We start from the raw sequence: 56779 nt of genomic DNA, 5'->3' as shown, positions 1-56779 counted from the left end.
CCAGCTTCGTGATCAGCAAAAAGAACTGGGCCGCAATCTGCTGACAGAGCACCGATTGCAATACCCGGCACATTGGTGACCATGGCATCAGCTTTTGGCCGCGGACTGCTGAACGGTTCAGTGACACGGAGCACATCCGGCGAATGAACCTGATGCACCGTCATCAGATGATCGGACGCCACGCCAAGGGTCTCCGCAACACGGCGGCGATTCTCGATGACCAGCTCGGGCACATCATTTGATCCGCTGCCGACATTCAACCCGGCATAGATGCCATCTGAAACACCGCCCTTACGGGTGAAAAAGCCATGCGCAATGCGCTTGCCGTTGTGTCCGGCAGGGCCATCCAATAAGGCGGAGCGAAGCGGTTGCGGCTTATCGGTCATTAGCTCTCTCTTTTCAAACGGCGGGATGTTGGGGGAGGCAAGTCAGCTTGTCAATCGCAGCTTTTTGACAAGAAGTTAGGCTGAGGGGTGAAGAGGTCAGGTTTCAAACGGGAAGATTGCGGTGGCCGGATCGCTGATTGCAAGGGCTTTGAAGAGCGTCCCCATCTGATCTGGTGCTGCGAGCCGCTCAACGTCCGCTCGAATTTTTTCCTGAAATTCCGTATCCCGGCTGTTGCCGAGACGACCTGCGCGGTCGATAAGACCCATTGCCAGCAGAAAATCGCCCTGCGTCATGGTTCCTGTCCGACAGCCGCAATTACGCGCAGTCTTTTCCAACATGTCGAAATCGACATGGCTCGTGAGGTCGGCTTCGCCCGGATGTGCAAACACATCGTCATAGGCGTGTTTCAACATGGCTTGCAGCGTATCACCAAAGCCCGATTTCAGGTGTCCATAGTCAATTGTGAGTGCGGCGCCACGCGTTGCCGCAATCCGCTGTGCAATCTCCTGCATCAAAGCGGTGCGGGCAGGGGCTGCTTCAAAGATCGTACCATCGGGAGCTGACTGATGGGCGGTTGGCAACAAAGCTTCGTCAATGCCGCCAGCGCCGCTCACAAACTGGAATTGGCCCTCTTCATCAAGTGCGATCAGCCTTTCGACAAAGCGACCATTGGCTTTGACGAATTGTCGAAACGGGATTGCATCGAACAACTCGTTGGAAACGAGGATCAATGGGCCGTAAGGAATGCTCGAGAAGTTCTCGAACCATTCGATTGAGCGGCCCAAGCCTGAGAGCTTTTCTTTCTGCTTTCCGATCAGTCGCGAACTGGTTTCGACCATGGCAACGCGAATGGTTGCGAACATCTTCGGTGCAAGCTTTGCGATCGTGCGCAGCATGTCACTCATTAACGTCCCGCGGCCGGGGCCGATCTCGCAAAGAACCGCATCCTCGGGGCGACCAAGCGCATCCCATATGCCGACGCACCATATGCCGATCAGTTCGCCGAACATCTGACTGACCTCGGGCGCGGTGATGAAATCGCCCTCGCGTCCAAATGGTTCGCGTGTCGTGTAATAGCCAGAATCACGGTCGCCCAGGCAGGCTGCCATATATTCGGCTACGCTGATCGGTCCCGTGGTGCCGATCAGCCGCTTCAGTCGGTCTTTGAGTGTTACCTCAGGCATTCTTTGCTGCAGCCCGGTTTGCACGCAACATGGCCCAAAGGCCAATCAGGACCATCGGCACCGACAGTACCATACCCATGGTCAGCCATCCGCCGAACAGATAGCCAAGCTGGGCGTCTGGTTCACGGAAGAACTCGACGATTATGCGGCTGAGACCGTAGCCTGCAACAAAGGTGCCTGCGATGAAGCCGGGCGCTTTCAGCTTTTTGCCAACCCAGATCAGCAGGAACAGAACGAAGAAAAGCACGAAACCTTCAAGGGCGGCTTCATAAAGCTGGCTAGGGTGTCGCGGTAGTGGGCCACCGTTGGGGAAATAGACTGCCCAGGGCACATCGCTGACGCGGCCCCAGAGTTCAGAATTAATGAAGTTTGCAATACGGACGACGCCAAGGCCGATGGGGACGCCTGCTGCAATCGTATCAAACATGCTCCAGACCTTGATACCGCGCGAGCGCGCGAACAGGATCATGGCAACTGTGGTGCCAAGAATGCCGCCATGGAATGACATGCCGCCATCCCATACTGCCGGAATAGCCAGTGGATTGGAGAGATAATAGGAGAAATTATAGAAGAGGACGTAGCCGATACGGCCACCGAGCACGACGCCGAGTGCGGCCCAGATGACAAAGTCGTCGAGCGCTTCCGGCTGCATGGGCGGTTGGTTGTTGCCCCAGAGACGATGATTGCGCAAAAGCTTCTTGCCGTACCACCATGCAAACATGATGCCGACGACATAACCAAGTCCATACCAGTGCACTGCGAGCGGCCCGATCGAGAAGATCACCGGATCGATATTTGGAAAAGCGAGGGCCGAAACCGGCAGCAACGTCTCTATCATGCAATAACTCCATTTTCCGGCGGACCATGCGCGACGATGTTGTGACGGTCAAGCGGTCCACACTTTCCATCACGTTTATACAGCTTCACTTGCATCAGAACCGAGACAGCCCTATTTCCAATTTAGGTTTTCAACAAGCCTGTATCGAAGATAGGGAATAAAGCCATGACCAGCGGACAAAACCGGGTTCTCGATGAACTCGCCAAGCTTGTGACGGATGCGGCAGGCGCTGCGCAAGGTGTGCGTCGTGAGGTGCAGACAGCTTTGCGCTCACAGAGCGAACGCGTGCTCAATACACTTGATGTGGTGCAGCGCGAGGACTTCGAAGCGGTGCGTGAAATGGCAATCAAAGCGCGTGCTGAAAACAGTGCTCTGCTTGTTAAAATTGAGGCTTTGGAAGCGCGTCTTGCCAAATTCGAAGTTGATTCGAGTGCCAAAACGACGAAAACCTCTGCTCAGACGTCTAAATCCAAAGATAATTCATAATTTTTTATTAACAGGCCGCAAGTGGCAAAAACCCTTGTCTTAGAGTCGGTTAAGGCAAGGGTTGCGGCCCGCCCCAATCATATTTCCACATGCTTTAATGCCTCTTTTCAGAAAAGGGGCTGGCGTTCAGATTCAGCATCAATAGACTGAAAACACTACATGATTCGTAACGCAGTCATGTGGGCAGCGGCGAGGGGCTGTAGTTCTAGTTTTCGCGTCTTTCAGGCTGCTTTCCAGTATCAGTTGCGTATGTGCGTGTGCCATTGAGGCGTTGCATGCTTTCCAAGCATGTCGGTTCCTCAACCGATCAATTCGTGCCTGTTTTTCTGCGCTTAGTCTTGCGTGGTGATAGGTGCGGGCGAGCAATAACTTGCGCGCCGGGAATTTGGAGGTGTCTTTCGAGGCACTTCCCAGAACAGGAAACGGACATGAGCCTTCTTGAGCTTGAATTTGCACGCGAAGCGCATCCTGTGGATGTGATCGAGCACGTTGCGAATTCAAACGACTGGACGTTCGAGCGGACTGGCGACGATGAAATTGCAATTTCGGTAGCGGGTAACTGGACCGACTACCACATCTCGTTCTCCTGGATGGAGGACTTTGAAGCGTTGCACCTGGCTTGCGCCTTTGACATCAAGGTTGCTGAGCCGCGCGTCAATGAAGTGATGCGGTTGCTTTCGCTGATCAATGAAAAACTTCTGATGGGTCATTTTGACCTGTGGCAGCAGGAAGGCGCGATCATGTATCGCCAGTCGTTGTTGTTGGCCGGTGGCGCAGAGCCAACCAGCCGTCAGGTCGAAGTGCTGTTGTCGGCAGCACTTGAAGCTTGCGAAACCTATTTTCAGGCATTTCAGTTTGTTGTCTGGTCGGGTGTCAGCGCGCGTGAATCGCTTGAAAGCGTTGTCTTCGAGACAGTTGGGCGCGCTTAAAGAATTACAGATCCCGGCAAATGCGTCGGGATCTATTTCAGGGGGTTGGTTATGAGTGAAGCGGAAATGATCAGCTGGGGCGATTTCGAGAGAGTCGATATCCGTACAGGGACCATTGTTGAAGCAGTTCCATTTCCTGAAGCGCGTAAACCTGCTTTTAAACTGAAAATTGATTTTGGTGACAAGATCGGTGTCAAAAAGTCTTCCGCCCAGATAACGAAGCATTATCAGCCTGAAGATCTGGTTGGTCGTCAGGTGATGGCAGTGGTCAACTTCCCGCCACGCCAGATTGGTCCGTTTATGTCCGAAGTTCTGACACTTGGCTTTCCAGATGAGAGTGGCGAGGTTGTCCTCGCTGCTATCGATAAGAAAGTCCAGAACGGCGTGAAACTGTTCTGATCTTATAGCTGTGATTTGCGTCGACTTTGCACATTATGCAAGTAATCTGCGTGAGTAACGAATAGGAACGCGACAGATGCAGGGAACGATTGCCGTAGCATTGGGCGGTGCGCTCGGAAGCGTTTTGCGCTACTGGTTTGCGATCTGGCTCGCGCCAGTCAGCCGTGAGCTGCCCTGGGGTACAATTGCCGTCAATATCATTGGTTCCTTTGCAATCGCTTTCTTCGGCGCACTGACGATGGCATCAAGTCGCTTCGAAGTGCCTGAAATCTGGCGCCTCGCCTTCATGGTCGGCATTTGCGGCGGTTTCACCACCTTCTCTTCATTCAGCGTCCAGACATTCGAACTGTTGCGTCTTGGCATGCCGGGACGCGCACTGCTGAATGTGGGCATATCGCTTGTTGCCTGTCTTGCCGCGACAGCGCTTGGCTACGTCGCAGCGCAAGCGATCAGTAAAATCTAAGCTGGATTACTAATCTTGGGCTGTTTGTGTCGTAGCGTTCCAAATAAGGACCTGTATTCCTGAAGTGCCAGGTCGCTCAAGTTTTCCGCTTCGCCAAGAGAAAACCACCGCAGATCGGTATGTTCATCATCCATAATACGGGGATATCCAAACCAGCTTTGTACCAAGAACATGTGGTAGATGACGGGTGTCTTGTCGTAATCGGGATCAAGAAGATTTGTCAGTGGCACGAAGTGACTTAGCTCTACCCCCAGCTCTTCCCTGACTTCTCTTTTGAGAGCTTGCTCCAAGGTTTCCATATCTTTGACATGACCGCCTGGGGAGCTCCAGAGGTTTGGATAAGCTTTCTTGCTGGGGCTTCTGCGGGCGAGAAGCACACAGTCGCTACGGAGAAAAATTGCATTCACAATATTTCGTATCATTATTATTTATAAAACTTTTGATGCACTGAGCAAAGCGAGGTTCAGCTTGCTAAGCCGGAATACGGATAATTGCTCTCAGGCCACCGTTTGGGGCATCTTCTAGGTCAATGTCGCCGCCATGGCTTCTGGCAATGTCGCGTGCAATGGCGAGGCCAAGGCCACCAGTGCCACCTGAATCCTGTGTGCGTGCTTCATCGAGGCGCACGAAAGGTTTGAACACGTCTTCACGCCGATCTTCCGGGATGCCCGGACCATCATCATCAACGACGATTTTCAACCAGCCATCATTATGGGTGATCGAAAGTGCAACATTCTCCGCATGGCGGAATGCATTTGAAACAAGATTGCTGACAAGGCGGGAGAAAGCATTCGGACGAACATTAATTTCGCTGTCGCCTTCGATTGAATAGGTGAAGCCGCGCTCGCGCAGTCGCGCTTCATTGGCAAGCTTGTCGCACAGCAGGCGTACATCGTATGTCGCTGCTTCTTCCGCCCCTTCACCCCGAGCAAATGCAAGATAGCCCTCAAGCATGGTCTGCATGTCGGCGATATCCTGATTGAGCGGCTCTGTGTCAATTGCATTGCCTGTCAGCGCCAGTTGCAGCTTGAAGCGCGTCAGGATCGTGCGAAGATCGTGGCTGACCCCGGAAAGCATGGCTGTACGCTGCTCAATTTGCCTCTCAATACGCGAGCGCATCTGTATGAAGGCAATGCCTGCACGGCGCACTTCTTCAGCACCATGCGGACGGAACCCTTCCGGCATGGGACGTCCCTTACCGAAGCTTTCGGCTGCTTGCGAGAGTTGCTGGATCGGTTTGATCTGGTTGCGCAGAAACGCAATGGCGATGATCAGCAGCACAAGTGCAGTGCCTATCATCCATGTGAGGAAGATGCCGGTATTGGACGCATAGGCCTGGCTCCGACGCGCAAAGACGCGCAGAACTTTGTCGTCGAGCTTGATGCGAATCTCGATCAGATCGGAATCGCCGACAGTATCAACCCAGAATGGCCGGTTGATCTGTCGGGTGATTTCTTCGCTCAGGAAGTAATCGAGAATGGCGAAGAAGGGTTTGGGTCCCGGTGGCGGGAGTGGGTCGGGGGGCAGGATCGATATGTTCAGCCCAAGACGCTGCTGCGAAATACGGATCAGATTGTCGTAGCCCGGTTCCTGCGGATAGGTTTCCAGAATATCGATGATCGCTGAGATATCGCGCACCACAGCAGTCGAAAGCCGCTCTGTCACCATCTGCCAGTGACGTTCCATGAACACATAGGCAATCACTGACTGAAGCAGCACCATCGGCGCAATGATAATGATAAGCGAGCGTGCATAGAGCCCTTTGGGCATGCGGCGCGCAAACCAGCGCGTGAGTGTTTTCCAGAGCGACTTCATCGTCTCAGATTACTCCAGACAGTTCTGCTGATTGTATGTCTTCGGTCACGCTCTGAAATTTGCGACGTTCCGCTCCATATAATTCTAAAGACTACTCGATGCTCAGCTTATAGCCGATGCCGCGAACTGTTTGCAGCCAGACAGGATTAGCCGGGTCCTGCTCGATCTTGCGACGCAGGCGGTTGATCTGCACGTCAATCGTGCGTTCGCCGACATCACCATCCTGTCCGGTCAGTTCATGACGCGGAATGGTTTCACCGGCGCGCTCGGCGAAAATCGCCATGATATCCTGCTCGCGATCTGTGAGTTTGATTGTTTCAGGCCCCTTCTTCAGCTCGCGACGCGGAATAAAGAAAGTATAGGGTCCAAAAACGATCTGTTCGATTTTCGGCTGTGACGGGGATGCACCACGACGCAGGATATTATTGATACGCAGAATCAGCTCGCGTGGATCAAAAGGCTTTGGCAAATAGTCGTCTGCGCCTGCCGACAGACCATCGATACGGCTGTCAGTTTCAGACAAAGCGGTCAGCATCAGGATCGGCACGCTTTTCTGCTCACGCAGAGATCGGGTCAGCGAGACGCCGGTTTCGCCGGGCATCATCACGTCGAGGATCAGCAGGTCGAAATCGATGCCTTCGAGCTTGCGGCGCGCTTCAGCGGCGCTGCCAGCCATGGTCACCCGGAAACCGCTGGTTGTCAGATATTGCGAAAGAAGGCTGCGAATGCGCGTGTCATCATCGACAACAAGAAGATGTGGCGCGTCGTCGGAAAGGTTGTTTTCATCTACAGCCATGGCGTCGTTCGCTCCCATCCTGTTTATATTGCCGTCAGCAGAGGCCGCGCGGCACTGGGCTTTTTATATGCATTATTCCGCAGAAAGCCCGTCTCGGAGTTTCTGCGGCGGACTGCATCTTAGCCACTGCGAGACAGCGCGTCTATCTGAGGCTTGCGCTGTTGGTGATTAGCCCCCAGCCTTCTCATGGCTGGATTGCGATGCTGCCCCGGCCGTTTCGGTTGCAGCGAAGTCATCAATCTGGGCTCGGCGTTCAGGATTGACCATATTATAAAGAAATCGCTCAATCACTTCACGCTCTGCCGTTCCGGATTCCTCCAATGCGCGCGCGATGCGGCGCGACTGTGGCAAAGCGAGTGCGAGCGTGAGCTGGCGCCCGCTTTTGGTGGGATAAAGTTTACGGTGACGTCGGTCATGCAGCCCTGTGGCCTGCACAACGTGGCCGGTATCAATGAGTTGCTTGAGAACACGCGACAGGCTCTGCTTGGTAATGCGGAGCACGTCAAGCAGTTCTGCCACCGTCATGCCGGGCTTGCGATTGATGAAATAAAGCACACGGTGATGGGCGCGGCCAAATCCGATCTTCTCGAGGATAAGATCCGGGTCTGCGGTGAAATCGCGATAAGAGAAGAACAGCAGTTCAATGACGTTGAGATCGTCAGCCTCCAGACACGTCAGAGGATTGCTGATATAGTTCACGTCGTTCGTCGAATTCACATCGAAGCTCCATCCTGTTGCGATAAATATGTCAGCATTGTTGACATAACTCAATCGCCAAGATAATTTTTGGTAAGTGCAGACCTGTTTTTTTGGAATAAAGTTTGCACTGATGCATGTTGGAGGAGAGATAATTACGCGGTGTGCTGTGTCAGACCGTCCAATAAGGACGGTAAAGCATGATGGCGAGCGTTATTTTCCGTAATTGTCGGAAATATCTTTGTTTTACATGCATTGTTGTCTGATCTCAGCGCAGTTGTTCGAGCTGACCTCAGCGCATTTGATTTTAAAATGCCAGTGTTGGCGAAGAAAAACATGTCTTACTTACCAGTTATATCGATTTAACTGGCCAGAAAAGACTAGGGAAAGGCTCATCAGAGCCAAACGGCTTGCAAAAAAGCGGGCCAATTTTGAGGAAGAGTAAAATGGCTGCGATTCCATTCGATCAACGCGACGGATTTATCTGGCAGGACGGCGAGTTTGTTTCCTGGAAGGATGCGAAAGTACATGTGCTGACGCACGGTCTGCATTATGCAAGCGCTGTATTTGAAGGCGAGCGCGCTTATGGCGGTGAGATTTTCAAGCTGACCGAGCATACCGAGCGCCTGCATGAATCTGCCCGCATTCTTGGTTTTGAGATTCCATATAGCGTCGAAGAGATCGACAATGCCTGTCGCGAACTACTCAAGAAGCAGGGCTTTGTGGATGCATATGTGCGTCCGATTGCATGGCGCGGGTCCGAGTCGCTCGGCGTTTCGGCACAGAACAACCGTATTCATCTGGCTATCGCAATCTGGCAATGGCCGAGCTATTTTTCGCCTGAAGAAAAGATGAAGGGCATTCGTCTCGACATCGCAGAATATTGCCGACCCGACCCGCGCACTGCACCTTCGCGTTCGAAGGCTGCTGGCCTGTACATGATCTGCACGATTTCCAAGCACGCAGCAGAAGCAAAGGGCTATGCGGATGCGCTGATGCTTGACTGGCGCGGACAGGTGGCCGAAGCCACGGGTGCAAATGTCTTCTTTGTCAAAGACGGTGCATTGCACACCCCAAAGCCTGATTGTTTTCTTGATGGCATTACGCGCCGGACGATTATTGATCTTGCCAAGCGCCGGGGTTTGGAAGTCATCGAGCGGGTTATCATGCCGGAAGAACTGGCGACTTTCACTGAATGCTTCCTCTGCGGAACAGCTGCAGAAGTGACGCCGGTTTCAGAAATTGGAAAATACCATTTTACACCCGGTGAAATCACCAACACGCTGATGAATGATTATGCGGCCGAAGTTCAGCCCAAGCGAATAGCCGCTGAGTAAGAATGTTTTAAACAGAAAAAAGCGGCTTTTAAGCCGCTTTTTTACTATGTGACTGCTTAATGTTTGACATTGGAAAGTTTCGGTCCAAGATTTTCCGTGTCGGATTCGCGTTATTCCGGCTTTTAACTCAGATGGGGTGACGATTATGGAATCTCTACTGCCTATCATTCTTCAACTTGTCTCAGGCGCAGTGGGTGGCAATATTGCTGGTGCTGTCAAGAATCTAAGCCTTGGTACGGCTGGCAATACAGTTGCCGGTGGCATCGGCGGCGTTATTCTTGGCCAGCTTCTGCCTATGCTGTCCGGTGGCGGGATGGACTCGGTTCTTAATGGTGTCGTTGGCCAGTTGGCCGGTGGCGGTGTGGGCGGTATCGTCCTCACAGCGGTTATCGGACTGATCAAGAACTCAATGGCAAGCAAAGCCTGAGCTTAAGCGAATAGCGTGGTTGTGGGGACAACAACCGGCGATCTCATGGGGTGACATTTTTCCAATAGTGATTTCAAGCTTCTGGAAATGTGAACAAGTTTCGTGAGAGGGGATACGGGCGGCCTTGTGCCGCCCGTTTTACTATGATCAAGCCTTTGCAATCTGAATGTTGCGCATTATGTGAAGGTGCAAACAGGCTGTAATTTTCTGCTGCCTGCCTCGGATAATCTTACCAACATGCTGATTGAATGGAGTATTCTATATGGGACAATTACAAGCCATCATCGTTCCCGTGACGCCATTTCAGCAGAACTGCACCATCCTTTTTGATGGCGATACAAAAAAGGGCGTGGTGATTGATCCCGGCGGCGATTTCGACCGGATCAAAGAGGCTATCGCTTCTCAGAATGTCAATGTTGAAGCCATTTGGATCACACATGGCCATATCGATCATGCAGGAGCTGCACTGGACCTCAAGGAAGATCTGGGTGTCGGGATTATTGGTCCGCACAAGGACGATAAATTCCTGCTCGACAATCTGGCAACCACCGGACTTAAATACGGACTGACTGAAGGCGTGCGCAACGTCACGCCTGACCGTTGGCTGGAAGAAGGTGATACGGTTTCAGTGGCTGGTCACACATTCGATGTATTCCATTGTCCAGGACATGCGCCGGGACATGTGGTGTTCTATAATCCCGAAGCGCGCTTTGCGATTGTAGGCGACGTTTTGTTCAACGGTTCAATTGGACGTACTGATCTTCCCGGTGGCGATCATGCAGCGCTTATCCGCTCGATCAAGGAAAAGCTTCTGCCGCTCGGTGATGATATCGGCTTTCTATGCGGTCATGGTCCCGGTGGACGTTTCGGCGAGGAACGCCGCAACAATCCGTTTCTCAATGATATCGGATATGCGTGAACCAAACCGATCATGAAAAAAGCCGCCCTTGAAGGCGGCTTTTTATCTTTGCGGTATTGGTCGATTTAATTCGCTGAGCAGAAATGATCGCGTCCATCATAACCGCGATAGGTTCCGGTATTCGCATTGAACGAGCGATAGCGATCCGAGCAATACTGATACCAGCCGCGGCTCCATGGCTCATAACCGACGCGATACTGTACGCTGCGCGCAGGTGGTGCCGGATAATATGCAGGAGGCGGTGGTGGCGGTGCGTAAACGGGTGCTGGCTGTATGTAGGTCGGCTGAGGCTGGCTCAAAGCGCTGCCGATCAACGCGCCTGCTGCAAGGCCGATGACGCCAGCAGCAACAGCATCGCCGCTGCGGTCACGATGACGATTGTAGGGACGATCCCATCCGCCACGGTTCCAGTCGCCACCCCGATCCCAGCCACGACGCCCCCAGGAGTCAGCTGATGCTGCGGCCAGCGGCGCTGAGACTGCTGCTATTGAGGCAACTGCCAGGATAGCTGTTTTAAGTAGTTTGTTCATTGTCCGCTCCTTCAGAAGCACAACTGCAATTTCGGCGATACGCAGGGCCGACTTGGCACACCGCATCAATCATGAATGACAAGTTAATAGTCTCGACATGAATGGAGGCTGAACAATGGTGAAGGGGCGGGGGAAATTGCCGTAATGCGGTAAATTAAATGCAGTGTTAGTAATATTTCGCGCACTGGGATTTGGGACAGGCTGGGATCTGCCTGGACCGGATGGCGGCGCGATTTTCTTGTTCCATTGCCGATCTCAGCTCAATAAAAAACCCCGGCGTTAGCCGGGGATCAAATTCTTGTTCTGTAAAATTTCGGGCTTAGTCAGTAACCGCGATATTTACAGCCTTAGGACCCTTACCGCGACGATCTGGTTCTGTCTCGTAGGAAACCTTCTGATTGTCGGCAAGTCCTGCCAAACCTGATGCCTGTACGGCAGAGATATGGACAAAAATGTCTGCGCCGCCATCATCAGGCTTGATAAATCCGAAACCTTTTTCGGAGTTGAAGAATTTGACCTGTCCGGTCTGTGCCATGGGATCCGTTCCTTTTCCTTGGCGCCACTGCTTTATTAAGAGACAGTGGAATTACAACTTCTGCCGAACGCACCACACACCCGGCAGAGGGTCATGCAGGCAGTTCTCGACATTGGAAAGGAACCGATCATTGCCAGAGACTAATCTCCGACCCGGAACTTCTAGCGGTTCCGGCGCGCCGTTCTTCCAGTCTTCCGTTTGTACTCAAATTGCCCGGACAATCGAAGACTGATCTATGATGCGTAATTTGGCAAGCAAATTCTTCGCGAAATATGAGATTGGTTATCTTCGTAACGGTATCGTCTGGAATCTTTACAAAAATTACGAGAATATCGCTCATTCAATACCAAAACAGCACAGGCCAACGGCAATATATCGATTCATACTAAGGTATAGTATGCTCGCTTGCTTACCGATTGCGCAAAACTATGCATGCTCCGCCTGCCGCGCGAAGTTTAGAGCAGATGTTGTCCGCCTCGCTTCGGCTATTGGCTCCGATGCGTACTGCATAGATGCCACGTCGGGCCATTGGGGTGCGTACGCGGCTAATGACCGGATCGTGCCCTGCAAGCACGGAGGAGAATTGCTTGCGTAGTCTGCTCCATTGATTGACTGCAACGCTGCGCCGAAAATTGCCCGCGACCTGAATGCCCCAGGGCTTAGGTTTGATGCGTGACATGGGAATTGTGGCCGTGCGAACGATTGGTAGGCGTTCGCACGCTTCCGTAAAACTGAGTTTTGCATCGAGCGGCTTGTTCGCGATCTCGTTGCCAGACGCAAAATTATCAGCCGGGGCACCAGTCAGATCAAGAACGTAGTCTTCGGTTTCAAGTGGAAGAAATCCGCCCGAACGTATCCAGTTGGAAACGCGCGTTGGCCCTGCATTATATGCCGCGGCAGCCAGACCCCAATTCCCGAAGGCGCGTTTGAGTTCGCTGAGGAACCCCGCGGACGCTGGAATCGCCTGCTCTATATCGAAGGGATCGGCGAGGCCTCGTTCCTTCGCGGTGTAAGGCATGAATTGCGCAATCCCCTGTGCACCGACCGGGCTGACAGCGCGATGATCAAAACGGCTTTCTTTCCAGATAAGCCGCGCGAAGAAATCCTTCGGAATCCCTTGCGCTTCGGCATTGATTTCTATGAGCTGGCAGATGCGTCCGACAGTGGGCGCAATCTTCTCGGGCGGCATAGGCGGACCATAGGTCAGAGATTCTGGGTTTGCCGCTGTCTGTGCTACCGCGTTGATGCTTTCAGGCCAGCTAAAGAGCTGCATAAATGCAAATGTCGCTATCGTTATATGCAGACGACTCATGCTGTTGTTTCCGCCCTTTATCCCGCTCTGGCAAAGACAGAGTAATGCATGTTTGCGACTTGTCGATATGAGGTTTTCAGAACGAAGCCGAATATCTTTTAATACCTCCTTGTTCTCGGAGGTTGTTGTGCCATTTTAGAGCGCATCCCGAAAAGTGTGAACAGTTTCGGAAAAGATACGCGTGAAAACAAATAATTAGAGCGATGATCTGATTTAATCTGATCGAAATACGCTCCAACGTGCAGGTCAGGAGAGGGAGAGGCTAATGTTATTGAGTAAAGTCAGTCGTTTGGGTTTCATTGCGGGTGCCATGTTTCTGGCAGGTTGCGTCGCCGAAGGTGGCCCGGATTACCGGCCCCCTGTAAGGCCGGGTCCATCACAGCCGCAGATGTGCCCTATGAATTATGCGCCGGTTTGTGGCGAGCGCGGCCAGTCACGCAAGACTTTTGGCAATGCGTGTCAGGCTCGTGCTGATGGTTATCGGATTGTCGGTAACGGACAGTGCAGCTCGCGACCAGGTCAAGGGTCGGGACCGGGCGCAGGCTGGGGAGGGGAACGCCCGGGTCGTCCGCCACAACAGGGCAACAGGCCGGGGCGCCCAAGTGCAGGCGCTTGCACACGGGAATATATGCCGGTCTGTGCGCGTCGCGGTAATGACCGACAGACATTCTCGAACCGCTGCGAAGCGGAACGTTCAGGTTATCGCATCACTGGCGGTGGTCAGTGCCGCTGAGCCAGTAAAAAATGAAAAGGACGGCTTAAACCGTCCTTTTACCTGCATAGGCGTCTCACAGGTTTTGAGGCGCCTTACGCGGCGCTTTGAACGGGAGACTGTGACTTTGTTGGCTTGCTGAAACGCTCGATATTGGTGTCGCCCCAATCTTTCAATGCGAGCAGGATTGGCTCGATGCTGCGACCAAGCGGTGACAAGCTATATTCGACCTTGGGCGGCACTTGTGCATAGACCTTGCGATTGATCAGGCCATCTTCTTCCAGCTCACGTAGCTGATTGGTCAGCATACGCTGGGTCACGCCCGGTATTTGCCGTCTCAACTCATTAAACCGCATTGTGCCGTCGAGCAGATGAAACAGTACAACACTTTTCCATTTACCATCGATGAGGCTGATGGCAGCTTCGACCGCGCAGCCGGGGCTGCAATCGAAGCGCGAGTGCTTGGCCTTTGCCATCTAAGTATCCTTTATATACTAAGTACAGAAAACAACACTATGGGCGATATTTGTGCGTATTCACATTCTGTGACGGTAGTCTAATATTTGGTCCATAGCAAATGGAGCAGAACGATGAAAGCAGTTGCCTATCAAGTTGCCGGTAAGCTGGACCGTGCAGAATCTCTGGTTGATGTGACGTTGGAAAAGCCTGTCGTCACGGGTCGTGATCTTCTGGTTCGGGTCGAGGCGGTTTCAGTCAATCCGGTTGATTATAAAATCCGCAGTGGCGTGTCGCCGGAAGCAGGTCAATGGAAAGTGCTCGGCTGGGACGCTGTCGGTACGGTTGTTGAGACGGGTGCCGACGTGCGCAACTTTAAATCAGGTGATGAAGTCTGGTATGCGGGATCCTTGATCCGACCCGGTGCCAATAGCGAGTTTCATCTGGTCGATGAACGCATCGTAGCCCGTAAGCCGGTATCGCTTGCAAAAAGTGAAGCCGCAGCCTTGCCGCTCACATCGATCACCGCCTGGGAAATGCTGTTTGACCGACTGGATGTGCGTAAGCCAGTGCCGGGTGCTGCAAACGCTATCCTTATTATTGGTGGCGCAGGTGGCGTTGGTTCAATCGCTATCCAGCTGGCGCGCGCTTTGACTGATTTGACGGTGATTGCTACCGCGTCGCGACCGGAAACGCAGGAATGGGTGAAGCAGCTCGGCGCACATCATGTCGTCGATCACAGCAAGCCACTGGCGAAGCAGATCGAAGCTCTGGGGATTGGTGCGCCAGCTTTTGTCTTTTCGACCACGCAGACGCAGAATCATATTGATGAGATCGTCTCATTGATTGCACCGCAAGGACGGTTTGGCCTGATCGATGATCCCGAAACGCTCAATGCCATGCCGTTCAAACGCAAGTCTGTATCGGTGCACTGGGAGCTGATGTTTACACGTTCAATCTTTGAAACTGCGGATATGGGTGAGCAAGGCAAACTGCTGGATGACGTCGCTCAACTGATTGATGCGGGCAAAATCAAAACAACAGTGACGGAAGTGCTCTCGCCAATCAACGCTACCAATCTGAAATCTGCGCATGGACTGCTCGAAAGTGGCAAGGCCAAAGGCAAGATCGTTTTGGAAGGCTGGTAAGCAGCCCTCCAGGACCTCAGGATCAACGCCCCGGTCGGCCAGTCTTGCCGGGGGGGCGGCGCTTTTTGCGTGCAGCTTCAGCCGGATCTTCGTAAGAACCAATGCCTGAACGTTCGCGGCGGATGATGGCGTCGTCAGCACCTGCCGGCTTTTCCGTCCTCTTGACGGTCATCTCGTCCAGCGTGTTCTTGCGGAACAGCGGCTTTGCCGTATCCGTTCCCGGTCCCATATTGTCGAGCGTGGGCTTGGCAAACAGCGATTTCTTCGGCTCGGCATCCACTGTGCGGTGTACTTTGCGACCGGCATTGTGGCGTCCCTTGGTTCGGCCAGTCACAGGACTTTCCAGCTCCACCTCGCGTGCGAGCGGATCGTCGGAAATTGCCAGTTCCATCTCGCGCAAACGCTTGATTTCGTCGCGCATGCGTGCAGCCTTCTCGAAGTCGAGATCGGCTGCTGCGTCACGCATCTGCTTTTGCAGATGTTCAAGATGGGCGGTCAGATTGTTGCCCATCATCGCGCCTTGCTCGGCAAAGCCGGAAATGTCAGCGCGTACGTGATCCTGTTCGTAAACTGAATTCAGAATATCCGTTATATTCTTTTTCACCGAGGCAGGCGTGATGCCATGCTCTGTATTATAGGCTGCCTGCTTTTCGCGGCGACGGCTGGTTTCGTCCATCGCGCGCTGCATGGAGCCCGTTATATTATCCGCATACAGAATGACTTTGCCATCAACGTTACGCGCCGCACGACCGATGGTCTGGACGAGCGAAGTTTCAGAACGCAGAAAGCCTTCCTTGTCGGCATCGAGGATAGCGACGAAGCCGCATTCCGGAATATCGAGACCTTCGCGCAGCAGGTTGATACCCACCAATACATCGAAAGCGCCAAGGCGCAGGTCGCGGATGATTTCGATTCGCTCCAGCGTGTCGATATCCGAGTGCATATAGCGCACGCGAACGCCCTGCTCATGGAGATATTCGGTCAGGTCTTCAGCCATGCGCTTGGTCAGCACCGTGCAGAGTGTGCGATAGCCCTTACGCGCTGTTTCACGGATTTCACCCAGCACATCATCGACCTGATTTTTCGCTGGCCGCACTTCAACAGGCGGATCGATCAGGCCAGTTGGGCGAATAACCTGTTCGGCAAACACGCCGCCAGCTTCTTCGATTTCCCACTTGCCGGGTGTTGCCGATACGGCGATGGTTTGCGGACGCATAGCGTCCCATTCCTCGAAACGCAGCGGACGGTTGTCCATGCAGGAGGGTAGGCGGAAGCCATATTCGGCCAGTGTCGCTTTACGACGAAAGTCACCGCGATACATGCCACCGATCTGCGGAACCGTGACGTGGCTTTCATCAAGGAAGACGAGGGCGTTGTCTGGAATATATTCGAACAAAGTCGGCGGCGGTTCGCCCGGCTGGCGTCCTGTCAGATAGCGAGAATAGTTTTCGATGCCGTTGCAGACGCCGGTTGCCTCGAGCATTTCGAGGTCGAAAGTGGTGCGCTGTTCAAGGCGCTGAGCTTCAAGCAAACGTCCGGCATTGTTCAACTCGACAAGACGATGTTGAAGTTCATTCTGAATTGATTTGATGGCCTGATTGAGCGTCGGGCGCGGCGTTACATAGTGCGAATTTGCATAAATCTTGACCGATTGCAGATCGCCGGTCTTCTGGGCGGTCAACGGATCAAATTCAGCGATGGTTTCGATTTCGTCCCCGAAAAGGGAAATGCGCCAGGCACGGTCTTCCAAGTGGGCCGGGAAGATTTCAATTGTGTCACCACGAACGCGGAAAGAGCCGCGCACGAAATTGATGTCCTGTCGCTTATATTGCTGTGCCACGAGATCGGCCAGAAGCTGGCGCTGGTCGAGCCTGTCGCCGATCTTCATTTCGAAAGTCATGGCGGTATAGGTTTCGACCGAACCAATACCGTAAATGCACGAAACAGACGCAACAATAATGACGTCATCGCGCTCGATCAGCGCGCGCGTTGCCGCGTGCCGCATACGGTCGATCTGTTCGTTTACGGTTGATTCCTTTTCGATATAGGTATCCGACCGCGCCACATAAGCTTCCGGCTGATAATAATCGTAGTAGGAAACGAAATACTCGACAGCATTGTTCGGGAAGAAGCTTTTGAACTCGCCATATAGCTGCGCTGCCAAGGTTTTGTTGGGCGCAAGAATAAGCGCTGGACGCTGCGTTTCCTGAATAACCTTTGCCATGGTGAAAGTCTTGCCGGAGCCTGTGACGCCCAGCAGAACCTGCGTGCGGTCGTCATCTTTCAATCCGCTGACCAGATCGCGAATGGCTGTTGGCTGATCACCGGATGGTTCGAAACTCGATTCCATCTGGATCGCAATGCCACCTTCGGATTTTTCCGGGCGGGCAGGACGGTGCGGTGTCCAGAGTTCGCCGTTCTTGAACAGCGGATTGCCGGATTCGATCAGATCGGAAAGTGCTTGTACGGTCGCGGTCGCGCCAGAGGGATTAAACTCGGCGGCGTCTTCCAGACTGATGTCCAGTCCCGCCACAGGATTGAGACCGGCTGCGGCACGTTCTTTGGCTGAGGCAGCGCCACCCATCGAAGTGCCTCGCGCACTGCGCGAAGATTCTTTGCTGCGTTCCGGCACCTTTTTCGGGGGCTTCGCCGCTTTTGGCTTGGCTTGAGGCTTGATGGCCTCGTTGCTGATTTCTTTTGCCCAATCGGAAATGGACCCGGACAGTGGCGCGCCCGAAAAGTCGGACTGAGGCGCTTCACCGAAGCCGCCAGTCTGGCCCGTCTGATTGTGCGAATCCTGAGTATATTTGTCTTTTGAGGAAGCCATGCTCCCAATATGGAATTTCGCAACTCAAATGAAAAGGGTGCACGGATCAAAACCCATGCACCCGGTCCGGAATTTACATGGCTCCTGACATCAGGCTGTCAGGAGGAACTGCTTATCTGCGGCCATTTGGGCGCCAGCGGTCGCCCGGGCCATAAAAGTTTGGATGATAACCGGGATGATCGCGCCAGCCGGGACGGTCACCCCAATGTGGGCGGGGTTCGCCCCACTGACCTGGTCCACGCCAGCCGGGACCCGGACGATATGGACCCGGACCCCAACCAGAGCGGTAGGGGCGAGGCCCCCAACCGGGACCCCAGTTCGGTCCATCATTCCATCGGTTGTTGTTGTTGTTAATTGCAGAACCGATCACCAAGCCGGCAATGAGTGGTATGCCGACGGCTGCTGCAGTTGATCCGAAATTGTCATTGGTGGTGTAGCCGCCACCGCCTGTCTGAACGGCGATGTAGTTTGACGATGCCCAGCCATCAAGACCGCGATAGTTGACGCGACACCAGCCATAGCCACTTGTACAGCCTGCAACATCCAGAACAACGCCATTGGGGATGCTGCCCATTGATGGATATTGTGTGCCGGGGCCTGTGCGAAGGTTTATATTTGCAGTTGCGAGGCCACCGGACGCCTCTGCGTTGTTTGCAAATAAAAGAGCTAATGTAGCAATAGACGATACAATAATTAATCTCATAATATCCCCCGATATGTATTCCGTAGAGATGACTATAAATAGTAATATTTATTTTTACTTTAAATATTTTATGAATATTCTCTCATGATTAATAATTACAATTTTATATTATGTATTCTTGCCTGGTGTTTGATTTGCATGGCTGCGGTGCGCATGTCGCACTTTTCCTTGGTAATGGCTTGCAGCATACTTACAGGCGACTCAAACTTTCTGGTTTGACGCGCATTTTGACCGAATTTCGCTTTGCGCTTTTTGGGATGCGTTTTAGACGATCAAAGGATTTATTGATGAACGACATTAATTCGCCCAAGGGCATGCTGACTGTACGTACGCAGGCAATGCCAAAAGATACCAACTCGGCCGGTGATATTTTTGGCGGCTGGGTTATGGCACAAATGGACACGGCCAGCGGTATCCGTGCTGCGGAGCGTGCCAAGGGCCGTGTTGTGACAGCCGCTGTGCGTGAAATGTCCTTTGCGAAGCCTGTCAAAATTGGTGACATTCTTTGTGTGTATACTGAGATTACGCGGGTTGGCCGCACGTCGATTACGCTGCGTGTAGAAGCCTGGGCGCAGCGCTATCTTGCCGATGAGATGGATCTTGTGACTCATGGCGATTTCGTCATGGTGGCGCTCGACAAGAGCGGTCAGCCAACGCCGGTTCCTGCTGAGTGATACTTAACCCGGCTTCGAGCGACCTTTTGCGCCTGATAGGGCGCACAGTGCTCTGAGCCGGGCTGTTTTACTTGCATGCCCGATAGCCGCTGCGTCGCTGCATCAGGTCGAAATGGAAATGGTCGGCATGTTCGCGATTATAGCCAGGGCCGAGTACTGTGGTGAAGTAATCGCACGCATCTGAACGAACGCTATTGAGCAAGCCTTTCTCGCGAAAGGCAAAAAAGCCCGGTTTGCGGACAGTTATGCTTTTACCATTGTTCAGAACGATCCTGGTGACGTCGATGGCGTTGCCGCGCGAATGCTCGGACATCTTCGCACCACGGCGATGATTCATCGTTCGGCAGGAATAACCACCGGCATTGTGAATCGTATTGACGCCGGACAAATAGCGCAGGCGTGCCGATGGTTGCAGATCACCCTTAATCCAGCGCGCAAATGCTTCTGTGACCTGACAATTCAATGTTGCCGCTGGTTTGAAAGCGATCGAACCGCTGTTGAACCCGCTGACTTCGATGGGGTTATCAATGCGACAGCTGCCGCTCTGATTGATGGGGGATTTTTCGGTAAAAACAACGCCGAGCCGCTTCAGACGTGTCCGACAGGCACTCTCTGAATTGGACATCGCATAAATGTTTTCGGCAGTGCTGACCGGGTTCTGTACAGGGACTGCGAAGCCATAATCGCCGGTATAATGCGGCTGGCTCTGCGTTGTCATCTCATTGGCATTATTTTCGATTTCTTCAGCCAGCCCAACAACGCGCTCTTCGCGTGGCGCATTGGCAGAGACGACAGGGGCAGGCGGTATCACATCGGCATTGCCAATTTCGGCTTGCGGACGTGGTGGGCGATCACCGGAACAACCAGCCACCAAGGCAAGCAGTGCAAAACTTGCCGGTAACAAACAGCGATGAAAGCGGTTGGACAACACAATACTCATGTCCCTGCCTTTCATTTTGAAACCGGGCCTGAATTCATATTAGACGATAAGCGTAAACGAACAGTCAGTGCCCCTGTTAAGGGCTGTGGCACAATCGGGGCTATATGCTGGCCATTCGATGGTCACAAGATTGGCGAATTCTTCATGCCTTTTTGCTAACGATCCTGAGCAGCGGTTTCGGGCCAAGCCGCGACAATGTCCTCCCGGTCCCTGAAGTTTTTTTCATGTCAGCACTGATGTCGCCGAGTGTTCTGCCGATTTTGCTTCTCATCGGCTCCAATGTTTTCATGACTTTTGCCTGGTATGGGCATCTGAAATTCACCAGTACGCCACTGGTGACGGTTATCTTCATCAGCTGGGGTATCGCGCTGCTCGAATATTGTCTGGCTGTGCCGGCAAACCGTATCGGGCATGAGGTTTATTCGGCAGCACAGCTAAAAACGATGCAGGAAGTCATCACACTCGTGATTTTCAGCCTGTTCTCGATCTTCTATCTAAAAGAAGCTTTCACCTGGAATCATCTGCTTGGGTTCGCCCTGATCGCAGGTGGTGCCGCGCTGATATTCAGGGGTTAAGCCTGTTCAGTGGCTGGGATTGGTTCTGCCCTGCGTTTCCAGAACATGGGAACCAGTTCCACCGCAAGCATGGCGGCAAACAGCAAGCCACAGCCAATAAAGCCGATGAATTTGAGACGTTCGCCAAGAAACATTGCGCCGAACAGAGCGGCAAATAAAGCTTCCGATGACAGGAAAATAGCGGCCTGTGCCGATGTGGTGTAGCGCTGACCGATGGCTTGCAGGGTGAATGCAGCACCAGATGAGAAGACGCCTGTAAACAACAGTTCTTTCCACGTAAGCGCGATAATGTTCCAGTTGATGTCTTCGACCGCAGCGGCAATCAGTAGGCCTGCGGCGGCTGCAGTTGCAAACTGTACACAGCTAAGCGCGATGGGGCGTCCGGCACGGTTGGCGCGGCTGATCAGCAGCACCTGCATGGCCCAGAAAACTGCGCCGCATATGACCAGCCAGTCGCCCTGCTTAAGTGCGCTTAATGCCCCGCCTGACAGAAGAAAAATACCTGTAAGGCAAGCGGCCGCGCTAGGCCAAACCACTGGATGCGGCCAGCTGCGAAAAATAATGACGCCCAGCACTGGCACCATCACGACATAAAGCCCCGTCAGAAATCCAGCATTGGTGACAGATGTGGTGATCAGCCCGATCTGTTGCAGAGCGAGACCTATAAACAGGACAGCGCCCACAAGCATGAAAAAGAGGTAGTTCTGGCTCTGAAGCTTGTGCGGTGAACGTCTGCCTTCAGCAATGGAGAAGGGCAAAACGGTAAGCGCTGCAATTGCTGAGCGAACACCGATAAACAGGAATGGTCCGATACTCGCCATGGCTGTGGATTGGGCCACAAAGCCCATGCCCCAAATGACACCTGCCAGAAGGAGTAGTAAATTTGCCTGCACACGCGTCATTGTTGTTTCACCCCAAAGAAAAACACCCACAATGATCTGGATCATTTTCCCGGGGTCGTCATGCTATAGGAAATATCACAGGGGATCGGCAAGACGGTACTTGAGCGCGCCGATTTGATTGAACAAGATTGGAGCGGTAAAGCTTGTTTTAACGCACATGCTGGCCGAAAGCTGTTTCATACGTTTCAGGATGTGTTCCAAGCACGACAAGCACGCACTTTAGCACATTGATATTGGATATTATGGGGTGGGATATGCTTTTTCGGAAATTTGGGCTGAGAGCAATTTTGCTGGCGGGAGTGGCGACAACATCGTTGGTTTCAGACGCAGGCATATCCCAGGCTGCTTATAAGTTGATCCGGGACACATCTGTTTTATGTGACCTTGCTCAGAATTGCACAGTGAGTCTCACTCCAGTCGCGAGTGAAGACGCGCCGGCCCTTGGTATTTATCGTAGCAGTGGCGTTGGCTCGAAGCCGGAGTTGCAGCTTTCCTATATCGATCCGTCGAAGGTTTCGGGAAAACTGGAACTGTCTGTCGACGGGAAGTCGGTGCTGGCCATAGAAGCATCGGCGGCATCGCTCAAGGGCGACCAACTCAATTATGCCGATGCGAGCGCGATAGCCAAACTGATTGATGTCTTGAAGAACGGCCAGAAACTGCAACTCAAATTCGCAGGCCAGACCTCAAATTATTCGCTTTCGGGGTTTGTTGGCAGTTTGATCTATGCCGATGAGCAGCAGTCGCGCGCTGGTACTGTCGATGCTTTGCAGGCAAAGGGGAACAAGCCTGCACCGCCGCCTTCTGCAGTGAAACTCATTGCTTCAGTCGAACAGATACCGGAGAAAATCCGTAAGGATTTCACCGATGAAAGTGCCGTTTGTGGCACTTCAAGCGGCAATTCTTTCAGCACAGGCGGAGGCTTTGAAGCCAAAATCGCGGATGGGCTTGACCTGATCGGGATGCCATGCGGTTCGCCAGGTGCATATAATCAGCCTTATGTGTTCTACAGCCAATACGAGAATCAGGTGATTCCAATTTCGCTGCCGACGATTTCAGATGATGGTCCAACCGTTACGGATCAGGCATGGAACATTGACTGGTCGCAACAAAACAAGACGCTGACAGCTTTTTTCAAGGGCAGGGGGCTGGGTGATTGCGGCATCTATGATGTCTGGAAGGCGACGGATACTGGTGAAGGGCATGTGCGGTTTGTGCTTTTACAGGAGCGCTCAAAGGGCGACTGCGATGGCAATTATGACGGTGGTCCTGAGAAATGGCCTTCAAGCTGGCCGGTTCATGCCAAATAGGACCGGTTGTTCCGTAGAATTAACAGGCAAAAATTTTTCTTCGTGAAATCATTGATGAAAATGCTATAGTTACAGCAACATCACTTTGAACGGTTCCGAAGCACATGTTTCGGTGACCGTTTTCTTTTTGTGTACCGGCAGGCAATCAAACCTTCCGGACGGGTGTCCTGAGCCAATTGTGGAGCAGGATCAGGCGGGCAATCAAACTGCCGTCGCGTTCATCCTGGAGGGAAGCGCGGCGGGCGATGGAAAGGACTGGACTGGGTATGGAAAAGTTCCCTATGACCCCTCGCGGTTTCGAAAACCTCAAGGAAGAACTCCGCACGCGTCAGCAAAATGAACGCCCACGGATCATTGAGGCAATTGCTGAAGCGCGTGCGCATGGCGATCTTTCGGAAAACGCCGAATATCACGCTGCTAAAGAAGCCCAGAGCCTGAATGAAGGCCGTATCAATGAGCTGGAAGAGCTTGTTGGTCGTGCTGAAGTCATTGATGTAACAAAGCTTTCTGGCGACAAGATCAAGTTCGGCGCAACCGTTAAGCTGATCGATGAAGATACAGAAGAAGAGAAGGTCTATCAGATCGTTGGCGATCAGGAAGCTGACGTGAAAGAAGGCCGTATTTCGATTTCCTCGCCTATCGCGCGTGCGCTGATCGGCAAGGGTGAAGGCGATACGATTGAGGTCAATGCACCCGGCGGTTCGCGTTCATACGAGATTCTCGGTCTCAAGTTTATCTGAGATCGTAATGCCAGATAAGAGGCCCCAAAACGGGTTTGTTCCGGTTCAGGATGTCGAAGTCGTAGCGCCTAATTTCAAGCGTCGCCTTTCCGGCGTGACTTCGACTATCGTGCAGCTAATCCCTTTGCAGCGTGCAAAGGGATTAGGAATCGCAACGATGGGCCCCGGACTGCCTGAAACTCTGCCGCATCTCGGCTGGGGCGCTCTTTTTTCATTCTGGAAAAAGCCCGCCAAGCGGCGTTTCCGTATCTGGCATGCACGCCGGAATATCGAAATGCTTGCAGGTATTTTTATGCGCGACGTCCTGCGCATGAAATTGCGGCTGGTGTTCACTTCTGCAGCGCAACGTCATCATAAGCCTTTTACCAAATGGCTGATCCGCCGCATGAATGCGGTGATCGCGACCAGCGGCCGTTCAGGCAGTTTTCTCGAAGTGCCGCATCAGGTCATCATGCATGGCGTTGACCTTGAGCGGTTTCATCCGCCCGTCGGTGAAGAAGACCAGTTCAGCGCCTCGGGCCTGCCCGGGAAATATGCCATTGGTTGTTTTGGGCGCGTGCGTCACTCCAAAGGCACCGACCTGTTTGTTGATGCAATGATTGCGCTTTTGCCGAAATATCCTGAATGGACGGCAATTATCACAGGCCGGACGACTGCTGAACATCAGGCATTTGAAGATGATTTAAAGGCCCGTATTGCTGCAGCAGGATTGCAGGATCGCATCCGCATTCTTGGTGAAGTGCCGGACGTGCGTATCTGGTATCGTCGTCTCACACTCTATGTCGCGCCATCTCGAAATGAAGGTTTTGGTCTTACGCCACTCGAAGCGATGGCCTCGAAAACCGCTGTCGTTGCAAGCGATGCTGGTGCTTATGCTGAAATGATCGTCGATGGAACTGGCCGTTTTGTTGCGGCTGGCGACGGTAATGCGCTGCGTGATGCTATCGAGCCATATCTGGCCGACCCCGCTATGGCTCAACGCGATGGTGAAAACGCGCTTGCGCATGTTCGCGAAGCTTTCCCGCTCGAAAAAGAGGCCGCAGCAATCAGTGCAGTCTATGAGCAGGTTTTTAGTCGTTAAGATTACGCTCAAGCAAAAAGAGCGACCGCGCATGAACGCAGTCGCTCTCTCATTTAATACTTCACTGAACTAGAGAATCATCAGCGGTTCGTCCTTCACAGGACGAATGGTCAGGGCTGTACGGACCGAATCCACATTGGGGGCAGCGGTCAGCTCTTCGATGACGAAAGTCTGGAAAGTGTTGAGGTCGCGTGCGACGCAATGGAGGAGGAAATCGGACTCACCCGATACCATCCATGCGCGGCGTACCAGCGGCCACTGCTTGGACTTCTCGGCAAAAGCCTTGAGATCGGCATCAGCCTGACGATGCAAACCCACTGAACAGAACGCGACAAGATCCTGCCCGAGAGCGTTGCCGTTCAGAATGGCGCGATAGCCACGAATGACGCCACTTTCTTCCAGCTTGCGCACACGACGCAAGCAGGGAGGGGCAGAGATACCGACACGTTCGGCCAGCTCAACATTGGTGATGCGCCCGTTATTCTGGAGCTCCCGAAGGATTTTCCAATCGATTTCGTCCAGATCAGCCTTGATCGGCATGCAAAACTCCGCGCGCAATGAAATTTCATTCAGGCGTAATTATAAAACACTCAGCGCTGCTATAGCGCAATCTAATCCTGCTCATACCAAAAGAAACGACAGGATGTAAACCGCCTAAAGCGTTGTTAGCGCATCCAGAAAGTACGTGTGAACAGGATAAATACGGTTACGAGCTCAAGACGACCAACCAACATGAGGAACGAGAGTACCCAAAGTGCAGGGTCGTGGATTGTTGAGAAATTGCCGGCGGGGCCAATGGTATCCCCGAATCCCGGGCCCACGTTGGACAATGCAGTCAGTGCTCCGGTGAAGGCCGAGACGAAATCAAGACCAAGAGAAGCCAGCAGAACGGCACCGATGATGAGCGATGCAATATAGAGAAACAGATACAGCAATACGTTCTGAGCTATCTCTCCGGACACCTCAGAGGAACCGTACCGGATTTTTATAACTGCATGGGGCATCACAAGGCGTGCGAGATTGGCTTGTGTCAGGCTCCACAGAATGATGAGACGGTTCATCTTGATGCCGCCCGACGTTGATCCTGCACAGCCGCCGAGAAACGATGCGAGGAAGAAAATACCAAGGGCTGGTGGCCCCCACAGCGAATAATCCTCGGTCGTGAAGCCGGTGGTCGTGATAACGGAAACGAAGTGGAATGATGCGGAAATGAGCGCGTCGCCAAACGGAACGTTCGATCCCAGTCGCAAAACTATCGCCAGAACGAAGCTGAAACCGATGACGAGGGTAAAAAACAGTTTTACCTGCGGGTCGGCAAGTGACTCCAGCCGGCGTGGCATGAATGCCTTGATATAAAGAACGAAGGGCAAAGCCGAAAGTGCCATGAAAATGGTCGATACAACGAGCAGCTTCTGGTTACCCTCATAAAAACCGAATGAATTATCATGGGTTGAAAAACCTGCTGTCGCGACTGTTGCCAAGCCGTGATTGATTGCATCGAACATACTCATGCCGACTGCGAAATAGGCAATCATGCAGGCTGCTGTCAGAGTGAGATAGGCCATCACAATGCCCAGAGCGATCTGGTTCATGCGTGGCAGAATTTTTTCCGATTTGTCGGAATTTTCCATGTGAAAGAGCGCAAGGCCGCCTGCGCGTAGCGAAGGCAGCATCAAGAGTGCCAAGCCGATAAAGCCTACGCCGCCGATCCAGCACAATAGCGAGCGCCAGAGCAGAATTCCGCGCTGCATCTCGTCAAGATCGGTGAGGGCAGTGGCACCAGTAGATGTTACGCCCGACATGGCTTCAAAGAACGCGGTCGCATAACTGATAGGCAGATGCGAAAAATAGAGCGGGATCGAGCCAAGAAAACTTGCCGTCAGCCAGAGGCATGCAGTCAGCAGAAATCCGAGACGTGGTGTGAACCGTGAGTTCTGGCTTTGGGTTGCAAACAGGATCAGTGCCGATAATGCACCTGTTGCCGCCGCAGAGCGCACGAAGATCAGCCAGTCGTCGCTGCCATCACGCAAGTCGATAGCCGCAGGCAACAGCATTGCTACAGCCATGACGAGGCCGAAACGTGCACAGATATTAGCAACGGTCTTGTATATGGCCTTTGGCTCCAGCGATTTTGAAGGCTGCTTTATTGCCCTGTGTTTAACGCGGGAACTTCGCCGCCGCAATGTGAGTATGCCGCATCATTGTACGGAATGGTGACAAGCTGTGGCTAAAGCGCAGCAAATGCCGTGGGAACCTTGCAAACAGCGGATCGCAGACCTACCTTGGCCACAATATCAGGGCATTGGCAAAGCTGGGCGCGAAGGCGATTCTGGTGAGCCGAAAGCCCACGATTTAAATCGATTTTTGGACCGGAGAACTATCCTCATGTCACAGCGTCATGCGCCCGTTATTGTAATCGGCTCTGGTCCGGCAGGCTATACGGCGGCCATTTATGCTGCGCGCGCGATGCTCAAGCCGATCATCATTACCGGCTTGCAGCAGGGTGGTCAGTTGATGATCACGACTGATGTGGAAAACTATCCGGGCTATGCCGAACCAGTGCAGGGCCCGTGGATGATGGACCAGATGGCCACGCAGGCACAGAATGTTGGCGCTGAAATCCTTTATGACATCATCACTGAAGTCGATACGACGTCGCGTCCTTTTCGTCTGATCGGCGATTCCGGCACCGTTTATACTTGTGATGCGCTGATTATTGCGACCGGTGCTCAGGCGAAATGGCTTGGTCTGGAGAGCGAACAGACTTTCATGGGCGGTGGCGTTTCAGCTTGTGCGACCTGTGATGGCTTCTTCTATCGCGGCAAGGATGTGGTTGTGGTTGGCGGCGGCAATACGGCTGTCGAAGAAGCACTCTATCTTTCGCATATCGCCAGGAGCGTTACCGTGGTGCATCGCCGTGAAGGTTTCCGCGCCGAGAAGATCATGCAGGATCGCCTGATGTCACGTGAGAACGTCAAGGTTATCTGGAACAGCGTTATTGACGAGATCGTAGGGACAGAAGCGCAGCCACCTATGGGTGCGACGGTGACAGGTGTTCGTCTCAAGAATATCGCGACTGGCGCGTTGAGCGAGCATGAAGTTCACGGCGTGTTCGTCGCGATTGGGCATGCGCCTGCAGTTTCTTTGTTCGAGGGCAAGCTCAAGCAGAAGCCAAATGGCTATCTTTGGACCGCACCCGATTCGACCGCTACCGACGTGCCGGGCATTTTTGCCGCTGGTGATGTTACCGATGATATTTACCGGCAGGCAGTGACTGCCGCTGGTATGGGCTGCATGGCAGCGCTCGAATCCGAGCGCTGGTTGGCTGCACAGGAACCGCTGCACGAAGCTGCGGAGTAACGAGAGGGGGAGAAGGTGGTCGCACCGCTCGACTGGGACAAACTGCGCATTTTCCATGCTGCTGCGGAAGCCGGGTCCTTCACCCATGCCGCACAGACATTGCATCTGTCGCAATCCGCTATTTCGCGTCAGGTCAGCGCGTTGGAGCAGGACGTTGGCGTTCCGTTATTCCATCGCCATGCCCGCGGCCTTATTTTGACAGAGCAGGGTGAAACGCTCTATCGGACGGCGCATGACGTGCTGATGAAGCTCGAAAATGTCCGTTCGAAACTGGCTGAAAGCAAGGAGAAGCCCACAGGGCGTCTACGCGTCACGACAACAGTTGGTTTGGGTTCAGGCTGGTTGATCGAACGCATTCAGGAGTTTGTCGAGCTCTATCCTGATGTGCAGCTTCAGCTCATTCTTGATAATGAAGAGCTGGATCTCACCATGCGTCATGCAGACTGCGCGATCCGTCTGCGTCAGCCCCAGCAGCCCGATCTGATCCAGCGCCGTCTGTTCACTGTGCATATGCACGTCTATGCGTCGGCAGGCTATGTTTCCAAATACGGCAAGCTGAATTCGATCGATGAGATTGACCAGCATCGTGTGGTGACATTTGGTGAGCCTGCGCCGAGCTATCTCACCGGGTTGAACTGGCTGGAGATCGCGGGTCGCTCAGATGGAAGTGCACGCATTCCGGTTTTGCAGGTGAATAATCTGCTGTCCATTCGTCGTGCTGTTCAGCGCGGTGTTGGCATAGCAGTTCTGCCAGACTATATGGCGGATAAGGAATCCGGTCTGGTGCAGCTTCTGCCCGAGCTTGAGGAAATTCCGTCGTTTGATACGTTCTTCTGCTACCCGGAAGCGTTGAAAAATTCGGCTAAGCTTCATGCCTTCCGTGACTTCCTATTCTCGAAGGCGCGCAACTGGACCTTCTGATTTCGGTTCTACGATATGAAAAGGCCGCGCTGGATCATCCAGCGCGGCCTTTTCTTTTTCGCGTGTGTTACTTACGCGGCAGCAGGCGCTGCACTTCCTTGGATGCATCTGCGAGAGCGTCTTCGGGCGATGCCGACTGTTCCACGACGCGCGAGAGATTATCGACGATGGTCTGCGTAACCTTGACGCCATTTGACCCGGGGAAAGCATACCACGGGATCATCAGTGACATCTGGCTGAGACCGGCTTTAAACAGTGGGTTTTCCTCGTAGAATTTGCCGAGATACTCATCCGACTTTGCTGCCAGTTCGTTATTTGGAACATAGCCTGTACCCGGAACGACAACAGATGCGCCATAAGGGCCGGCAGCGAACTTGGCGAATTTCCAGGCAGCATCCTGCTTGGCCTGATCTTCGGTCAGGATAACAACCGCATTACCGCCGGTTGGCAGACGACCTTTTTCCTGGTTGAGAAGGGGAATTTTGGCGGTGCGCATGTCGAACTTATCGCCGACATTCTTGATCGTGTTGCGCAGCGCACCGGTTGTCTGGAATGCAAAGCCGACTTTACCGGCGGCAAAAGCCTGCTCACCGGCAGCCTTCGTCAGAACCGGCAGGCCGCCTTCTTTCACCATACGATCTACAAGCTTGAAGGCTGCGAGACCTTCTGGCCCATCAAAGGCCACTTTCTTCTCATCTTGGGTCAGCATTGTGCCACCAGCACCAAACAGAAGGGCTGAGAACATCCAGTCATCGCCCTGCCAGCGGAAATCGATGCCTTCGTTGCCATTGCCCAGTGCCTTGATCTTGCCGCCGAGCTCGATCACTTCGTCCCAGGTTGCTGGAGGTGTGTCGGGATTGCCACCTGCGGCCTTAACCAGATCGGCATTGTAATACATGATCGGGTTTGAGGTTGCGAAAGCCAGACCGACCTGACGGTCGCCTACACGTGCGAGGCTCAGCAGATGGTCGGTGAAGCCCTGGGCTTCCATATCTGCTTCTTTATCGACAAGCGGCTTCATGTCGACGCCGATATTGCGTTCAGCCAATACGCGCAGGCGGTTCAGACCAGTGAAGGTAATGTCCGGCATTTCTGAGGTGCCAGCCTGACGCATGATCGTCTGAATGCCTTCTTCGTAAGTCGCCGAAGGACTTACAAAGTTGATCTTGATGTCAGGGTTTTCTTCCATAAACTTCGTGGAGATGTCGGCCATGACATCCTTGAAGAAGCCCGGCATCGGATAATGTACATTCAGTGTGGTGTCAGCGAAAGCAGGCGCGGTGAGGCCTGTCGCAACAGCCAGAGCGGCAAGAGCGCTAGAAAGGCGTTTCATGGAGTAACTCCTGTGGGGATGGGGAGGGAGAATTCAGCCCTTTAGGCCGGTTAAGGTTATGCCTTCGATGAAGCGCCGCTGCGCTGCGAGAAACGCGAGCAGAAGCGGTAGTGTAATGATGAGTGTCGCTGCCATCAGCGCGCCGTAATCATCGCCTGCTTCGGCTGCGCGAAAATACAGAAGGCCGAGTGGCGGTGTGGCGCGCTCCATGCCATTGACGACAATCAGCGGCCAGAAAAGATCGTTCCAATGAGCGACAACCGAGAAGATCGAGAAAGCAGTGATAGCAGGCCATGCATTGGGAACGATAACCCGCATGACGATACCTGCTTCGGACATGCCATCAAGACGAGCTGCACTGATGAGATCATCTGGCAGGGCGCGAAAAAACTGCAGAAACAGGAAAATCCCGAAGACCGAGATGAAGAATGGAGCGCTTAGAGCAAAATAGCTGTTGAGCACTCCAAGCTGATTAAAGCCGACATAGAATGGTAATGCGGTCGCATGGATTGGCACCAGCAGACCAAGCATGACCATCATCATCATGGTGCGTTGGCCGCGAAACTGCAGCTTTGCCATGGCATAGGCACAGGGAATGGCGATGACGACTTGAACGACGAGAACCAACGCGCAGACAACAACACCGTTAAACAGCAGAAGCCCCATCGGCACACGTGTCAAAGCCTTGGTCAGATTGTCCCAAAGCGCCCAATGCTGCGGGATAAGCGAAAGCGAGGATGAGAAAATGTCCTGTTGGGACTTTGCGGCTGTGGACAGCATGAAGATGTAGGGTGCCAGAAAAAGCAGCGCACCCAGCGACAGAATTCCGAGACGGAAAGAACGAGCCAATGTCATCCGGGTTTCCTCAATAGTGGGTGCGACGGTCAAGCAGACGAAACTGCAGCATCATCAGGACAATAAGAACGGCGAGGAAAATCACGGTCATTGCTGAGGCATAGCCAACCCGCAGATAGACGAAGCCTTCCTGATAGATGGTCCAGAGCAGCACTTCGGATGCTTTGTTCGGGCCGCCTTCTGTGAGTGTCTTGACTGTCTCAAAGACCTTCACTGCATTGATGATGCTGATCGTTGTTACAAAAAGCGTGGTGGGACCGAGCAAAGGCCACGTAACCAGTCGAAAGCGCTCCCAGCTGCTTTTCACGCCGTCAACTTCTGCTGCCGAATAAAGCTCGCGCGGGATGGCAGTGAGACCTGCCAGAAACAGCACCATGTTAAAGCCGACGCTTTGCCACACGCCGATCATTGCAAGGCTGGTGAGAACCGTGTCACTGGAACCGAGCCAGTTTGGGCCAGTGATGCCAATCATGCCAAGCATGGCATTGACGGGGCCCAGGGTCGGGTGCAGCAGATATTGCCACACCGTTGCCATCGCAACGAGAAGCGACGCGACCGGCAGAAAATAGACCGTGCGGAAGAACGACTTGCCGCGCACTTCGCTTTCAATAAGCAGCGCTACGCCCAGGCCGAGAAAGACTGAGGCTGGAGCCACAATAGCAGTGTAGACCGCAGTGTTCTTGAGCGAGATCAGGAAGGTGCGGTCACTGAACAGCTCAGCATAATTACCAAGGCCGATAAACTCGAAACCATCATAACCAAGTTCAAAATTAGTGAAGCTCCAGAAGATCACGGCGGCGGTAGGCAGCAGGATCAGGAGCACAGTCAGAAGAATCGCTGGAGCTGCAAGTTTCCAGGCAAGACGTTCTTCACGTCGGCGAGCATTTTCTGCGGCTGTGCGCGCGCGGCTTACGCCTGAATGGGGAAGGGCGGCATCAGACATGAGCCGGTGCCTTTTCACGGGCTGCAAGTGTCACGATGTTATCGGCAGGTTGGCGCAAGCGCAGCCCGTCACCGCCAAAAAGATAGGCGTTGGCGGCCTCAAAATGCAGGCCGACTGGCAAGCCGGTAGTGATGTGTTTTGCATTTGCCGGGTCGAGTTTTGCCGTCAGTTCCTGTAACGTGCCGGGTGCTTTCATATAGATCAGCACTTCTGAACCCAGAAACTCGATCCGTGAGACGGTTGCGCTGATGCCGGTCTTGTCATGCGGCACGATACGGACATGTTCGGGTCTGATGCCGATGTGGACTTGCGCGCCGAAATGGGCAGCAACGCCTTGCAGAATGGCGTGACCGGCAAAATGAACAATGCCGTTGTCACTGATCACTGCTTCCAGAATATTGATGCGCGGCGTACCTATGAATTGCGCCACTTCGATATGCTTCGGATCGTTGTAGATTGCAGTTGGAGTATCGATCTGCAGCAACTTGCCACCCATCATGACTGCAACACGGTCAGCCATGCTGAGCGCTTCGGCCTGATCATGAGTAACGTAGATCGTCGGTACACCAGCACGACGATGCAGTTCGACAATCTCTGCACGGGTATGAACGCGGAGATTAGCATCGAGATTGGATAGTGGCTCATCCATCAAAAATGCGCCCGGCTGGCGAACAAGAGCGCGGGCGAGAGCTACACGCTGGCGCTGGCCTCCCGACATCTGGCCCGGCTTACGATCAAGCAACTGGTCTATTTTCAGGCTGGTCGCTGTGGCTCTGACCTGTTTCTGAATGGCTGTACGCTTTTTCCTCTGGCTGGGCATCAGGGAGCCGATGAGCGGCATGCGCTCAAGCGTTGTCAGATCACGCATGGCGAGCGGTACGGCGATGTTCTGTGCCGCCGTCAAGTGCGGATAGAGCGCGTAAGATTGAAAGACCATTGCCATATTTCGGTCGGCTGGATGCGCTGCGGTAATGTCGCGCCCAGCAATGGCGATACTGCCTTCGTCTGCATGGTCCAGCCCGGCCAGAATGCGCAGTAATGTGCTTTTCCCACAGCCGGAAGGGCCAACGAGAGCGATGAATTCCCCCTCCGCCACTTCCAGTGAGATGCCATCGAGAATGCGGTTGCTGCCATAGGATTTGCTGATGTCGTGGAGGGTGAGCGTGCTCACTGGCTGGCCTCCTCAGCAACCTTTGCGGCGTTGCCGTCGCCGGTGTGATGGGGATAGACCTCGTGCATGACATCGTCGATCACAAAGGGCTTCAGTTCTGCGATGTGGACGATTTCGCTTCTTGCGCTCTCACCGAGATCATGGATGACTGCACCGAGAATGCGTTCGCCGGGCAGATCGCGTTCAATCGAACCTACTGTGAATGCGGCAGCGGGTGCCCAGATATAGCTGATGCCATCAGTAGTACCTGCCCAGGCACGATGCAGATGGCCGCTGGCATGAAGTTTTACATTGTGGGCTGAGAAAAGATCATAAAGGCGCTGGCGAGGCGCCGGGCGAATGCCCCAGTAACCTGTGTCGCCTTCATTTGGCGTATCAACGAAAACGGGCTTGTGAGCAAAGACCGCAACTGGCTTGCCATCACTGTTGATCAATTCAGCTTCCAGCCACTGGAACTGCTCTTCTTCCTCAGCGGAGCCTGCACCGATGATGAGGCTGTTCAGACCAATGATGCGCCAGTCGCCAAAATCTTTAGCCCAATAGTCCGGGCCGAAATGATTACGCCAGCGCTCAAGGCGCTCAAGGTTAACGGGCTGGTGGCTGCCGGGAAGATGGCCGATGTCATGATTGCCGGGCAAGCTCAGAACCGGAGCAGAGAGCTCTGCAATACGGTCGCGGCAGAAAACCAGGTCAGCTTCGACATCGGCTCCGTCGACGGTCAAGTCACCTGTATGAATGATAAGGTCCGGCTTCTGCTGTTCGACCCACGCGACCAATGGAGACCAGTTGCTGTTGAAGTGCGACTTGGTAGGGCTGAGGTGAGTGTCTGTAATCTGAACGATACGCAAGGTGGCGCTCCTTCTTGAATAAGGGGTGCGCGCAGCACGTGCCGTTTTGGGCATTCATCGGGGATAGCTGCGGCCTTGCGAGGGCTTCTATGCCTCTTCTGTGACAGGTTCGATGCAGCGCGGTGATAGTTTCGTGACAGCCCCTGTGAATGTTGCCACTGGAAGTGATTTGCTGTTTTTACAGGCAAGGCAGGCTTGAATCTGCCTGCTGTTTGGGCGGTCTTTATAGGGCTGATATCGAATAATGATTCAGTGGTTAATCAGTAAGCGTATGAATTTATTTATGTTTTTCTGATTTTTTAGCTATGCAAAAAACGCATGGCTGTATTGCTATAAAGTTGCATTGCAAAAACAATGAGCACAAGGCATATAAAGGTCATCTCAGCGCTGCGTTTCCTCCTCCCATTTGCGCAGGCTGAGTGTTCCCCTCTGGAGGTTTGCCTCAATGGCACCTTCAAAACTCAAAGCCAGACATTTGTCTGGCTTTTTTTTTGGCTTTTTGCCAAGCCACCACTTTTTCTCAGAAGTGCAGATACGAAAAAGGGGCCTTTCGGCCCCTTCGTCATTCAATGTCTGAAGTGTTTAGCGCAGGCTTGCGCAGAAGCGCTGGATGCGGGAGCAGGCTTCTTCAAGAAGCTCATCCGACGTCGCATAGGAAATGCGGAAGTTTGGTCCAAGACCGAAAGCCGAGCCGTGAACCACAGCAACGCCTTCTGCTTCCAGCAGTTCGGAGACGAAATCTTCGTCGGTCTCGATAACCTTGCCTGCTTCCGTCTTCTTGCCGATAAGGCCAGCGCATGACGGATAAACGTAGAACGCACCTTCAGGGGTTGGGCAGTTGATGCCCTTCGCCTGGTTGAGCATGGAAACAACCAGATCACGACGAGCCTGGAAGATTTCCTTGTTCTTAGGGATGAAGTCCTGCGTGCCGTTCAGCGCTTCAACCGCAGCCCACTGAGCGATTGAGCAGGCACCAGAGGTCTGCTGACCTTGTACCATGTCCATAGCCTTGATGAGCTGCAGCGGGCCTGCTGCGTAGCCGATACGCCAGCCGGTCATTGCATAGGCCTTCGATACGCCGTTCATGGTCAGTGTACGATCATAGAGCGAAGGCTCTACCTGTGCAGGCGTCGTGAAAACGAAGTCGCCATAGACGAGATGCTCATACATGTCGTCGGTCAGAATCCAGACCTGTGGGTGACGAACGAGAACGTCAGTCAGGGACTTCAGTTCTGCTTCCGTATAGGCGGAACCGGTTGGGTTCGACGGCGAGTTGAAAATCAGCCACTTGGTCTTTGGCGTGATTGCCTTTTCGAGATCAGCAGCAGTCAGTTTGAAATTGTCTTCCTGACGCGTGTTGACGAAAACTGGCGTGCCGCCATTGATGGCAACCATTTCAGGATAGCTGACCCAATACGGAGCAGGGACGATCACTTCGTCGCCTGGGTTCAGCGTTGCCATGAAAGCGTTGAACAGAATCTGCTTGCCGCCCGTTCCAACGATAACCTGTTCAGGCTTGTAGTCGAGACCATTTTCACGCTTGAACTTGGCAACGATAGCCTGACGCAACTCAGGGATACCTGCAACTGGTGTGTACTTGGTTTCGCCGCGATTAATCGCGTCGATAGCAGCTTGCTTGATATTGTCTGGTGTGTCGAAATCGGGTTCGCCCGCTCCGAGACCAATCACGTCCTTGCCCTTGGCTTTCAGTTCGCGTGCTTTCTGGCTGACTGCGATGGTCGCAGATGGCTTTACACGAGAAAGGGCGTCGGCGAGAAATGCCATGATAGATCTCCATAGATGGCAGGATCAGATAACCGGCACCGGGCACGGTCCGGTTTTGCGGACTTTCTATGTCGCATTGGCGCACGAATCGCAACAAAAGCTTTGCAGTTTCGCAAGAAATTCCGGTTTCTCGCGAGAATGTGTTGCTGAAAAGGTCTGATCCATCAACGCCACGAACATATTGTTTCAATGAAACTGATTGGACAGCCGGCACGGATGCAAAGATGTTATACCGTAAAGGAGAAGCAGATGCTCACGATCTATTCACAGCCAGATTCCGGAAATTGCTATAAGCCACGGCTTTTGCTTGCGAAACTCGGTAAGCCGTTCAAGCACGTTGCTGTTTCTTCCCTTGATGGTTCAACGCGAACGCCAGAATATCTGGCGAAAAACCCCAATGGCAAGGTTCCTTTGCTGGAGCTTGAGGATGGCCGGTTCATAGCCGAATCGAATGCAATTCTTCTCTATCTGGCTGAGAACACACGCTACCTGCCGAAGGATGCCTATGAACGAGCGCTGGTTTATCAATGGCTCTTCTTCGAGCAATATAGCCATGAACCTTATATTGCTGTGCGCCGTGCTCTGATGGTTTATCCTGAACGTGCGCGTGACGCGACGCCTGAACGTCTGGCTTCAACACTCGTCGGTGGCGAAAAAGCGCTGGGCGTGATGGAGGAGCAGCTGAAGAAGACGCCATTTCTGGCTGGCGACAGCCTGACAGTCGCTGATATCGCGCTTTATGCCTATACGCACGAGGCGCACCGAGGTGGCTTCAACATGGAGCGCTATCCTGCAATCAATGCGTGGCTTACCCGTGTAGCTGCCGATGAGGGGCATGTGTTGCTGGACTGGTTGCCAGAATAAAATCGGTGCTCTCAAACTGTTGATCACAGGTGCATCTATTCGTCCTGATCTTTGTTGATAGTCTCCCTCACGGTGATTGTACCGAGCAGGATCAGGTCATGAAGACAGCATCTAGGACTTTTGGCATCTACAAGGTCTCCATTTTGCACGACGGTGTATTAAAGCCGCCCTCAAATGTGCTCGTTCACCCTGAAGGTCAGCGGGCGCTTGAGAAAGCGCTTGATGGTTTCGATGCGTCCGAGTTGAAAATGATGGTGAACTGTTTTCTGCTGGAAGGGCCGGATGAGATCATTCTCATTGATACGGGTGTGGGTTCATTTTGGGGTGAGGGCTTTGGTCAGGCGCGCGACGCATTGAAGGCGGCAGGCGTTAATCCGCAGGATGTCAAAAAGGTAATTGTCACCCACGTCCATGGCGATCATGTTGCCGGCTTGTTTGAAGCGGGTACGCTTTATTATCCGAATGCAGAGGTCTATGTGCCGGATGTCGATCTGAACCACTTTTCGGATAAGGCGATTATGGCTGCAACACCGGAGCAGCGCCGAGGCGGCTTTACCATGGCCGATCTTCTGAATACGCATTACGGGCCCAGGTTGCAGCGTTTTCAGGAAGGTAAGCTTCTCGATGAGATTGAGATCATCCAATTGCCCGGACATACGCCGGGGCATGTGGGATGCTTGATCGGTCGGGATGGTGATCAATTGTTGATTCTTGCCGATGGTCTGCATCTCGCGGAACTGCAGCCAAGGGACCCGAACATCAGTCTCGTTTATGATCTGGACATGGACAACGCGATCAGCAGCCGAAAGCGGGCATTGAGCAGAGCGGCTGATGAAGGCTGGGTGATCGCCGGCAGTCATCTGCGTGGATTTAGTCGCGTAGAGAGGAAAGGCGAAGGGTTCACTCTGGAGCCGTTGGCATAACACCATAGAAAAAGGCGGGGTGTTGCCCCGCCTTTCGTTTGCCTATTCGGCAAAAATTATGCTGCGACGAGGTTGTCGGCAGACGAGCGGCCCGAACGGCGGTCCTGTACGATTTCGTACGTAACCTTCTGGCCTTCATCGAGCGTGGCCAGACCAGCGCGCTGAACAGCGGAAATGTGGACGAAAATGTCCGTGCCGCCCTGATCAGGCTGAATGAAGCCGAAGCCCTTGGTCGTGTTGAACCACTTAACTGTTCCCGTAGCCATGGGAAATTCCTTTGTAACATTAGTAGTAGTGTAGTCCGTATGCTTCGCACACGTCCCCGTGAATCGAATTTATGGACAGGAGATCGTCAGGAAGCACGGCAGGCCGGGCGGGTCGCAAAGTCACTTGACCGAAAAATCGATGACAAGACTATATGCGACAAATTTGACCAACACAAGACAGGCTATGCTATCTCTAAAGGCCTATTTTTGTAATGCTTTTCCCCATTCCCAAGCCAATCCGAGCACGTGCTTCTTCCAATGGCAACCAGAACAATTCGAATAGAATTGGTTTGTTTCCGTCGCAAGGAAACATTTCATAGTGGTGCCATTGATTGGGAAATCTGCCGTTCAGTGGAAGATGAAAGCTGTGACGGATATGTGTTTCTGTTTGGGTCGGTACAATATACTCGTATTTGACTGTTTCCAGATAGTTCATACCGATCGCCCTGAGGATGCCAGTCTCTTCGTGAAACTCGCGATAGGCTGCGGCTTGCATTGTTTCACCTTCATCGACAGTTCCACCTGGAACCTGAAGCGGTACGTCTGGGTTCTCCGGTTCGCAAAAGACGAGCAGGTTGCTGTTCCACGTGGCGTAAATCAGAACTTTATCGATTGCTTTGTTGGAGGTGGTCATCGGAAGCCTTCGCGCGGTTTGTACTTTATACTATCGTGACAGCATCGCGGGTCACGCAAAAGTTCCAAAATATTGCTATAGGGCGAGATTGGAATTGGTTAAGAACAACTCGATAACATCTTGCGACCGAAGCCAGATCTTGCCCGCAGCGTTTTACATCTGCCAGGAACAATTTCGATAAGGAAAGACGTGGTGTCCCAGTCAAAGCAGAAAAAGCCGCAGGGGCTCGATAGCGCTATCCTTAACCAGCAAGCTGATCGCGGCATGCAGGACGGCAATGACCTCCTTTCGCAAGCGCGCATGATGATGAGCGCTTTCTGGGTTTCGCGCGTGCGCAATCAGTTGATTGCACTGGGAACGGGAATTTTTGTTCTGATTGTTCTGATCGCTGTGGGGCAGGTCGCAATCAATCGCTGGAACGTACCTTTCTATAATGCGCTATCGGATCGCAATCTGAGCGCTTTCTTTCATCAGCTTCTGATCTTTTTTGCCATTGCGGGGTCAGTACTTCTGCTGAACGTCTCTCAGACCTGGCTGAACCAGATGTTCAAGCTGAAGCTGCGTGAAGGACTGGCGCGCGATCTGGTGGGTGAATGGTTGCAGCCGGGGCGGGCGTTTCGTCTCGCAAAGGCTGGCGAAATTGGTATCAATCCGGATCAGAGATTGCAGGAGGATGCACGTCATCTTGCCGAGACGACGAGTGATCTGGGCATTAATCTGCTGCAATCCACCGTCATTCTTGTCAGCTTCGTGGGCGTTCTCTGGTCGTTGTCGAGTGGCTTCGTCTTCCACATTTGGGGCTATAGCTTTTCCATTCCCGGCTACATGGTCTGGGCGGCGGTGTTTTATGCAGGTTCTGCGTCGCTGTTGTCATGGTTTGTTGGTCGCAGTCTCGTCAACCACAATGCTAACCGTTATGCACGTGAGGCCGATTTCCGGTTTTCACTGATGCGGGTGAATGAGCATATCGATGCCGTCACACTGGCGCGCGGCGAGGCTGACGAGCGCCGCAGACTGGACCTTGATCTTGACGCAGTGCTTGTTGCCATCAAGCGCATTGTCATTGCCACGACCAATCTGACTTGGGTGACGGCCGGCTATGGCTGGTTCACCATCGTTGCCCCGATCCTAGTTGCAGCGCCTGTTTATTTTTCGGGTGGTCTGACATTCGGTGGTTTGATGATGGCAGTCGGCGCTTTCACGCAGGTGCATAATTCGCTGCGCTGGTTTGTCGACAATTTCGGCGCCATTGCTGATTGGCGCGCAACATTGCTGCGCGTGGCAAGCTTTCGACAAGCCATATTGCGCATGGATGAAATTGGTCACATTGATCGCCAGATCGTTTTGGAAACCAATGAGGACGAGCGACTGACTATCGATGCTCTGTCTATTGCTGTGCCTGACGGGTGTCTCAATCTTGTTGAGACGAATGTCAGCATCAATCCCGGGGAACGCCTGTTTGTGACGGGTGCAACTGAAGCTGAACGCAGTCGGTTTTTCCGCGCACTTGGCGGCTTGTGGCCTTGGGGCAGCGGGCGGATCGGCTTGCCTGCGGGAGACCGTGTGGTGTTCATTCCTCATGCCCCTTATATTCCGCCCGGCAACCTGCATGATGCGGTTGTCTATCCGTTAAGTGCTGCTGATTTCTCGAAAAATCAGGTGGCGGATGTGCTGAAGCTCGCCGGATTGGAGCGACTTGTACCGCAGATCGATCGTGTCCTGCGATGGGATCGCACGCTGACTGATGACGAGCAACAGAGCCTCGCTCTGGCCCGGCTTGTGCTGCAAAATCCGAGCTGGATTGTAATTGATGGGACACTGGATGGGATGGATGAAGAGGCGCGCCGACGCGCTTATGCCATTCTGACAGGTCCATTAAAGGCGGCTGCTATTATCCATATTGGCAAGGGTTTGGGGCATAATGGCCTGTTTGAGCGGCAACTGCATCTCGAAATGGACTTGCAGGCCGACCCTCTTCGTCTGCCCCACCAATCGGAAGCAACGGCGTAAAATCACCAATTTTTATACGCACCAAAACAAAAGGCCGCAGATGAAAATCTGCGGCCTTTTTCAGTCTCGCTTAGCTACTTTCTTTTACGCATTTACCTCACGCAAAACCGCTCCGCACTTTTGCTGGAAACGCTTTAATCGCGGAAGTAATCCTGAAGCGGACGAACTTCGAGCGATCCTGCCTTGAGTGCGACAATTGCTTCAGCAGCAGCTTCGGCACCAGCCATCGTTGTGTAGTAAGGCAGTTTCTGCATCAGCGTTGCACGGCGGATCGACTTGGAATCGGATACCGCGCTTGCGCTGTCGGTTGTGTTGAAGACCAGATGGATCTGGCGATTGCGGATCGCATCTTCCACGTGTGGACGGCCTTCGATGACCTTATTGATCTTGGTCGATTCCACGCCATTGGCTTCGAGGAACTGCTGCGTTCCGCCTGTCGCCATGACCTTGAAGCCGATGCCGACCAGTTTACGCACAGCACCCAGCACTCGTTCCTTGTCTTCGTCACGAACCGACACGAAAACCGTGCCTTCGCGTGGAAGTTCAACACCTGCACCAAGCTGCGCCTTGGCAAATGCGAGAGCGTAATCATAGTCAAGGCCCATGACTTCGCCGGTCGAGCGCATTTCAGGTCCGAGCAGTGTATCAACGCCAGGGAAGCGGGCGAATGGGAACACAGCTTCCTTGACCGCGATATGCGGACGTGCGGTTGGCTGTGGCTTGCCGCCATAGGCATTAAGCGCATCTTCGAGGCTTTCGCCTGCCATGATACGGGCCGCAACCTTGGCGATTGGCGTTCCAACGGTCTTGGCAACGAAAGGCACCGTACGCGATGCGCGAGGGTTGACTTCGAGGATGAAGATTTCGCCATCTTTGATGGCAAACTGAACGTTCATCAGGCCGCCGACATTCAATGCCTTGGCAAGCAATGCTGTCTGACGTTCCAGTTCAGCCACGATCTCAGGCGAAAGTGTGTGCACGGGCAGTGAGCAGGCACTGTCGCCCGAGTGAATACCGGCTTCTTCGATGTGCTCCATAATGCCGGAAACATAGCTTTCCTTGCCATCGCAAAGGCAATCCACATCCACTTCGATTGCCTGTGTCAGATAGGTATCGAACAGAAGCGGGTTCTTGCCGAGAAGCGTATTGATCTGACCGGTCTTGTCGTTCGGATACTTCGCCTTGATGTCTTCTGGCACCAGTTCAGGAACAGTGTCGAGCAGGTAGGTCTGCAAGCCACGCTCGTCATGAATGATCTGCATGGCGCGGCCACCAAGAACATAAGATGGGCGGACAACCAGTGGGAAGCCGAGGTCAGCCACGATCAGACGAGCCTGCTCAACCGAGTAGGCAATGCCATTCTTTGGCTGATTAAGGCCGAGCTTGATCAGCAGTTTCTGGAAGCGATCACGATCTTCTGCGAGATCGATGGCGTCAGGCGAAGTGCCGAGGATAGGAATGCCAGCTTTTTCAAGCGCTGTCGCAAGTTTGAGCGGTGTCTGGCCGCCGAACTGTACGATTACGCCATGCAGAGTGCCTTTTTCCTGCTCAACACGAAGGATTTCCAGCACGTCTTCGGCAGTCAGTGGCTCGAAGTAGAGACGATCTGATGTGTCGTAATCTGTCGAAACGGTTTCCGGATTGCAGTTGATCATGATGGCTTCATAGTCGGCATCGCCGAGTGCGAAGGCCGCATGGCAGCAGCAATAATCGAATTCGATACCCTGGCCGATACGGTTCGGGCCACCGCCGAGAATGACGACCTTCTTGCGATCCGATACTTCGGCTTCAGAACGGGTCTGACCAACAAATGGCGTTTCATAGGTCGAGTACATGTAGGCCGTCGGCGAAGCGAACTCGGCTGCGCATGTATCGATGCGCTTATAGACCGGATGAACGTCGAGCTGATTACGCAGCTTTGCAACGTCTTCGGCATCCTTGCCGATAAGGCTTGCAAGACGCGCGTCGGAGAAACCCATGGCTTTAAGCATGCGCAGGTTTTCGGTGTCCTGCGGCAGGCCATGTTCGCGGATGCGGGCCTCTGTGTTGACGATGCCTTCGATCTGTTCGAGGAACCACGGATCGATCTTGGAGGCGTCGTGCACTTGCTCGGTGGTCAGTCCGAGGCGCATTGCCTGTGCGACCATGCGCAGACGATCCGGTGTTGGTGTGCCGATGGCAGCGCGGATCGCGTTCTTTTCGTCGCCTTCTTCAATGTTCGGAATGGTGATTTCATCGAAGCCTGTTAATCCGGTTTCAAGACCGCGCAACGCCTTCTGCAAGCTTTCCTGGAAAGTACGGCCAATGGCCATGACTTCACCGACCGACTTCATGGCGGTCGTCAGGATTGGTGAGGAGCCAGGGAATTTTTCAAACGCAAAGCGTGGGATCTTGGTGACGACATAATCGATCGACGGTTCAAACGATGCAGGTGTTGCGCCGCCAGTGATATCGTTGTCGAGTTCGTCCAGTGTGTATCCGACGGCAAGCTTGGCTGCGACCTTGGCAATCGGGAAGCCGGTCGCCTTGGAAGCCAGCGCCGAGGAGCGCGATACGCGAGGGTTCATTTCAATCACGATCATACGGCCATTGGCCGGATTGATCGCAAATTGTACGTTGGATCCGCCGGTTTCAACACCGATCTCGCGCAGTACCGCAATCGAGGCGTTACGCATGATCTGGTATTCTTTGTCGGTCAGTGTCAGCGCAGGCGCTACGGTAATCGAGTCGCCGGTATGCACACCCATTGGATCGAGGTTTTCGATCGAGCAGATGATGATGCAGTTGTCCGCCTTGTCGCGGACGACTTCCATTTCGTATTCCTTCCAGCCGAGAACTGATTCTTCGATCAGCACTTCGGTGGTTGGCGATGCGTCGAGGCCGCGCTCGATGATTTCAAAGAATTCCTGACGGTTATAGGCAATACCACCGCCGGTGCCGCCGAGCGTGAAGCTTGGGCGGATGATCGCTGGGAGGCCGACGACGTCCATTGCCTGCGCAGCCTTGGCAAGCGCGTGGCTCATGTAACGCTGTTTGCGCTCTACTTCGCCAAGCTGCCACTCGGTTTCCAGCTTGTCGAGTGCCTTGTCGAGATCGTCGCCCGAATATTGCGCCTTCACTTCGTTGCGCTTGGTTTCGTGGCGCTTGCGGTCTTCGTCTTTGATTTCAGTCGCGTTGGCGAGCATGGAGTTCGGTGTGTCGAGGCCGATCTTTTCCATTGCTTCGCGGAAGAGGGCGCGGTCTTCGGCCTTGTCGATGGCTTCGGCATGCGCGCCGATCATCTCGACGTTATAACGTTCAAGTACACCCATGCGGCGCAGTGAAAGTGCGGTATTGAGTGCAGTCTGTCCACCCATCGTAGGCAGCAGCGCGTCAGGGCGTTCCTTGGCGATAATCTTGGCGACAACTTCCGGAGTGATCGGTTCGATATAAGTCGCATCTGCCAGATCCGGATCGGTCATGATCGTTGCCGGATTGGAGTTGACGAGGATGATGCGATAGCCTTCCTCTTTGAGCGCCTTACAAGCCTGCGTACCCGAATAATCGAACTCGCAAGCCTGGCCAATAACAATGGGGCCCGCGCCGATAATCAGGATCGATTTGATATCTGTACGTTTCGGCATGGGCACATCCTGCTTTATTAGTGTGAGCGCATGTCTTGGCCTCAAAACCGGTTCCCACTTTTGAGAGACATGCTTTTAGCCTGCCAGAAAAGCCCGCACGGTTTTCCGGCGGGTTGGCAGAAGTATATTCTGTGGGCTAAGTGGGCCTTATAGGCAATGATGGTGCAAAGCGGAACCCCACAATTGCCCTTATTTCAAAGAAAATGCGGGCATTCACCAAAAATATCTTCTCATCAGGCCTTCTCATTCAAAGTAGCGGTCGTCTCATACTTTTGACGTGCAGCTTTTTGGCTGGATCGACTGACTGGCAATAGGGTGCCATCACGTGTCAGGAGGTGGAGTGCGCCGTTTGATTTTTGCAATGCGCCCACATGCGCGTCGGCGATCCAATGAGATCGATGGATTTGAAGCCCCGCTGTGTCGCCGATTTCTTTAAGGGCATCAGAAAAGCGCAACAAAACCAGTTCGCGACCTCTGTGAGTGACCACTTGCGTGTAATGATCGTCAGCAGAAAGGCGCAGAAGCTGGCCACGATTTTCGGGTTTCAGTCTCTGCATGAGCGGGGCGGGCATCGTTGCCAAGGGTTGCGATATGCTTGCGATTTCTCGTTTGAGTGTCATGTAGGCCAACACGCAAAACAGGGCGCTGAGCGGGAGTGAGGTCGCAGTATTTGCGCCCAATGCTTCGATGCTCAATTGTCTTGCGACAAAACCATAATTGATTAGTCCGACCCATAACCCGATGGGTATGGCCGCAATAAGCGATCCGATCATCATGCGTATGAATGCGCTGGCAATCCATCTCTTTAGCGCCACGTCGGCGATGACGGCAAAGAGGATCGCTGTTGACCATCCGGCGAATTGTATGGACAGCCAATAGAAGAAGCGAATTGCTGGCGGCATGGAAGCTGTGCCTGATGGGTCGACCACCACGAAGATCAGGACAATGACAATGAATGTCGCCCAAAGGCGTGGCGCACGCGCAATCATGAGCATTTCACGAAGCGTAAATTGCATGATGTTACCGCGCGCGAATTTTTCCTGCATTTGACGCCGTTCCGATTGCGAGAAAGTGAGTGTTATTCAAAGCGGTATGAAATTCAACCGGAGCTATCTCATGAATTTCATCCCACTTTTCAGCGCATCATTGGCGATCCAACTGCATGTTTTGACTGTCATACCAGCGGCTGTCATTGGAGCATTCATCTTGTTGCGCCACAAAGGCACGCCTCTGCATAGGTTTCTCGGGCGCATATGGGTCGTGTTGATGGTGATAGCTGCAATTTCAAGTTTCTTCATTCACCAGCTGAATCTTCTTTGGGGATTCAGTCCCATTCACATCCTGTCGGGTCTTGTTCTTCTTGGCTGCTGGCGGGCGGTTTCAGCGGTGAGGGCAGCCAATATTGAAACTCATCGGCTCATTTTGAAGAATATTTATATAGGCGGCATCCTCGGAGCTGGCTTTTTTGCCTTTATGCCGGGGCGTATCATGAATGAAGTGGTGTTTCCGCAAGGGTGGCGTTCTCTTGTTCAGATAGCTCCATTTGGTGCTGCGGCCTTCTTCATTGGCATTGTTCTTATGTGCGGAAACTGGATCGTGCGAAAAAGACATTGATAGCTTTCGATCGGGAAGGCTGCGATGTTTCATATGTTGCGGCCATGTCTTTGTTTGTGATTGGTGTTGCCATTTACTTTTTATGTTGCCGTGCCAACTGTTTGTGCGACAATTGCATGCAATAGATTGCTGCTGTCTTTGTGTGAGACGGCACGGTGAAGGGGAGTTGGTCAATGCGTTGGCAAGGCCGTAGACAAAGCGATAATGTTGAAGATGTACGGGGCGAACAGAGCGGTGGCCTCGGTGGCGGGTTGGGTCGCGGTGGTGGCCTCGGTGGCGGAATGGGCGGCCCGGGTTTTCGCATCGTTCGTGGTGGCGGTATTTCCGGTATTCTCATTCTCGTTGTGATGTTCTTTGTATTGCGTGCGTTTGGTATTGATCCACTGCCGCTTCTATTCGGTGATGGCAGTATCAACTCCACTCAGACTCAGCAGAGCAGTGGCCGTACCGCGGCTGAAGGCGGTAAAGTTGCCAATGATGAGGCAACGCAGTTTGCACGCACTATTCTGGCGGAAACGGAAGATGTCTGGAGCGGCATTTTCCAGTCACGCGGACAGACTTATACACCGCCAACAATGGTCCTGTTCTCTGATGGCGTGCGTTCAGCCTGCGGTATGGCTTCTTCGGCATCTGGTCCGTTCTATTGCCCCGGCGACCGTAAGCTTTATCTCGACCTGACCTTCTTCAACGAGCTCGCCAATCGCTTTGGTGCATCTGGCGATTTCGCCAATGCCTATGTGATTTCCCATGAAGTGGGGCACCATGTTCAGAACCTGCTCGGTATTCTGCCACGTTTCAATCAGATGCGTCAGCAGATGAGCCCGGCAGAGGCTAATCAGATGTCGGTGCGCGTTGAGTTGCAGGCCGACTGCTTTGCCGGTGTCTGGGGCTACTACACCGATCAGAAGGGTATTCTGGAAGCAGGAGATCTTGAAGAAGCGATTAATGCCGCGCACCAGATTGGTGATGATACGCTGCAAAAGAAAAGCCAGGGTTATGTTGTACCCGAAAGTTTCAACCACGGTACATCGGCACAGCGAGCCAAATGGTTCCAGCGTGGTTTTGAAAGCGGGAAGATTGAATCCTGCGATACATTCAGCGGGGATGTCTGATTTTGTAAGCAAATACGCAGAACGAAAAAGCCGGGATTTCTCCCGGCTTTTTCTTTTTTAACAAAGAGTTAATTCGCTTTATTCAGATTGCGATTCACGCTGCCTGTTCGCGTTCTGGCAAAAGAGCTTCGCCCTTCTTTTCACGGATCAGATTGATGAACCGGCGGAAGAGGTAGTGGCTGTCCTGTGGGCCGGGAGATGCTTCCGGGTGGTGCTGTACCGAGAAGACCGGCTTACCAATAACCCGCAGGCCGCAATTGGTGCCGTCAAACAGCGAAACATGGGTTTCTTCAACATGTTCTGGCAGACTGTCTGAATCGACCGCAAAACCATGGTTCATTGACACGATTTCCACCTTGCCGGTGGTGTAGTCCTTGACCGGATGGTTGGCACCGTGATGGCCCTGATGCATCTTTTCAGTCTTGGCACCGAGCGCCAATGCCAGCATCTGGTGGCCGAGGCAGATGCCGAAAACAGGCAGTTCGCTGGCAACAAGCTTCTGGATTGTCGGCACGGCGTATTCGCCGGTCGCGGCAGGATCGCCGGGGCCATTGGAAAGGAAGATACCGTCTGGATTATAGGCGAGAACATCTTCTGCCGTGGCTGTGGCAGGCAATACAGTGACCTTGGCGCCGAGGCCGGACAGCAGACGCAGAATGTTGCGCTTCACGCCGAAGTCGAGCGCGACAACATGATATTGTGTGTCGGACTGTTCGCTATAGCCCTCTTCAAGGGTCCATGGCGTCTGGTCCCATGTCAGGCTCTGGCCGATGGTGACATCTTTTGCCAGGTCGAGATTTTCAAGGCCGCTCCAGTTTGCAGCGCGTGCCTTGAGTGCGTCGATGTCGAACTTGCCTTCAGGGTCATGGGCGATCACTGCATTCTGCGCGCCACGCTCGCGGATGAGCGAGGTGAGGGCACGCGTATCGATATCAGCCAGCGCAATCACCCCCCGGTTCTTCAACCACGTATCGAGATTTTCTGAAGCGCGGAAGTTGGATGGGTTGGTGATGTCGGCTTTGAAAATTGCACCCACAGCGCCGTGACGGTTGGCAGGCGTGAGGTCTTCCACGTCTTCCGCATTGGTGCCTACATTGCCGATGTGCGGGAAGGTGAAGGTAACGATCTGTCCGGCATAGGACGGGTCGGTCAGAATTTCCTCATAACCGGTGAGGGCGGTATTAAAGACCACCTCTGCTTCAATCGCTCCGGTTGCGCCAAGGCCTTTGCCTTCGATCACTGTGCCATCAGCCAGCACCAGAACGGCGGTTCGCTTTGCAGTGGTCCAGGGTGCTGTCTTCGATGTGGCTTCGGTCATGGCGTGCACTCCTGTCAGGTTTCGCGCTTGCCGTTTGGCGCGCGTTCTACGTTATCAGTCATGCGACATGTATCCATGTTTCAGCCATCTGATGCCAGACAGCTTGAAAAATGGAGTTTATGGAGCCATATATGCGCCAAAAAGCAGCGGGGATTAAACTTCCCGCCGCGAGCACATGCCGATGTCCTGCTAAGCCCCGAGCAATAGAGAAACTTGAGCGCGGGGTCAATCGTTGGAACGCAAGCTTTTCAGGAAATTGTGAGAGTGATGTCTCATTCTATTCATGATGGCTGTTCTGACAGGTCAGAATCGGCGTGTGATTGCTTTATGGGCCCGGTTCTGGATACAAGGGCTCTGATTTTTCATTTTACGCATGACGTCATTGGAAAGGCGAGTTTTTGCTTTTCGGCGATATGCGCTAACCTCGTCAGGAGAGACGTATGCTTCGCCAGGAGATTTCTCAGGCACTCACTCAGGCTATGAAGGCTCAGGACAAGCTGCGCCTGTCAACGTTGCGTCTGATCATGGCTGCGGTGAAGGACCGTGACATTGCTAATCGCGGCGCTGGCAAAGACCCGGTTGGCGATGACGAACTGCTCGGCATTTTGGGTAAGATGGTCAAGCAGCGCGAAGAATCCGCGCGCATTTATGAAGAGGGTAATCGCATTGAGCTGGCCGAAGGCGAGCGTGCGGAAATTATTATCATCAATGATTTCCTGCCTGTGCAGATGAGCGATGATGAAGTCAAAAAAGCCTGTGCGGATGTGATCACCGAGATCGGTGCACAGGGTCTGCGCGATATGGGCAAGGTGATGGCAGTGCTCAAAGAGCGCTACGCTGGACAGATGGACTTCTCCAAGGCCAGCGCACTGGTGAAAACGCTTCTTCAGTAAAAGCGTCTTAGTCGTCAAAGAAAAAGCCCCGCATCTGCGGGGCTTTTTTTAGTTTTGTTTCACTGACTTCAAGCGCGTAGAGCCGAGCAATCCTTGTTCTTCAAGGACTGGATAGGCCATGGATGCAAGCAGCGAATTAATCTGTTTAAGATCGCGAATCGTATCGAGATGGATGGTGCTTGTCTCAATACTGCGGGTTGAACCTTCGCGAAGCCGCGAGAAGTGGCGCATACTCGTCTGTTTTTCGAGATCACGCAGATTGTCTTTTTCCTGTACGAGCAGACGTGCGGTGCGACCATCACGCGAGACGATGACATTGAATGCCATATGCGCATTGGCCAGCACCATCGCGTGGAAGTGGCTCAGTTCTTTCCAGCCTTCCTCAGTGAATTCGAGGTTGTGATCCATCTTCTTCTGAACATGCGCGAGCATGTTGCGTACGATGATATCACCAACCTGTTCGAGCTTCACACATGCACCCATCAGTTCCTGCATCCGCAAAGCTTCGAACTCATCGAGGTCTTTGGCTGCGAGCCTGGTGAGATAAAGCTTGATGGCCGCATGCTTCTTATCGACCCGGTCGTCAAGGCTTGCGAGTTCGTTGATACGTGCCTGATCTGGCTTTTCGTAGAGATCGATAATCCGACGCAACATCACTTCAATTGTATCGCAGACGCCGACGACTTCGCGCGTTGCATTGGCGAGCGCCTGTGAAGGTCGGTCAAGGACGGCATTATCAAGAGCACTGTACTCTTCGACTTCAAGCGGCTGGGCGGGTGCGTTCTTGTCCGAATTGAGATGAACCAGCGCTTCCGTTGCGCGGAGCACCAGTCCAGACAACGGAATGCCTGCAACCATGACTATGACGTTGAAAAGAATGTGGGCGTTGACCACCTGCGAAACCGCGTCGCCACCAAGGAAACCAATCGACGGCTTGAAAGTCTCAAACAGGATCAGCATAAGCAGCGAACCGGCGCCGCGCATCAAAAGATTGCCAAGCGGTACGACACGGGTTTCGGGCGGTGCGTTACGGGTCAGGATCGGCGCGATAATTGACGAACCAAGATTGACGCCAAGTACCATAACCACCGCAAGTTCCGGTGTGATCAGCCCGCGCGATGCGAAAGTGGTCAGCAGGATTACGCCAGCGATGCTTGAATGAAACAGCCACGTCATCAATGCTGCCAGCAGATAGGCGGTCACAGGATCGCTTGAGAGATAATCCACGATGACGGGCAGAAGTTCGCTCTGACGCAGTGGTTCTGTCGCCTGTCCTGTCATTTCCAGTGACATGATGAGCAAACCGATGCCGACCAGAATGCGCCCGATCTGTCGCCAGTCGCGTCGCTCTGTGGTCATGAAAATTGCGGTGCCTGAAACAAGGCAGAGCGGCACCAGCAGCGTCAGATCATAGCTCAGGATTTTCACGACAAGTGCTGAACCCAGCTCACCACCGCGCACGGCCATCAGGCCCGCAACGCCACTGACAATTCCCGACCCGACAAAGGAGCCGACCAGCAGTGTGACCGCCGTCGAGCTTTGCAAGGCAATTGCCAGAATAAGGCCAAAAGCTATCGAAAGCAGCGGGTTTTGCATTTGGTTGCGCAGGCGGCGTCGCAGACGATCGCCGTAGGCACGCTCCACCCCTGTTCGCACCATGCGTGTCGCCCAGAGCAGGAGCGCGACTGCACCAGCAAGATGCAAAAGGACCAGAGAACCGTTCACGGAAAAATCCTTTCAGGTTGTGAGGAGAATTGGATTCTCGATTGGGTTAAGCTTACGCAACAAATAAAGAAAAAATATGTTCCGGCTAACCATATTGGTCGGAAATATGGGCCGGAAATGCTCTTAAATCAAGCGTAGCAATCTTAATGTGACAACTATATGACAGTTTTATGAAGGTCGCGACCGTATGTAATCATTGTAATTAAGAGGCTTGCTACATGTGATTAGCGGGGAGGGCCGCTTGTGCGTGATGGACTGTCCGTCTGCGCACGCCTATATATCATTGACTGGATACCATGCTTACAGCGGCTCCAGTTAAGACTGAATCGTTGAAACCGCTGTAATTATTTGTTTTTACGCATTCTCCTACGCAAAACCGCTTCACGCTTTTGCTGGAAATGCTTTATCTGACCCGAAAGTGACAATCGTAATGCGTTTTCCGCCATCCTTTCTTGATGAGATCAGAGATCGCGTGCCGATCTCGACGCTGATCGGAACGCGCGTTTCGTTTGACCGAAAGAAGAGCAATCCGCCGAAAGGTGATTTCTGGGGCTGCTGCCCGTTCCATGGCGAGAAGACCCCAAGCTTTCACTGCGAGGACCGCAAGGGCCGTTATCACTGCTTTGGTTGCGGTGTGACAGGCGATCATTTCAAGTTTTTGACCGATCTGGAAGGCGCTAGTTTTCCTGAAGCGGTCGAGCGTGTCGCCGATATGGCCGGTGTACCAATGCCGGCACGCGATCCAGAAATGGAAAAGCGCGAGGCACAGCGTGCGACGCTCTATGATGTGATGGAGCTTGCGGCACAGTTTTTTGAAAGCCAGCTGCAAAGTGCATCGGGAGCAAAGGCGCGTGCTTATTTGCGTGATCGCGGTCTGTCGAGCGCGACGCAGCAGACATTCCGCATTGGCTATGGGCCGGAATCGCGCAACGCCCTCAAGGAGTTTCTGGCGAGCAAAGGTATTTCGAAAGAACAGATCGAAGCTTGTGGTCTTGTCGTTCACGGCGAGGGGATTGCTGTTTCCTATGATCGTTTCCGCGACCGTATCATGTTCCCTATCGAGGATTTGCGTGGACGCATCATCGCTTTCGGTGGGCGTGCGCTTTCCGCCGACGCGCCTGCGAAATACCTGAACTCGCCTGAAACAGAGCTCTTTCATAAAGGCCGGGTGCTTTACAACGGTCTTCGTGCACGTAAAGCCTGCCAGCCGCAGGGTGGAGAGCCAGCCAAGCCGATTATCGCGGTCGAAGGGTATATGGATGTTATCGCGCTGGCGCAGGCGGGCATTCATCAGGCTGTGGCTCCGCTTGGAACTGCGCTGACCGAAGATCAGCTTGAGTTACTCTGGCGGATCAGCCCCGAACCGATCCTGTGTTTTGACGGTGACGGAGCGGGCGTTCGTGCGGCGCATCGCGCTGCCGACCTTGGGCTGCCTACATTGCAGCCGGGTAAATCCTTGCGCTTTGCTATGCTGCCTGAAGGGCAGGACCCGGACGATCTGGTTAAGGCTGAAGGTCCGGCGGCTTTTTATTCTGTTTTGCGCGATGCCAGACCGCTGGTTGATATGGTCTGGACGCGCGAAACAGCAGCGGGTGTGTTTGATACGCCGGAACGCCGTGCCGAACTGGAAGCGCGCTTGCGTGAAATCACCAGTCGCATTGCCAATGAGGATATTCGTCGTCATTACAGTCAGGAAATGCGTGATCGCGCACAGGCTTTCTTTGGTCAGGGGCGCCAGAATGCGCAGCGCGGCGGCGGTGGATTCAATCGCGGTAAGGACAAGGGCCGTGGGCCGCAGAGCGGTGGTCGAAATGGCAATGCAGTAGGCGGTCGTCTGGCCTTTTCGGACAGTTTGACGCGCTCCAATATGGTCAAAGGTCGTAATGCTCCTTTGCGCGAAACTGCAATAGTGCTGATGCTGCTTAACCACCCACGTCTCATCGAAGACGACTTTGAAACGATGGCGGCACTTGATCTTGAGCATGACGCTCTGAAGGTCTTGCATCTGGCGATGCTCGATGTTCTGGCGTCAGATCATGTCGATGATGGTTTTGCCATGCGCAAGGCGCTGGTTGCTGCCGGGCATGGAGAACTGATTGAAACGCTGGAAGCCGTGGTCCGGCGCACGCGGGAATGGACTGCGACCGCGCAAGCGGCGGAAGATGACGTCCGAGAAGCATTAAAGCAGGCGCTTCACTTGCATCAGCGCGCGCGCACCCTACATAGGGAACTGCGCGCTGTTGAAGCATCTCTTGATAGTGATGAAACGGGCGAAATCTTCGCTCGGCTTATTGATATTCAAAAACAGATTGCTCAGGCAGAAGCAACCGAAGCCCTCATTGACGGTTTTGGACTTTCCTCGGGACGCGCATCCGGCGGCTCGTGACCGCGCTCAGGTGAGGCATTCGTGGTGCCCGAATCACTTTGAATCGCTCAAAGACTCGAAACTGCCGGAAATGGTGGGTTTCGCGAATCTTTAGCGGCTTAAAGGCTTGAGAACGCGCCGCGACAATAAATGATTCGCTTTTTAGACCCGAATCAGGTGACTCGCTCTTGACGTGGGCCAGAAATGACGGAATCACGACAGTTCGAGCAAGGATTAAAGAACTGATATTGATAAACGTTCCTTAAGTGGACTCCTGAAATTAGCCTTGATGGGCAACAGTCAAAGACCGGGCGGGCCTTAAAGGCGACCATTGATCTCGGATCTACCCACAAGAATTTGGAGACGGCAGGATCGGTTAATGACGGCACGGTTAATTCGGCATTAACACGAAATCAGCTATTCGCAGAATCAACAGTTAAACGGCGCTCTCGCAAAACCGTTTGACCACTCTATATATCTTAGACGCGACCGGTGTCGCCTGGAGACGAGCAATATGGCAACGAAGGCTAAGGAAAACGAAGAAGCCGAAGTCGAGCGCGAAGGTGCGACCGACGGGCCGCTTCTCGACCTTTCTGACGATGCTGTCAAGAAGATGATCAAGCTTGCGAAGAAGCGCGGCTACGTCACTATGGACGAGCTGAATGCCGTGCTGCCTTCGGAAGAAGTGACATCTGAGCAGATCGAAGACACCATGTCCATGCTATCGGACATGGGCATTAATGTTGTTGAAGACGATGAGCAGGAAGCTGATCGCGACGACAACAATGATGATGATACTGAAGAAGGCGGCGATCTGGTCGAGACGGCCGGTACTGCTGTTGCCGCTGCAACCACCAAGAAAGAGCCAACGGACCGTACGGATGATCCGGTGCGCATGTATTTGCGCGAAATGGGTTCCGTCGAGCTGCTGTCGCGCGAAGGCGAAATCGCCATCGCCAAGCGCATTGAGGCTGGCCGCGAAACGATGATTGCCGGGCTTTGTGAAAGCCCGCTGACCTTTCAGGCCATCATTATCTGGCGTGAACAGCTGAATGAATCCAACATTCTGCTGCGTGAAATCATCGACCTCGAAACCACGTATGCGGGCCCAGAAGCCAAGCAGGCGCCGATTGTTGAACGTGTGGAAGAAGAAAAGCCACGCGACGACAAGGCTGTCCGCCGTTCGCGTGAGGACGACGACATCACCAATGTCGGCGGCGATATGCCTGCGGAAGAAGAAGAGGAAGACGAGGACGAAGCCAACCTGTCGCTGGCGGCTATGGAAGCCGAGCTGCGCCCACAGGTTATGGAAACGCTCGATCTTATCGCTGATACTTACCGCAAGCTGCGTAAGTTGCAGGATCAGCAGGTTGAAAGCCGTCTGGCTGCAACGGCCGATCTGTCTTCGAGCCAGGAGCGCCGCTACAAGGAACTGAAAGATCAGCTGATCAAGGCAGTGAAGTCGCTGTCGCTGAACCAGAACCGTATTGAGCAGCTGGTTGAGCAGCTCTATGACATCAATAAGCGTCTCGTTCAGAACGAAGGCAAGCTGTTGCGTCTTGCTGAATCCTTCGGCGTTCGTCGTGAAGAGTTCCTGAAGGAATATCAGGGCCACGAACTGGATCCGAAATGGATTGACCGCGTCAGCACTCTGACGGCCCGTGGCTGGAAGGAATTCGCAGCCAAGGAAGAACGTGCGATTGATCGGCTGCGTTCGGAAATTCAGATGCTGGCCACTGAAACCGCGATTTCGATCGGCGAATTCCGCCGCATCGTTAATCAGGTTCAGAAAGGCGAACGCGAAGCAACTATCGCCAAGAAGGAAATGGTGGAAGCCAACCTTCGCCTCGTTATCTCGATTGCCAAGAAGTACACCAACCGTGGCCTTCAGTTCCTTGATCTTATTCAGGAAGGCAATATCGGCCTGATGAAGGCGGTTGATAAGTTCGAATATCGCCGTGGTTACAAGTTCTCGACCTATGCGACATGGTGGATCCGTCAGGCAATCACCCGTTCGATTGCCGATCAGGCCCGTACCATCCGTATTCCGGTGCACATGATCGAAACGATCAACAAGATCGTTCGTACATCGCGCCAGATGCTGCATGAAATTGGTCGTGAGCCTACGCCGGAAGAACTGGCAGAAAAGCTGGCCATGCCGCTTGAAAAAGTGCGCAAGGTCTTGAAGATTGCCAAGGAGCCTATCTCACTCGAAACGCCAGTGGGTGATGAAGAAGATTCACATCTTGGCGATTTCATCGAGGACAAGAACGCGCTTCTGCCAATCGATGCTGCCATTCAGGCAAACCTGCGTGATACGACGACCCGTGTTCTTGCATCGCTTACACCGCGTGAAGAACGCGTTCTGCGCATGCGTTTCGGTATCGGCATGAACACTGACCACACACTTGAAGAAGTCGGTCAGCAGTTCTCGGTAACGCGTGAACGTATTCGTCAGATCGAAGCGAAGGCGCTGCGCAAGCTCAAGCATCCGAGCCGTTCGCGCAAGCTGCGTTCGTTCCTCGACAGCTAAAAACTCGTCGCCCGGAGCCGGATACGGTTTCGGGCGATGTGCTTTCATATAAAGAGAGGGAGCGTTATGTCTTTTTTGAAGCGTCTTTTCGGTGGCGGATCCGCTGAGGAAACTCCAGCAGCGCCAAAAGAGGCTGGACGTCTTGAGCACAAGGAATTTCTGATAATTGCAACGCCTTATAGCGAAGGCGGTCAGTATCAGGTTTGTGGAGTGATTTCCAAGACGATCAATGGCGAGCTGAAAGAGCATCGCTTTGTTCGCGCCGACCGTTGCCCTGGTATCGAGGATGCAGCCAGCATTTCGCTGAACAAAGGCCGACAGATTGTCGATGAGCAGGGCGAAGGTATTTTCCGTTAAACTCTGCCAGAAATATAATTGAAAAGCCGCGCATTACCTATGTGCGGCTTTTTTTAATGGAATGGTCAGTGTGGGTGGCAGACAAGGCTGACCATTTTGCGAACCACCGGGAGGATGGCTAGCAGGACTGGAAAAGCGATAAGCCATGAAAGAGCCCACGAGCTCATCCAGTTTGATGCGAGTTCCGGGTGTGCAAAGCCCAGGT

Annotated in this window: 55 protein-coding genes and 1 pseudogene (2 of these 56 cut by a window edge); 25 read left to right on the top strand and 31 right to left on the bottom strand. The window is 53.4% G+C overall.

What is annotated here, in order from left to right; genetic code table 11:
* The 3 genes from pgeF to lgt form a co-directional block, all read right to left on the bottom strand.
* Positions 1-386 carry the 5' end (the start) of a peptidoglycan editing factor PgeF gene (gene pgeF / locus CEV32_RS14100; RefSeq protein ID WP_094577730.1) on the bottom strand. It extends 412 nt beyond the left edge of the window, so 386 of the gene's 798 nt are visible here — the first part of the coding sequence; its start codon is at positions 384-386; the stop codon falls past the left edge of the window.
* Between the two features lie 96 nt (positions 387-482).
* Entirely contained in the window at positions 483-1571 is a 1089-nt protein-coding gene (locus CEV32_RS14095; RefSeq protein ID WP_094577729.1) for a class I SAM-dependent methyltransferase, read from the bottom strand.
* Positions 1564-2409: a prolipoprotein diacylglyceryl transferase gene (lgt, locus tag CEV32_RS14090; RefSeq protein ID WP_094577728.1), complete on the bottom strand. Its 846-nt coding sequence runs from the start codon at positions 2407-2409 to the stop codon at positions 1564-1566. Before lgt ends, CEV32_RS14095 begins: the two co-directional genes overlap by 8 nt.
* 165 nt (positions 2410-2574) lie before the next feature.
* Between lgt and CEV32_RS14085 the strand changes: the two genes are divergently transcribed.
* From CEV32_RS14085 to crcB, 4 genes are all read left to right on the top strand, one after another.
* A complete protein-coding gene (locus CEV32_RS14085) occupies positions 2575-2895 on the top strand; it encodes an accessory factor UbiK family protein (protein WP_094577727.1) in 321 nt (106 codons plus the stop codon).
* A gap of 428 nt (positions 2896-3323) precedes the next feature.
* Positions 3324-3824, top strand: a complete 501-nt coding sequence (locus CEV32_RS14080; protein WP_024899435.1) for a type III secretion system chaperone family protein — start codon at positions 3324-3326, stop codon at positions 3822-3824.
* Positions 3825-3875: 51 nt separating this feature from the next.
* Positions 3876-4223 (top strand): tRNA-binding protein, encoded by a 348-nt coding sequence (locus CEV32_RS14075; RefSeq protein WP_094577726.1) that lies wholly within the window; start codon positions 3876-3878, stop codon positions 4221-4223.
* Between the two features lie 76 nt (positions 4224-4299).
* Positions 4300-4686: a fluoride efflux transporter CrcB gene (gene crcB / locus CEV32_RS14070; protein ID WP_094577725.1), complete on the top strand. Its 387-nt coding sequence runs from the start codon at positions 4300-4302 to the stop codon at positions 4684-4686.
* On the opposite strand, the gene CEV32_RS14065 is transcribed toward crcB, so the two are convergent.
* The 4 genes from CEV32_RS14065 to CEV32_RS14050 form a co-directional block, all read right to left on the bottom strand.
* Positions 4683-5093, bottom strand: coding sequence for an NUDIX domain-containing protein (locus tag CEV32_RS14065; protein ID WP_235818824.1), 411 nt, complete (start codon positions 5091-5093; stop codon positions 4683-4685). The genes crcB and CEV32_RS14065 overlap by 4 nt on opposite strands.
* A gap of 64 nt (positions 5094-5157) precedes the next feature.
* Positions 5158-6501 carry an ATP-binding protein gene (locus CEV32_RS14060; protein WP_094577724.1) on the bottom strand — a complete coding sequence of 448 codons (1344 nt, stop codon included), beginning with the start codon at positions 6499-6501 and terminating at the stop codon, positions 5158-5160.
* A gap of 91 nt (positions 6502-6592) precedes the next feature.
* A complete protein-coding gene (locus tag CEV32_RS14055; protein ID WP_094577723.1) occupies positions 6593-7315 on the bottom strand; it encodes a response regulator in 723 nt (240 codons plus the stop codon).
* 150 nt (positions 7316-7465) lie between these two features.
* Entirely contained in the window at positions 7466-8014 is a 549-nt protein-coding gene (locus tag CEV32_RS14050; protein ID WP_094577886.1) for a MarR family winged helix-turn-helix transcriptional regulator, read from the bottom strand.
* Positions 8015-8439: 425 nt separating this feature from the next.
* On the opposite strand from CEV32_RS14050, the gene CEV32_RS14045 reads away from it, so the two are divergent.
* From CEV32_RS14045 to CEV32_RS14035, 3 genes are all read left to right on the top strand, one after another.
* A complete protein-coding gene (locus CEV32_RS14045) occupies positions 8440-9330 on the top strand; it encodes a branched-chain amino acid aminotransferase (protein WP_094577722.1) in 891 nt (296 codons plus the stop codon).
* 145 nt (positions 9331-9475) lie between these two features.
* The gene (locus tag CEV32_RS14040; RefSeq protein ID WP_094577721.1) at positions 9476-9757 is read left to right on the top strand and encodes a hypothetical protein; all 282 of its coding nucleotides are present in this window, start codon (positions 9476-9478) and stop codon (positions 9755-9757) included.
* Positions 9758-10019: 262 nt separating this feature from the next.
* Positions 10020-10676: an MBL fold metallo-hydrolase gene (locus CEV32_RS14035; RefSeq protein WP_094577720.1), complete on the top strand. Its 657-nt coding sequence runs from the start codon at positions 10020-10022 to the stop codon at positions 10674-10676.
* A 65-nt stretch (positions 10677-10741) separates the two neighbouring features.
* Here the strand turns inward: CEV32_RS14035 and CEV32_RS14030 are convergent, their stop codons facing one another.
* From CEV32_RS14030 to CEV32_RS14020, 3 genes are all read right to left on the bottom strand, one after another.
* Positions 10742-11206, bottom strand: coding sequence for a BA14K family protein (locus tag CEV32_RS14030; RefSeq protein WP_094577885.1), 465 nt, complete (start codon positions 11204-11206; stop codon positions 10742-10744).
* Between the two features lie 319 nt (positions 11207-11525).
* A complete protein-coding gene (locus tag CEV32_RS14025; protein WP_094577719.1) occupies positions 11526-11741 on the bottom strand; it encodes a cold-shock protein in 216 nt (71 codons plus the stop codon).
* A 409-nt stretch (positions 11742-12150) separates the two neighbouring features.
* Entirely contained in the window at positions 12151-13053 is a 903-nt protein-coding gene (locus tag CEV32_RS14020; RefSeq protein ID WP_235818823.1) for a lytic transglycosylase domain-containing protein, read from the bottom strand.
* Positions 13054-13318: 265 nt separating this feature from the next.
* Between CEV32_RS14020 and CEV32_RS14015 the strand changes: the two genes are divergently transcribed.
* Complete coding sequence (locus CEV32_RS14015) at positions 13319-13786, top strand: Kazal-type serine protease inhibitor family protein (protein ID WP_094577718.1); 468 nt, start codon at positions 13319-13321, stop codon at positions 13784-13786.
* Positions 13787-13860: 74 nt separating this feature from the next.
* Here the strand turns inward: CEV32_RS14015 and CEV32_RS14010 are convergent, their stop codons facing one another.
* Entirely contained in the window at positions 13861-14241 is a 381-nt protein-coding gene (locus tag CEV32_RS14010) for a winged helix-turn-helix transcriptional regulator (RefSeq protein ID WP_094577717.1), read from the bottom strand.
* Positions 14242-14355: 114 nt separating this feature from the next.
* On the opposite strand from CEV32_RS14010, the gene CEV32_RS14005 reads away from it, so the two are divergent.
* Positions 14356-15369, top strand: coding sequence for a zinc-binding alcohol dehydrogenase family protein (locus CEV32_RS14005; protein WP_094577716.1), 1014 nt, complete (start codon positions 14356-14358; stop codon positions 15367-15369).
* Between the two features lie 22 nt (positions 15370-15391).
* Here CEV32_RS14005 and uvrB read toward each other — a convergent pair whose 3' ends face one another.
* Positions 15392-18196 (bottom strand): excinuclease ABC subunit UvrB, encoded by a 2805-nt coding sequence (gene uvrB, locus CEV32_RS14000; RefSeq protein WP_094577715.1) that lies wholly within the window; start codon positions 18194-18196, stop codon positions 15392-15394.
* Between the two features lie 112 nt (positions 18197-18308).
* Positions 18309-18899, bottom strand: a complete 591-nt coding sequence (locus tag CEV32_RS13995) for an SH3 domain-containing protein (RefSeq protein WP_094577714.1) — start codon at positions 18897-18899, stop codon at positions 18309-18311.
* 287 nt (positions 18900-19186) lie between these two features.
* On the opposite strand from CEV32_RS13995, the gene CEV32_RS13990 reads away from it, so the two are divergent.
* Positions 19187-19573, top strand: a complete 387-nt coding sequence (locus tag CEV32_RS13990; protein WP_094577884.1) for an acyl-CoA thioesterase — start codon at positions 19187-19189, stop codon at positions 19571-19573.
* Positions 19574-19640: 67 nt separating this feature from the next.
* On the opposite strand, the gene CEV32_RS13985 is transcribed toward CEV32_RS13990, so the two are convergent.
* Positions 19641-20513, bottom strand: coding sequence for an extensin-like domain-containing protein (locus CEV32_RS13985; protein ID WP_235818822.1), 873 nt, complete (start codon positions 20511-20513; stop codon positions 19641-19643).
* A 224-nt stretch (positions 20514-20737) separates the two neighbouring features.
* Between CEV32_RS13985 and CEV32_RS13980 the strand changes: the two genes are divergently transcribed.
* Positions 20738-21088 (top strand): DMT family protein, encoded by a 351-nt coding sequence (locus CEV32_RS13980; RefSeq protein WP_094577883.1) that lies wholly within the window; start codon positions 20738-20740, stop codon positions 21086-21088.
* Here CEV32_RS13980 and CEV32_RS13975 read toward each other — a convergent pair.
* Positions 21085-21990, bottom strand: coding sequence for a DMT family transporter (locus CEV32_RS13975; RefSeq protein ID WP_094577882.1), 906 nt, complete (start codon positions 21988-21990; stop codon positions 21085-21087). The two genes, CEV32_RS13980 and CEV32_RS13975, sit on opposite strands and share 4 nt — an antisense overlap.
* A 254-nt stretch (positions 21991-22244) precedes the next feature.
* On the opposite strand from CEV32_RS13975, the gene CEV32_RS13970 reads away from it, so the two are divergent.
* The 3 genes from CEV32_RS13970 (at position 22245) to CEV32_RS13960 (ending at position 25121) form a co-directional block, all read left to right on the top strand.
* Positions 22245-23300: a DUF1176 domain-containing protein gene (locus CEV32_RS13970; protein WP_094577712.1), complete on the top strand. Its 1056-nt coding sequence runs from the start codon at positions 22245-22247 to the stop codon at positions 23298-23300.
* 266 nt (positions 23301-23566) lie between these two features.
* Complete coding sequence (gene greA, locus CEV32_RS13965; RefSeq protein WP_094577711.1) at positions 23567-24040, top strand: transcription elongation factor GreA; 474 nt, start codon at positions 23567-23569, stop codon at positions 24038-24040.
* A 7-nt stretch (positions 24041-24047) separates the two neighbouring features.
* Positions 24048-25121, top strand: coding sequence for a glycosyltransferase family 4 protein (locus CEV32_RS13960; protein WP_094577710.1), 1074 nt, complete (start codon positions 24048-24050; stop codon positions 25119-25121).
* A gap of 69 nt (positions 25122-25190) precedes the next feature.
* Here the strand turns inward: CEV32_RS13960 and CEV32_RS13955 are convergent, their stop codons facing one another.
* Both CEV32_RS13955 and CEV32_RS13950 read right to left on the bottom strand, forming a co-directional pair.
* Complete coding sequence (locus CEV32_RS13955; protein WP_024899459.1) at positions 25191-25661, bottom strand: Lrp/AsnC family transcriptional regulator; 471 nt, start codon at positions 25659-25661, stop codon at positions 25191-25193.
* Positions 25662-25786: 125 nt separating this feature from the next.
* Entirely contained in the window at positions 25787-27187 is a 1401-nt protein-coding gene (locus CEV32_RS13950; protein WP_094577709.1) for a TrkH family potassium uptake protein, read from the bottom strand.
* A gap of 319 nt (positions 27188-27506) precedes the next feature.
* Between CEV32_RS13950 and trxB the strand changes: the two genes are divergently transcribed.
* Together trxB and CEV32_RS13940 are read left to right on the top strand one after the other, a co-directional pair.
* Positions 27507-28481 (top strand): thioredoxin-disulfide reductase, encoded by a 975-nt coding sequence (gene trxB / locus CEV32_RS13945; protein ID WP_094577708.1) that lies wholly within the window; start codon positions 27507-27509, stop codon positions 28479-28481.
* Between the two features lie 15 nt (positions 28482-28496).
* Positions 28497-29402, top strand: a complete 906-nt coding sequence (locus tag CEV32_RS13940) for a LysR family transcriptional regulator (protein ID WP_024899462.1) — start codon at positions 28497-28499, stop codon at positions 29400-29402.
* Positions 29403-29469: 67 nt separating this feature from the next.
* Here the strand turns inward: CEV32_RS13940 and CEV32_RS13935 are convergent, their stop codons facing one another.
* The 7 genes and pseudogenes from CEV32_RS13935 to CEV32_RS13905 form a co-directional block, all read right to left on the bottom strand.
* Positions 29470-30735, bottom strand: coding sequence for an ABC transporter substrate-binding protein (locus CEV32_RS13935; protein WP_094577707.1), 1266 nt, complete (start codon positions 30733-30735; stop codon positions 29470-29472).
* A gap of 33 nt (positions 30736-30768) precedes the next feature.
* Entirely contained in the window at positions 30769-31590 is an 822-nt protein-coding gene (locus CEV32_RS13930) for a carbohydrate ABC transporter permease (RefSeq protein ID WP_094577706.1), read from the bottom strand.
* A 10-nt stretch (positions 31591-31600) separates the two neighbouring features.
* Positions 31601-32533, bottom strand: a complete 933-nt coding sequence (locus CEV32_RS13925; RefSeq protein ID WP_094577705.1) for a carbohydrate ABC transporter permease — start codon at positions 32531-32533, stop codon at positions 31601-31603.
* Positions 32526-33704, bottom strand: coding sequence for an ABC transporter ATP-binding protein (locus CEV32_RS13920; RefSeq protein ID WP_094577704.1), 1179 nt, complete (start codon positions 33702-33704; stop codon positions 32526-32528). The genes CEV32_RS13925 and CEV32_RS13920 overlap by 8 nt, the downstream gene beginning before the upstream one ends.
* Complete coding sequence (locus CEV32_RS13915; protein ID WP_094577881.1) at positions 33701-34552, bottom strand: metallophosphoesterase family protein; 852 nt, start codon at positions 34550-34552, stop codon at positions 33701-33703. The genes CEV32_RS13920 and CEV32_RS13915 overlap by 4 nt, the downstream gene beginning before the upstream one ends.
* Before the next feature lie 376 nt (positions 34553-34928).
* Positions 34929-35118: pseudogene (locus tag CEV32_RS23940) on the bottom strand (hypothetical protein).
* Between the two features lie 16 nt (positions 35119-35134).
* A complete protein-coding gene (locus CEV32_RS13905; RefSeq protein WP_094577703.1) occupies positions 35135-36337 on the bottom strand; it encodes a pyridoxal phosphate-dependent aminotransferase in 1203 nt (400 codons plus the stop codon).
* 249 nt (positions 36338-36586) lie between these two features.
* Between CEV32_RS13905 and CEV32_RS13900 the strand changes: the two genes are divergently transcribed.
* Complete coding sequence (locus CEV32_RS13900) at positions 36587-37201, top strand: glutathione S-transferase family protein (RefSeq protein ID WP_094577702.1); 615 nt, start codon at positions 36587-36589, stop codon at positions 37199-37201.
* Positions 37202-37299: 98 nt separating this feature from the next.
* Entirely contained in the window at positions 37300-38124 is an 825-nt protein-coding gene (locus CEV32_RS13895; RefSeq protein ID WP_094577701.1) for an MBL fold metallo-hydrolase, read from the top strand.
* Positions 38125-38180: 56 nt separating this feature from the next.
* Here CEV32_RS13895 and CEV32_RS13890 read toward each other — a convergent pair whose 3' ends face one another.
* Positions 38181-38390 carry a cold-shock protein gene (locus tag CEV32_RS13890; protein WP_094577700.1) on the bottom strand — a complete coding sequence of 70 codons (210 nt, stop codon included), beginning with the start codon at positions 38388-38390 and terminating at the stop codon, positions 38181-38183.
* A gap of 193 nt (positions 38391-38583) precedes the next feature.
* Positions 38584-39024: an NUDIX hydrolase gene (locus CEV32_RS13885; protein WP_094577699.1), complete on the bottom strand. Its 441-nt coding sequence runs from the start codon at positions 39022-39024 to the stop codon at positions 38584-38586.
* Between the two features lie 264 nt (positions 39025-39288).
* Between CEV32_RS13885 and CEV32_RS13880 the strand changes: the two genes are divergently transcribed.
* Entirely contained in the window at positions 39289-41034 is a 1746-nt protein-coding gene (locus tag CEV32_RS13880; RefSeq protein ID WP_374882980.1) for an ABC transporter ATP-binding protein/permease, read from the top strand.
* Between the two features lie 134 nt (positions 41035-41168).
* Here the strand turns inward: CEV32_RS13880 and carB are convergent, their stop codons facing one another.
* The gene (gene carB / locus CEV32_RS13875; protein WP_094577698.1) at positions 41169-44657 is read right to left on the bottom strand and encodes a carbamoyl-phosphate synthase large subunit; all 3489 of its coding nucleotides are present in this window, start codon (positions 44655-44657) and stop codon (positions 41169-41171) included.
* Between the two features lie 233 nt (positions 44658-44890).
* Positions 44891-45703, bottom strand: coding sequence for a LytTR family DNA-binding domain-containing protein (locus CEV32_RS13870; RefSeq protein ID WP_094577697.1), 813 nt, complete (start codon positions 45701-45703; stop codon positions 44891-44893).
* A gap of 70 nt (positions 45704-45773) precedes the next feature.
* Between CEV32_RS13870 and CEV32_RS13865 the strand changes: the two genes are divergently transcribed.
* Positions 45774-46271, top strand: coding sequence for a DUF2306 domain-containing protein (locus CEV32_RS13865; RefSeq protein ID WP_094577880.1), 498 nt, complete (start codon positions 45774-45776; stop codon positions 46269-46271).
* Positions 46272-46444: 173 nt separating this feature from the next.
* The gene (gene ypfJ / locus CEV32_RS13860; protein WP_094577696.1) at positions 46445-47383 is read left to right on the top strand and encodes a KPN_02809 family neutral zinc metallopeptidase; all 939 of its coding nucleotides are present in this window, start codon (positions 46445-46447) and stop codon (positions 47381-47383) included.
* A gap of 94 nt (positions 47384-47477) precedes the next feature.
* Here ypfJ and carA read toward each other — a convergent pair whose 3' ends face one another.
* Positions 47478-48701: a glutamine-hydrolyzing carbamoyl-phosphate synthase small subunit gene (gene carA / locus CEV32_RS13855; RefSeq protein WP_094577695.1), complete on the bottom strand. Its 1224-nt coding sequence runs from the start codon at positions 48699-48701 to the stop codon at positions 47478-47480.
* A gap of 440 nt (positions 48702-49141) precedes the next feature.
* Here carA and CEV32_RS13850 point away from each other — a divergent pair, with 440 nt between their 5' ends.
* Entirely contained in the window at positions 49142-49594 is a 453-nt protein-coding gene (locus tag CEV32_RS13850) for a GatB/YqeY domain-containing protein (protein ID WP_094577694.1), read from the top strand.
* Between the two features lie 48 nt (positions 49595-49642).
* On the opposite strand, the gene CEV32_RS13845 is transcribed toward CEV32_RS13850, so the two are convergent.
* A complete protein-coding gene (locus CEV32_RS13845; protein ID WP_094577693.1) occupies positions 49643-51319 on the bottom strand; it encodes a Na/Pi cotransporter family protein in 1677 nt (558 codons plus the stop codon).
* Positions 51320-51749: 430 nt separating this feature from the next.
* Between CEV32_RS13845 and dnaG the strand changes: the two genes are divergently transcribed.
* From dnaG to CEV32_RS13830, 3 genes are all read left to right on the top strand, one after another.
* A complete protein-coding gene (dnaG, locus tag CEV32_RS13840; RefSeq protein ID WP_094577692.1) occupies positions 51750-53705 on the top strand; it encodes a DNA primase in 1956 nt (651 codons plus the stop codon).
* Positions 53706-54198: 493 nt separating this feature from the next.
* Entirely contained in the window at positions 54199-56217 is a 2019-nt protein-coding gene (gene rpoD, locus CEV32_RS13835) for an RNA polymerase sigma factor RpoD (RefSeq protein ID WP_094577691.1), read from the top strand.
* A 66-nt stretch (positions 56218-56283) separates the two neighbouring features.
* The gene (locus tag CEV32_RS13830; RefSeq protein WP_094577690.1) at positions 56284-56574 is read left to right on the top strand and encodes an HlyU family transcriptional regulator; all 291 of its coding nucleotides are present in this window, start codon (positions 56284-56286) and stop codon (positions 56572-56574) included.
* A 65-nt stretch (positions 56575-56639) separates the two neighbouring features.
* On the opposite strand, the gene CEV32_RS13825 is transcribed toward CEV32_RS13830, so the two are convergent.
* Positions 56640-56779, bottom strand: partial view of a DUF2798 domain-containing protein gene (locus CEV32_RS13825; RefSeq protein ID WP_094577689.1) — the 3' portion only. The gene runs 121 nt beyond the window's last position; the window shows 140 of its 261 coding nt (coding positions 122-261); the start codon falls outside the window, past its right edge; it ends in the stop codon at positions 56640-56642.

The sequence above is a fragment of the Brucella rhizosphaerae genome, assembly GCF_002252475.1.
Lineage (GTDB): Bacteria > Pseudomonadota > Alphaproteobacteria > Rhizobiales > Rhizobiaceae > Brucella > Brucella rhizosphaerae.
Note: the sequence above shows the minus strand (reverse complement) of the source record. Positions and strands in the feature narration are given on the sequence as shown.

Bases quoted from the DNA above. Each gene is read 5' to 3' on its own strand.
- CEV32_RS14095 (WP_094577729.1), bottom strand. From the start codon at position 1,571: ATGCCTGAGGTAACACTCAAAGACCGACTGAAGCGGCTGATCGGCACC.
- lgt (WP_094577728.1), bottom strand. From the start codon at position 2,409: ATGATAGAGACGTTGCTGCCGGTTTCGGCCCTCGCTTTTCCAAATATC.
- CEV32_RS14085 (WP_094577727.1), top strand. From the start codon at position 2,575: ATGACCAGCGGACAAAACCGGGTTCTCGATGAACTCGCCAAGCTTGTG.
- CEV32_RS14080 (WP_024899435.1), top strand. From the start codon at position 3,324: ATGAGCCTTCTTGAGCTTGAATTTGCACGCGAAGCGCATCCTGTGGAT.
- CEV32_RS14075 (WP_094577726.1), top strand. From the start codon at position 3,876: ATGAGTGAAGCGGAAATGATCAGCTGGGGCGATTTCGAGAGAGTCGAT.
- crcB (WP_094577725.1), top strand. From the start codon at position 4,300: ATGCAGGGAACGATTGCCGTAGCATTGGGCGGTGCGCTCGGAAGCGTT.
- CEV32_RS14060 (WP_094577724.1), bottom strand. From the start codon at position 6,501: ATGAAGTCGCTCTGGAAAACACTCACGCGCTGGTTTGCGCGCCGCATG.
- CEV32_RS14055 (WP_094577723.1), bottom strand. From the start codon at position 7,315: ATGGGAGCGAACGACGCCATGGCTGTAGATGAAAACAACCTTTCCGAC.
- CEV32_RS14045 (WP_094577722.1), top strand. From the start codon at position 8,440: ATGGCTGCGATTCCATTCGATCAACGCGACGGATTTATCTGGCAGGAC.
- CEV32_RS14040 (WP_094577721.1), top strand. From the start codon at position 9,476: ATGGAATCTCTACTGCCTATCATTCTTCAACTTGTCTCAGGCGCAGTG.
- CEV32_RS14035 (WP_094577720.1), top strand. From the start codon at position 10,020: ATGGGACAATTACAAGCCATCATCGTTCCCGTGACGCCATTTCAGCAG.
- CEV32_RS14030 (WP_094577885.1), bottom strand. From the start codon at position 11,206: ATGAACAAACTACTTAAAACAGCTATCCTGGCAGTTGCCTCAATAGCA.
- CEV32_RS14025 (WP_094577719.1), bottom strand. From the start codon at position 11,741: ATGGCACAGACCGGACAGGTCAAATTCTTCAACTCCGAAAAAGGTTTC.
- CEV32_RS14020 (WP_235818823.1), bottom strand. From the start codon at position 13,053: ATGAGTCGTCTGCATATAACGATAGCGACATTTGCATTTATGCAGCTC.
- CEV32_RS14015 (WP_094577718.1), top strand. From the start codon at position 13,319: ATGTTATTGAGTAAAGTCAGTCGTTTGGGTTTCATTGCGGGTGCCATG.
- CEV32_RS14010 (WP_094577717.1), bottom strand. From the start codon at position 14,241: ATGGCAAAGGCCAAGCACTCGCGCTTCGATTGCAGCCCCGGCTGCGCG.
- CEV32_RS14005 (WP_094577716.1), top strand. From the start codon at position 14,356: ATGAAAGCAGTTGCCTATCAAGTTGCCGGTAAGCTGGACCGTGCAGAA.
- uvrB (WP_094577715.1), bottom strand. From the start codon at position 18,196: ATGGCTTCCTCAAAAGACAAATATACTCAGGATTCGCACAATCAGACG.
- CEV32_RS13995 (WP_094577714.1), bottom strand. From the start codon at position 18,899: ATGAGATTAATTATTGTATCGTCTATTGCTACATTAGCTCTTTTATTT.
- CEV32_RS13990 (WP_094577884.1), top strand. From the start codon at position 19,187: ATGAACGACATTAATTCGCCCAAGGGCATGCTGACTGTACGTACGCAG.
- CEV32_RS13985 (WP_235818822.1), bottom strand. From the start codon at position 20,513: ATGAGTATTGTGTTGTCCAACCGCTTTCATCGCTGTTTGTTACCGGCA.
- CEV32_RS13980 (WP_094577883.1), top strand. From the start codon at position 20,738: ATGTCAGCACTGATGTCGCCGAGTGTTCTGCCGATTTTGCTTCTCATC.
- CEV32_RS13975 (WP_094577882.1), bottom strand. From the start codon at position 21,990: ATGACGCGTGTGCAGGCAAATTTACTACTCCTTCTGGCAGGTGTCATT.
- CEV32_RS13970 (WP_094577712.1), top strand. From the start codon at position 22,245: ATGCTTTTTCGGAAATTTGGGCTGAGAGCAATTTTGCTGGCGGGAGTG.
- greA (WP_094577711.1), top strand. From the start codon at position 23,567: ATGGAAAAGTTCCCTATGACCCCTCGCGGTTTCGAAAACCTCAAGGAA.
- CEV32_RS13960 (WP_094577710.1), top strand. From the start codon at position 24,048: ATGCCAGATAAGAGGCCCCAAAACGGGTTTGTTCCGGTTCAGGATGTC.
- CEV32_RS13955 (WP_024899459.1), bottom strand. From the start codon at position 25,661: ATGCCGATCAAGGCTGATCTGGACGAAATCGATTGGAAAATCCTTCGG.
- CEV32_RS13950 (WP_094577709.1), bottom strand. From the start codon at position 27,187: ATGGCTGTAGCAATGCTGTTGCCTGCGGCTATCGACTTGCGTGATGGC.
- trxB (WP_094577708.1), top strand. From the start codon at position 27,507: ATGTCACAGCGTCATGCGCCCGTTATTGTAATCGGCTCTGGTCCGGCA.
- CEV32_RS13935 (WP_094577707.1), bottom strand. From the start codon at position 30,735: ATGAAACGCCTTTCTAGCGCTCTTGCCGCTCTGGCTGTTGCGACAGGC.
- CEV32_RS13930 (WP_094577706.1), bottom strand. From the start codon at position 31,590: ATGACATTGGCTCGTTCTTTCCGTCTCGGAATTCTGTCGCTGGGTGCG.
- CEV32_RS13925 (WP_094577705.1), bottom strand. From the start codon at position 32,533: ATGTCTGATGCCGCCCTTCCCCATTCAGGCGTAAGCCGCGCGCGCACA.
- CEV32_RS13905 (WP_094577703.1), bottom strand. From the start codon at position 36,337: ATGGCATTTCTCGCCGACGCCCTTTCTCGTGTAAAGCCATCTGCGACC.
- CEV32_RS13900 (WP_094577702.1), top strand. From the start codon at position 36,587: ATGCTCACGATCTATTCACAGCCAGATTCCGGAAATTGCTATAAGCCA.
- CEV32_RS13895 (WP_094577701.1), top strand. From the start codon at position 37,300: ATGAAGACAGCATCTAGGACTTTTGGCATCTACAAGGTCTCCATTTTG.
- CEV32_RS13890 (WP_094577700.1), bottom strand. From the start codon at position 38,390: ATGGCTACGGGAACAGTTAAGTGGTTCAACACGACCAAGGGCTTCGGC.
- CEV32_RS13885 (WP_094577699.1), bottom strand. From the start codon at position 39,024: ATGACCACCTCCAACAAAGCAATCGATAAAGTTCTGATTTACGCCACG.
- CEV32_RS13880 (WP_374882980.1), top strand. From the start codon at position 39,289: ATGCAGGACGGCAATGACCTCCTTTCGCAAGCGCGCATGATGATGAGC.
- carB (WP_094577698.1), bottom strand. From the start codon at position 44,657: ATGCCGAAACGTACAGATATCAAATCGATCCTGATTATCGGCGCGGGC.
- CEV32_RS13870 (WP_094577697.1), bottom strand. From the start codon at position 45,703: ATGCAGGAAAAATTCGCGCGCGGTAACATCATGCAATTTACGCTTCGT.
- CEV32_RS13865 (WP_094577880.1), top strand. From the start codon at position 45,774: ATGAATTTCATCCCACTTTTCAGCGCATCATTGGCGATCCAACTGCAT.
- ypfJ (WP_094577696.1), top strand. From the start codon at position 46,445: ATGCGTTGGCAAGGCCGTAGACAAAGCGATAATGTTGAAGATGTACGG.
- carA (WP_094577695.1), bottom strand. From the start codon at position 48,701: ATGACCGAAGCCACATCGAAGACAGCACCCTGGACCACTGCAAAGCGA.
- CEV32_RS13850 (WP_094577694.1), top strand. From the start codon at position 49,142: ATGCTTCGCCAGGAGATTTCTCAGGCACTCACTCAGGCTATGAAGGCT.
- dnaG (WP_094577692.1), top strand. From the start codon at position 51,750: ATGCGTTTTCCGCCATCCTTTCTTGATGAGATCAGAGATCGCGTGCCG.
- rpoD (WP_094577691.1), top strand. From the start codon at position 54,199: ATGGCAACGAAGGCTAAGGAAAACGAAGAAGCCGAAGTCGAGCGCGAA.
- CEV32_RS13830 (WP_094577690.1), top strand. From the start codon at position 56,284: ATGTCTTTTTTGAAGCGTCTTTTCGGTGGCGGATCCGCTGAGGAAACT.